The 57,671-nt window shown below is 59.7% G+C and carries 50 protein-coding genes and 1 pseudogene (1 of these 51 running past the window's edge); 32 read left to right on the top strand and 19 right to left on the bottom strand.

The genetic code is table 11. The annotated features are described in order from the left end of the window. A protein-coding gene (locus HW556_RS05140) for a M48 family metallopeptidase (protein ID WP_176898606.1) crosses the window boundary here: on the bottom strand, positions 1 to 542 show its 5' portion. 268 nt of this gene lie to the left of the window's left edge; the window shows 542 of its 810 coding nt (coding positions 1–542); its start codon is at positions 540 to 542; its stop codon lies off the left edge, out of view. 176 nt (positions 543 to 718) lie between these two features. On the opposite strand from HW556_RS05140, the gene HW556_RS05135 reads away from it, so the two are divergent. Beyond that, complete coding sequence (locus tag HW556_RS05135; protein ID WP_176898604.1) at positions 719 to 913, top strand: hypothetical protein; 195 nt, start codon at positions 719 to 721, stop codon at positions 911 to 913. Between the two features lie 95 nt (positions 914 to 1,008). Here HW556_RS05135 and HW556_RS05130 read toward each other — a convergent pair whose 3' ends face one another. Then, positions 1,009 to 1,863: a murein L,D-transpeptidase catalytic domain family protein gene (locus tag HW556_RS05130; protein WP_176898602.1), complete on the bottom strand. Its 855-nt coding sequence runs from the start codon at positions 1,861 to 1,863 to the stop codon at positions 1,009 to 1,011. A 127-nt stretch (positions 1,864 to 1,990) separates the two neighbouring features. Between HW556_RS05130 and HW556_RS05125 the strand changes: the two genes are divergently transcribed. Beyond that, the gene (locus HW556_RS05125; protein WP_176898600.1) at positions 1,991 to 2,392 is read left to right on the top strand and encodes a hypothetical protein; all 402 of its coding nucleotides are present in this window, start codon (positions 1,991 to 1,993) and stop codon (positions 2,390 to 2,392) included. Between the two features lie 218 nt (positions 2,393 to 2,610). Here HW556_RS05125 and HW556_RS05120 read toward each other — a convergent pair whose 3' ends face one another. Together HW556_RS05120 and HW556_RS05115 are read right to left on the bottom strand one after the other, a co-directional pair. Beyond that, entirely contained in the window at positions 2,611 to 3,006 is a 396-nt protein-coding gene (locus HW556_RS05120) for a hypothetical protein (protein ID WP_176898598.1), read from the bottom strand. 335 nt (positions 3,007 to 3,341) lie between these two features. Then, positions 3,342 to 3,815 (bottom strand): DUF4199 domain-containing protein, encoded by a 474-nt coding sequence (locus HW556_RS05115; RefSeq protein WP_176898596.1) that lies wholly within the window; start codon positions 3,813 to 3,815, stop codon positions 3,342 to 3,344. 297 nt (positions 3,816 to 4,112) lie between these two features. Here HW556_RS05115 and HW556_RS05110 point away from each other — a divergent pair, with 297 nt between their 5' ends. Together HW556_RS05110 and HW556_RS05105 are read left to right on the top strand one after the other, a co-directional pair. After that, positions 4,113 to 5,735 carry an ABC-F family ATP-binding cassette domain-containing protein gene (locus tag HW556_RS05110; RefSeq protein WP_176898594.1) on the top strand — a complete coding sequence of 541 codons (1,623 nt, stop codon included), beginning with the start codon at positions 4,113 to 4,115 and terminating at the stop codon, positions 5,733 to 5,735. 125 nt (positions 5,736 to 5,860) lie between these two features. Beyond that, the gene (locus HW556_RS05105) at positions 5,861 to 6,697 is read left to right on the top strand and encodes a hypothetical protein (RefSeq protein WP_176898591.1); all 837 of its coding nucleotides are present in this window, start codon (positions 5,861 to 5,863) and stop codon (positions 6,695 to 6,697) included. Positions 6,698 to 6,811: 114 nt separating this feature from the next. Here the strand turns inward: HW556_RS05105 and HW556_RS05100 are convergent, their stop codons facing one another. Next, on the bottom strand, positions 6,812 to 6,970 hold the full coding sequence (locus HW556_RS05100; RefSeq protein ID WP_019946626.1) for a lmo0937 family membrane protein: 159 nt from the start codon (positions 6,968 to 6,970) through the stop codon (positions 6,812 to 6,814). A gap of 340 nt (positions 6,971 to 7,310) precedes the next feature. Here HW556_RS05100 and HW556_RS05095 point away from each other — a divergent pair, with 340 nt between their 5' ends. Further along, a complete protein-coding gene (locus HW556_RS05095; RefSeq protein ID WP_176898590.1) occupies positions 7,311 to 8,198 on the top strand; it encodes a 3-hydroxyacyl-CoA dehydrogenase family protein in 888 nt (295 codons plus the stop codon). Positions 8,199 to 8,387: 189 nt separating this feature from the next. Continuing rightward, the gene (gene msrA, locus HW556_RS05090) at positions 8,388 to 8,927 is read left to right on the top strand and encodes a peptide-methionine (S)-S-oxide reductase MsrA (RefSeq protein WP_176898588.1); all 540 of its coding nucleotides are present in this window, start codon (positions 8,388 to 8,390) and stop codon (positions 8,925 to 8,927) included. A gap of 79 nt (positions 8,928 to 9,006) precedes the next feature. Here msrA and HW556_RS05085 read toward each other — a convergent pair whose 3' ends face one another. Together HW556_RS05085 and HW556_RS05080 are read right to left on the bottom strand one after the other, a co-directional pair. Continuing rightward, on the bottom strand, positions 9,007 to 9,810 hold the full coding sequence (locus tag HW556_RS05085; protein WP_176898587.1) for a hypothetical protein: 804 nt from the start codon (positions 9,808 to 9,810) through the stop codon (positions 9,007 to 9,009). Positions 9,811 to 10,092: 282 nt separating this feature from the next. Continuing rightward, the gene (locus HW556_RS05080; RefSeq protein WP_176898586.1) at positions 10,093 to 10,917 is read right to left on the bottom strand and encodes a 2,3,4,5-tetrahydropyridine-2,6-dicarboxylate N-succinyltransferase; all 825 of its coding nucleotides are present in this window, start codon (positions 10,915 to 10,917) and stop codon (positions 10,093 to 10,095) included. A 142-nt stretch (positions 10,918 to 11,059) separates the two neighbouring features. On the opposite strand from HW556_RS05080, the gene HW556_RS05075 reads away from it, so the two are divergent. The 4 genes from HW556_RS05075 to mnmE all read left to right on the top strand — a co-directional run bounded on the left by HW556_RS05075 (position 11,060) and on the right by mnmE (position 15,709). Next, positions 11,060 to 12,292, top strand: coding sequence for a glycosyltransferase family protein (locus tag HW556_RS05075; protein WP_176898585.1), 1,233 nt, complete (start codon positions 11,060 to 11,062; stop codon positions 12,290 to 12,292). Between the two features lie 96 nt (positions 12,293 to 12,388). Next, complete coding sequence (locus HW556_RS05070) at positions 12,389 to 13,408, top strand: 3-oxoacyl-ACP synthase III family protein (protein WP_176898584.1); 1,020 nt, start codon at positions 12,389 to 12,391, stop codon at positions 13,406 to 13,408. Positions 13,409 to 13,516: 108 nt separating this feature from the next. Next, positions 13,517 to 14,176, top strand: coding sequence for a metal-dependent transcriptional regulator (locus HW556_RS05065; RefSeq protein WP_176898583.1), 660 nt, complete (start codon positions 13,517 to 13,519; stop codon positions 14,174 to 14,176). A 141-nt stretch (positions 14,177 to 14,317) separates the two neighbouring features. Further along, positions 14,318 to 15,709, top strand: coding sequence for a tRNA uridine-5-carboxymethylaminomethyl(34) synthesis GTPase MnmE (gene mnmE, locus HW556_RS05060; RefSeq protein WP_176898581.1), 1,392 nt, complete (start codon positions 14,318 to 14,320; stop codon positions 15,707 to 15,709). Between the two features lie 13 nt (positions 15,710 to 15,722). Here mnmE and HW556_RS05055 read toward each other — a convergent pair whose 3' ends face one another. Then, positions 15,723 to 16,622, bottom strand: a complete 900-nt coding sequence (locus HW556_RS05055; protein ID WP_176898579.1) for an aldo/keto reductase — start codon at positions 16,620 to 16,622, stop codon at positions 15,723 to 15,725. A 246-nt stretch (positions 16,623 to 16,868) separates the two neighbouring features. On the opposite strand from HW556_RS05055, the gene HW556_RS05050 reads away from it, so the two are divergent. Next, entirely contained in the window at positions 16,869 to 18,164 is a 1,296-nt protein-coding gene (locus tag HW556_RS05050; protein WP_176898577.1) for a citrate synthase, read from the top strand. Between the two features lie 137 nt (positions 18,165 to 18,301). On the opposite strand, the gene HW556_RS05045 is transcribed toward HW556_RS05050, so the two are convergent. The 7 genes from HW556_RS05045 to lepA form a co-directional block, all read right to left on the bottom strand. After that, positions 18,302 to 18,667, bottom strand: coding sequence for a hypothetical protein (locus tag HW556_RS05045; protein WP_176898575.1), 366 nt, complete (start codon positions 18,665 to 18,667; stop codon positions 18,302 to 18,304). Between the two features lie 175 nt (positions 18,668 to 18,842). Then, positions 18,843 to 19,211 (bottom strand): hypothetical protein, encoded by a 369-nt coding sequence (locus tag HW556_RS05040; RefSeq protein ID WP_176898573.1) that lies wholly within the window; start codon positions 19,209 to 19,211, stop codon positions 18,843 to 18,845. A gap of 340 nt (positions 19,212 to 19,551) precedes the next feature. Further along, complete coding sequence (locus HW556_RS05035; RefSeq protein ID WP_218136864.1) at positions 19,552 to 21,501, bottom strand: OmpA family protein; 1,950 nt, start codon at positions 21,499 to 21,501, stop codon at positions 19,552 to 19,554. 26 nt (positions 21,502 to 21,527) lie between these two features. After that, positions 21,528 to 22,109, bottom strand: coding sequence for a 7-carboxy-7-deazaguanine synthase QueE (locus HW556_RS05030; protein WP_246289530.1), 582 nt, complete (start codon positions 22,107 to 22,109; stop codon positions 21,528 to 21,530). A 228-nt stretch (positions 22,110 to 22,337) separates the two neighbouring features. Next, positions 22,338 to 23,246, bottom strand: a complete 909-nt coding sequence (locus tag HW556_RS05025; RefSeq protein ID WP_176898569.1) for a bifunctional 5,10-methylenetetrahydrofolate dehydrogenase/5,10-methenyltetrahydrofolate cyclohydrolase — start codon at positions 23,244 to 23,246, stop codon at positions 22,338 to 22,340. An 18-nt stretch (positions 23,247 to 23,264) separates the two neighbouring features. Next, positions 23,265 to 23,480 carry a hypothetical protein gene (locus HW556_RS05020; RefSeq protein ID WP_176898567.1) on the bottom strand — a complete coding sequence of 72 codons (216 nt, stop codon included), beginning with the start codon at positions 23,478 to 23,480 and terminating at the stop codon, positions 23,265 to 23,267. 100 nt (positions 23,481 to 23,580) lie between these two features. Continuing rightward, positions 23,581 to 25,368, bottom strand: a complete 1,788-nt coding sequence (lepA, locus tag HW556_RS05015) for a translation elongation factor 4 (protein WP_176898565.1) — start codon at positions 25,366 to 25,368, stop codon at positions 23,581 to 23,583. 201 nt (positions 25,369 to 25,569) lie between these two features. Between lepA and HW556_RS18900 the strand changes: the two genes are divergently transcribed. The 6 genes and pseudogenes from HW556_RS18900 to HW556_RS04995 all read left to right on the top strand — a co-directional run bounded on the left by HW556_RS18900 (position 25,570) and on the right by HW556_RS04995 (position 30,505). After that, positions 25,570 to 25,704, top strand: a complete 135-nt coding sequence (locus tag HW556_RS18900; protein WP_317170475.1) for a hypothetical protein — start codon at positions 25,570 to 25,572, stop codon at positions 25,702 to 25,704. 18 nt (positions 25,705 to 25,722) lie between these two features. Beyond that, positions 25,723 to 25,986 (top strand): annotated as a pseudogene (locus tag HW556_RS18895) (trehalase-like domain-containing protein); the annotation flags it as partial. A 150-nt stretch (positions 25,987 to 26,136) separates the two neighbouring features. After that, a complete protein-coding gene (locus HW556_RS05010) occupies positions 26,137 to 27,429 on the top strand; it encodes a glycoside hydrolase family 15 protein (protein ID WP_317170476.1) in 1,293 nt (430 codons plus the stop codon). 162 nt (positions 27,430 to 27,591) lie between these two features. Continuing rightward, positions 27,592 to 27,993 carry a GlcG/HbpS family heme-binding protein gene (locus tag HW556_RS05005; protein ID WP_176898563.1) on the top strand — a complete coding sequence of 134 codons (402 nt, stop codon included), beginning with the start codon at positions 27,592 to 27,594 and terminating at the stop codon, positions 27,991 to 27,993. Positions 27,994 to 28,142: 149 nt separating this feature from the next. Then, on the top strand, positions 28,143 to 29,375 hold the full coding sequence (gene fdhA / locus HW556_RS05000; protein WP_176898561.1) for a formaldehyde dehydrogenase, glutathione-independent: 1,233 nt from the start codon (positions 28,143 to 28,145) through the stop codon (positions 29,373 to 29,375). 263 nt (positions 29,376 to 29,638) lie between these two features. After that, positions 29,639 to 30,505, top strand: a complete 867-nt coding sequence (locus HW556_RS04995; RefSeq protein ID WP_176898559.1) for a carboxypeptidase-like regulatory domain-containing protein — start codon at positions 29,639 to 29,641, stop codon at positions 30,503 to 30,505. 59 nt (positions 30,506 to 30,564) lie between these two features. On the opposite strand, the gene HW556_RS04990 is transcribed toward HW556_RS04995, so the two are convergent. Beyond that, positions 30,565 to 31,230 carry a hypothetical protein gene (locus HW556_RS04990; protein ID WP_176898558.1) on the bottom strand — a complete coding sequence of 222 codons (666 nt, stop codon included), beginning with the start codon at positions 31,228 to 31,230 and terminating at the stop codon, positions 30,565 to 30,567. A 227-nt stretch (positions 31,231 to 31,457) separates the two neighbouring features. Here HW556_RS04990 and HW556_RS04985 point away from each other — a divergent pair, with 227 nt between their 5' ends. From HW556_RS04985 to HW556_RS04965, 5 genes are all read left to right on the top strand, one after another. Next, positions 31,458 to 34,910: a methylmalonyl-CoA mutase family protein gene (locus HW556_RS04985; RefSeq protein ID WP_176898557.1), complete on the top strand. Its 3,453-nt coding sequence runs from the start codon at positions 31,458 to 31,460 to the stop codon at positions 34,908 to 34,910. 259 nt (positions 34,911 to 35,169) lie between these two features. Further along, positions 35,170 to 36,114: a hypothetical protein gene (locus tag HW556_RS04980; protein WP_176898556.1), complete on the top strand. Its 945-nt coding sequence runs from the start codon at positions 35,170 to 35,172 to the stop codon at positions 36,112 to 36,114. A gap of 358 nt (positions 36,115 to 36,472) precedes the next feature. Further along, positions 36,473 to 36,982 (top strand): hypothetical protein, encoded by a 510-nt coding sequence (locus tag HW556_RS04975; protein WP_218136863.1) that lies wholly within the window; start codon positions 36,473 to 36,475, stop codon positions 36,980 to 36,982. Positions 36,983 to 37,127: 145 nt separating this feature from the next. After that, complete coding sequence (locus tag HW556_RS04970) at positions 37,128 to 38,966, top strand: peptidoglycan D,D-transpeptidase FtsI family protein (protein WP_176898555.1); 1,839 nt, start codon at positions 37,128 to 37,130, stop codon at positions 38,964 to 38,966. A 109-nt stretch (positions 38,967 to 39,075) separates the two neighbouring features. Beyond that, positions 39,076 to 39,561 (top strand): OmpA family protein, encoded by a 486-nt coding sequence (locus HW556_RS04965; protein WP_176898554.1) that lies wholly within the window; start codon positions 39,076 to 39,078, stop codon positions 39,559 to 39,561. A 92-nt stretch (positions 39,562 to 39,653) separates the two neighbouring features. On the opposite strand, the gene HW556_RS04960 is transcribed toward HW556_RS04965, so the two are convergent. Next, positions 39,654 to 40,151 carry a hypothetical protein gene (locus HW556_RS04960; protein ID WP_176898552.1) on the bottom strand — a complete coding sequence of 166 codons (498 nt, stop codon included), beginning with the start codon at positions 40,149 to 40,151 and terminating at the stop codon, positions 39,654 to 39,656. A gap of 323 nt (positions 40,152 to 40,474) precedes the next feature. Between HW556_RS04960 and HW556_RS04955 the strand changes: the two genes are divergently transcribed. The 5 genes from HW556_RS04955 to HW556_RS04935 all read left to right on the top strand — a co-directional run bounded on the left by HW556_RS04955 (position 40,475) and on the right by HW556_RS04935 (position 45,891). Further along, complete coding sequence (locus HW556_RS04955; RefSeq protein WP_176898550.1) at positions 40,475 to 40,612, top strand: hypothetical protein; 138 nt, start codon at positions 40,475 to 40,477, stop codon at positions 40,610 to 40,612. 267 nt (positions 40,613 to 40,879) lie between these two features. Then, entirely contained in the window at positions 40,880 to 41,521 is a 642-nt protein-coding gene (locus tag HW556_RS04950) for an FKBP-type peptidyl-prolyl cis-trans isomerase (protein WP_176898548.1), read from the top strand. Positions 41,522 to 41,614: 93 nt separating this feature from the next. Further along, positions 41,615 to 42,328 (top strand): hypothetical protein, encoded by a 714-nt coding sequence (locus HW556_RS04945; RefSeq protein WP_176898546.1) that lies wholly within the window; start codon positions 41,615 to 41,617, stop codon positions 42,326 to 42,328. A gap of 127 nt (positions 42,329 to 42,455) precedes the next feature. Further along, on the top strand, positions 42,456 to 44,390 hold the full coding sequence (locus tag HW556_RS04940; RefSeq protein ID WP_176898544.1) for a KUP/HAK/KT family potassium transporter: 1,935 nt from the start codon (positions 42,456 to 42,458) through the stop codon (positions 44,388 to 44,390). A 217-nt stretch (positions 44,391 to 44,607) separates the two neighbouring features. Beyond that, the gene (locus HW556_RS04935) at positions 44,608 to 45,891 is read left to right on the top strand and encodes a hemolysin family protein (RefSeq protein WP_176898542.1); all 1,284 of its coding nucleotides are present in this window, start codon (positions 44,608 to 44,610) and stop codon (positions 45,889 to 45,891) included. Between the two features lie 44 nt (positions 45,892 to 45,935). Here the strand turns inward: HW556_RS04935 and HW556_RS04930 are convergent, their stop codons facing one another. Beyond that, on the bottom strand, positions 45,936 to 48,026 hold the full coding sequence (locus HW556_RS04930; protein ID WP_176898540.1) for a heavy metal translocating P-type ATPase: 2,091 nt from the start codon (positions 48,024 to 48,026) through the stop codon (positions 45,936 to 45,938). Positions 48,027 to 48,169: 143 nt separating this feature from the next. After that, positions 48,170 to 48,376 (bottom strand): heavy-metal-associated domain-containing protein, encoded by a 207-nt coding sequence (locus HW556_RS04925; protein WP_176898538.1) that lies wholly within the window; start codon positions 48,374 to 48,376, stop codon positions 48,170 to 48,172. 288 nt (positions 48,377 to 48,664) lie between these two features. Here HW556_RS04925 and HW556_RS04920 point away from each other — a divergent pair, with 288 nt between their 5' ends. From HW556_RS04920 to HW556_RS04900, 5 genes are all read left to right on the top strand, one after another. Then, positions 48,665 to 50,992 carry a heavy metal translocating P-type ATPase gene (locus tag HW556_RS04920; RefSeq protein ID WP_218136862.1) on the top strand — a complete coding sequence of 776 codons (2,328 nt, stop codon included), beginning with the start codon at positions 48,665 to 48,667 and terminating at the stop codon, positions 50,990 to 50,992. A gap of 33 nt (positions 50,993 to 51,025) precedes the next feature. After that, positions 51,026 to 51,403 carry a cupredoxin domain-containing protein gene (locus HW556_RS04915; RefSeq protein ID WP_176898536.1) on the top strand — a complete coding sequence of 126 codons (378 nt, stop codon included), beginning with the start codon at positions 51,026 to 51,028 and terminating at the stop codon, positions 51,401 to 51,403. 68 nt (positions 51,404 to 51,471) lie between these two features. Continuing rightward, positions 51,472 to 52,026 carry a TlpA family protein disulfide reductase gene (locus HW556_RS04910; RefSeq protein ID WP_176898534.1) on the top strand — a complete coding sequence of 185 codons (555 nt, stop codon included), beginning with the start codon at positions 51,472 to 51,474 and terminating at the stop codon, positions 52,024 to 52,026. 164 nt (positions 52,027 to 52,190) lie between these two features. After that, a complete protein-coding gene (locus HW556_RS04905) occupies positions 52,191 to 54,257 on the top strand; it encodes a tetratricopeptide repeat-containing sensor histidine kinase (RefSeq protein ID WP_176898532.1) in 2,067 nt (688 codons plus the stop codon). Between the two features lie 218 nt (positions 54,258 to 54,475). Next, positions 54,476 to 57,508: a chemotaxis protein CheB gene (locus tag HW556_RS04900; RefSeq protein WP_176898530.1), complete on the top strand. Its 3,033-nt coding sequence runs from the start codon at positions 54,476 to 54,478 to the stop codon at positions 57,506 to 57,508. Positions 57,509 to 57,671 lie beyond the last annotated feature (163 nt).

Raw genomic sequence — 57,671 nt, 5'->3', positions numbered from 1 at the left:
GCGGCGGCGGCACTGGCGGCCGTACCGGGCCGCTCGGGGTCGTAGAGGCCAATGGCGGCGGCCCCGGTCAGGCCGTTGGTCAGCTTCGACTTGGCCACCTGTTCGGCCGAGTGCCGGGCTACTACGTGCCCGATTTCGTGGGCCAGCACGCCGGCCACCTGGCCTTCAGTGGTCAGGTTTTTCAGCAGGCCGGCCGTGATGAAAATCTGGCCGCCGGGCAGGGCAAATGCATTAATGGTCTTCTCATCGGCCAGCAGATGAAATTTGAACTGGTAAGGCGTCTGGCTGGCTTTGGTGCTTTGCACAATTTTCTGCCCGATACGCTCTACTGCAGCGCGGGCCTCCTGATCGGGGTGCAGACCGCCGTACTGGGCCGCCATTTCGGGGGCGGCCTGCAGGCCGAGGGCAATTTCCTGATCGGCCGACATATTGACGTGCTGCACCTCGCCGGTCACCTCGTTTTTCTGGGTGTTGCAGTAATAGGGAATGAAAGCAAACGCGGCCATCAACAGGGCCAGCAGGTAGCGGATGTTACCACGCATAGCAGGAGAGAAAAAGGATTGGAAGAAAGGGAGGTTGTTGGCGTTTCGTAACGCGGCCACGCGGCTAGGGTTGCGCCCCTGGCCTAAACCTTATACTACCCGGGTCACGTATCAGGCTCCGTACCGACCTCTTTCCCGTTCGGGTTTCCCCTCCTTCACCCTTCTTCTCCCCGATTATGAATCAGAAACGCACTTTTGGCAGCATTCTTACCGTCCTCGGCATTGTTGGCATTATATGGGCGGCACTGGCCTTCCTGCAGATTGGGGGCATGGGCCTGAGCAAAATGAATTCACTGGTACCTTTTGTTGTGGGCCTTATATTCTTCCTTGCCGGCATCAATCTGGTACGCACAACCAGCGACCGGACCTAAGCGCCCGCACGTCGTTCAACACAAAGCCCGCCACCGGTACGTACCGGCGGCGGGCTTTGTGTTGAACGACGTGCGGTCTGATACCTGGGCCAGGGTTAGCCCGGCCGCGAGGTCAAACGCTGCTGCTCACGGGCGAAAGCCACTAATGCGGCATCCAGTTCCAGCAGGTTCGAGCGGTAGCTAACCTGCGCCGGACCGTGAATGTAGAGCACTGTGCCACCCTTTATCGTCCGGATAATGGCGGCCGATTCGGCGGCCGGCAGCGCTGGGCAGCCCTGGCTGCGCCCCAACCGGCCGTGCTGGCTGGCAAAGGCCTTGCTCACATAATCGGCCCCATGCACTACTATTGCTCTGGTGCGGGCATTGGTGTTGTAGCCCGCATCTACGCCCTGCAGCCGCAACGACAGGCCGTGCTTGCCTTGGTAAGTGGGGCCGGTAACGTAGAAGCCCAGGCTGCTTTTCTCGGAACCCTCCACATTGGAGAAATTGCGGGCGAATTCCTCCCCTGTATTCTTGCCGTGCGCCACCAGTGTATGATGCAGCAGCCGGCCTTCGGTCACATCAACCACCCACAGCCGCTCGCGGTTGCTCGACTGGCTGAAATCGGCAATAGTGAGGGTGCGGGTGCCGGCCTGGATCTGGCCTTGCTGCTGCAGGTTGTAGAAGCCCAGCAGCGCCTGCCGATACACGGGCAGCGGCAGCGCGGCCCCCATCAGCCCGGCCCGAAGGTAAGTACGAGCCACATGCTGCTCAAAAGCAGCCAGGTAACTTGTGCGCTCAGCCGGATTCAGTAGCGAGGGCACCAACAGATTGGGGCGAAAACTGGCAGGTACTACAGCCACTGCTTCGGCGGGAGCAGCCCCTGGCGCACTCGAAACTCGCCCGGCAGGGGTGAAACTGCTGAATAAGGTCAGGATAAATCCGGCGGTCAGCGTCGGCAACTTCGTCATGGGCCTGCAGTGAGCGTTACGGGAAGCAGAGAATTTGGCGGTACCTTGCAATGTCCCACAATCGGGGTCAGTTCAAAATTAGCATCTTTTCTGCAAAACTGCCCCCGGCTTCCTGGTTTTCCTGCTCATGAAAATCCCTGCATTGTGCTTATCCTGGCTGCTACTCCCAGCGGCGTTGTTTGCTCTTTCTGGCTGTGGCCACGCGCTGCCAAGCCTGCCCGGTTTCGATGCCGCTGTTTGGCGCGCCGACCCCTACGGCTGCCGTGGGCAGCGCGCTACGCTTTTACCAATCCTCGAAAAGCACCGTTCAGATCTGTTTGAGGCGCGCATTAATGATATAACAGAACTGCTGGGGCATCCGGATGAGGAGGAGTTGGGCGAGCAGAGTGACAAAATATACATCTACTATGTAGCCCCGGGCGCGCAATGCGCCCCCAGTCATCCACGGGCCGCTACCAACCGCGTGATGTTGCGTAGCGGCGCTACTGGCACCGTTACAGAGGTTATTCTGCCCGTGCAAACCCAATAATTAAACGGGACGAATCTTCTATATATCTTAATAGACGGCCTTCCCGATACCATGTCGGATCTGAAGCGTTTCTCTTCCGCGCACGAGTAACCTCCCGAAACCGGTGCGCAATCAGCCTTTTCGTCGTGGTACAACAAAATTCCGGCCGCTCCCGAGTTAAAATCGGAAGCGGCCGGAATTGGATTGGCTGCTAGAGCTGGCTTCTGCAGATACCTTATTTATCCTAGCCCGCCATCGGTGTCTGGTTGCGGGGCTGGAGCAGGCTGCGGCCCACGCATGAGGCTGAGCTGCGTAGGGGTCAGAATGCGGCTGCACTCGGCATCGTAATGCGACTGCAGCTCTGAGAGTGCCTGTTGCATCTGCACCGGGTTCTGATGGTGCAGCCACTGAATTTCATCAGCTTGGGCTACTTTAATGGTGTTGACCTTGTAAAGGCGGGCAATCTGCCCTTCGTTCAGGTGTAGTTGCGCCGTCATCTGCCGAGTTAGCGCCTCAGCCTGCACAACTGTCTGGTCGATACCATCAGGTCGTTCGGCATGGTGCTCTTGCTTTTGGGCCTGCGCTACCGAGCCCAGGCTAGCAATGAAGAGGAGAGTAAAGAAAAGCGCTTTCATAATAAGTGTGCTTGCTGTAGGGCGGGGAGGCTAATGAACCCAGCTGGTAGCAGAACCAATTGGTTCTACAGAAAATTCCATCAGCCCCATATCCATCATACAATAATATAAAAAAAAAGCCACATTAATGCCCCCTTGTATCATTTTAAACAAACTATATATTAGAATAATGTATTTATTATATCTTCCTGTAATAACCCACTTTACTGATTCTACCAGTTGACGAAATGCATCAAACAGCTTACAAAATACTGAATGTCAATTCATTAAAATAAAAAAAGGTAATACAAGCCATTGCGCATAGCTTGCATTACCCGCTTTGGCTGAACACCGGCCTACTCCAGGCCTGTCATGGGCTGGTGTTCGGGGCTCTTGAAGTATTGCATGGCAATGAGCGAAATTATCATGCCCGACATAGCTCCCTGCAGAATGATGGCAAGGAAGGCAATGGTTACCGACAGATCGTAGCCGAACAGATCCTGGGCCTGCAGGCCATCCATGATACCGGGGTTGATGACGCCAGCGTAAAGAATAAAGAATAAACCAAAGGCGATGGAGGCAATAAGCGCCGTAATAATACCAGTACCAAAACCCGCTAAATAAGCCATTCGGCCGTCGCGGCTGCGCTTGAAGCGCACAATGGCAAAGCACACCCCTACGGCCAGTATCAAGCCGTTCAGGAAGCTAAATTCGATGCGTTCGGTCAGGTTGATAAACGAAGCAGCAACGAAGTACACCATCATGCCTACTGATGTATAGAGACCGTAGCGGACGCCGTTGGTTTCGGGAGTAATTGTGGAATCAGCCATAAAACGAGCATCAAAGGGTAAGGTGTAAAAACAGGAATGGTGGGCTTTGGCGGATCAGCGCAGGAACCAGTCGAGCCAAGTAGCATGTTGGCTTTAGACGGCCCGGAAAAGCTCTGTCTCACTTTATACAAGCTTGATGGGTGGCTGGTTGTCATTTATTGCTATTTTTTGCCCTTCTGCCGTAGCGTACGTCCCGATAATGCAACGGCGAGGGCAATTTCCGTACTTTTGCGGCCGGCTACGCAGTACCCAGTGCTGCCAGCCGTCTGTTGCTTTCTTTTTTGCCTACTTCTCTCTATGATAAGCACCTCCAACGTAAGCCTGCGCTACGGCAAGCGCGTTTTGTTTGAAGACGTTACCATCAAATTCATGCCGGGCAACGTGTACGGTCTCATCGGGGCCAACGGCGCCGGCAAGTCTACGTTCCTGAAAATCCTGTCGGGCGAAATCGAAGCCAACACCGGCTCGGTGGATATGCCCAAGGGCTCGCGCCTGTCGGTGCTCAAGCAGGACCAGTTTGCGGCCGACGCCTTTCCGGTGCTCCAGACCGTGATTATGGGTCATACCCGCCTCTGGAAGGTGATGGAAGAGAAGGACACCCTGTATGCCAAGGCCGACTTCTCGGACGCCGACGGTGAGCGGGCCGCCGAGCTGGAAGGCGAGTTTGCCGACCTCGAAGGCTGGAACGCCGAGTATGAGGCGGCCGAACTGCTCTCAGGCCTGGGCATTGGCGAAAACAAGCACCAGACCCTGATGGGCGACCTGGGCACCTCCGATAAAGTGCGGGTGCTGCTGGCCCAGGCCCTGTTCGGCAACCCCGATGTGCTGCTACTCGACGAACCCACCAACGGCCTTGATGCCGAAACGGTCCTCTGGCTCGAAAACTTTCTTGACTCGTTCCAGAATACGGTAATTGTGGTTAGCCACGACCGCCACTTCCTCGACGCGGTGTGTAACTACATGGCCGACGTTGACTTCTCGAAGATTACGATGTACCCCGGCAACTACTCGTTCTGGTACGAGAGCAGCCAGCTGGTGCTGCGCCAGCGCCAGGATGTGAACAAGAAAACCGAGGACAAGCGCAAGGAGCTGGAAGAGTTTGTGCGCCGCTTCTCGGCCAACGCCTCGAAGAGCAAGCAGGCCACCTCGCGCCAGAAACTGCTCCAGAAGCTCACGCTGGAAGAAATTAAGCCCAGCTCGCGCAAGTACCCCTACATTGCGTTCAAGCCCGAGCGCGAGGCCGGTAACCAGCTGCTGACGGTGGAAAACCTGAGCGCCAAGGTGGACGGCCAGACCATCTTCCGCAACGTGTCGTTTATGCTCGACAAGGGCGACAAAGTGGCCCTGGTGAGCCGCGACGACCGGGCGGCTTCCCTCCTCTTCGATATTCTGTTCGAGCAGGTGAAGCCGGCCACCGGCAGCTTCGCGTGGGGCACCACCATTACTCCCAGCTACTTCCCTAAGGAGAACACCGAGTTTTTTGATACCGACCTGAACCTGGTGGACTGGCTGCGCCAGTACAGCACCGAGAAGGACGAGTCGTTTATTCGCGGTTTTCTGGGCCGGATGCTTTTCTCGGGCGAGGAGTCGCTCAAGAAAAGCAACGTGCTGAGCGGCGGCGAGAAGGTGCGCTGCATGTTGAGCAAGATGATGATGGAAGGCGGCAACGTGCTCACGCTCGACGACCCGACCAACCACCTCGACCTGGAAAGCATTACGGCCCTCAACAACTCGCTGCAGGAATTCAACGGCACGCTGCTGTTTGCCTCGCACGATTTGAAGGTGATTGAGACCGTGGCCAACCGCATCATCGAGCTGACGCCCGGCGGCGTTATCGACCGGCGCATGACGTACGAGGAGTATCTGAACGACGAGAACATCCGCGAGCAGCGCCGCCGCATGTACCAACTGGTTTCGTAGCGCTAGCAACAGCCCTCAGGTTACATACGGGGAAGAGAAAATGGTGCGTTATTGAACAGCAGTGGCGCACCATTTCACGTTTTTACCCGTTGCCGGTTACCTACTCTCCTATCTACTCCATATACATGAAACGACTTCTGTTTTCGCTGCTGCTGGGCGGAACCGGCCTTGTGCTGGTTCCTACCGCTGCCCGCGCCCAGACGACAACGCCGACCGATACAGTTCGTACCGTGAAGCCGCAGCTGAATACGACCCCGCCCGGCTCGGCACCCGCCCGGCGTCGGCGGGAGCCCGCCACGGCCCCCAACGAGCCGCTGCCAGTGCCCACCGCGCCGCCCGTATACCAACCCGACCCCAACGTACCGGCCTCACGCGCGCCCTACGACCCCAACCGGCCCTCGGGCATGGATTTGCCCCAGCGGGCAGGTGTGGCACCGCCCCCACCACCGCTGCGCAAGTACTTTCTGTACACCAACTTCGGATTGGGCTACAGCAGCTACGCCGGCGACGGGCAGTTTAATGCAAGTATTGCCCCGGCCATTGGCTACCGGGTAACGGAGAAGTTTGCCATCGGACCGGGCATCAGCTACTCCTACATCAACGTGAGCTATTCGCCCTTCAACCAGCAGTTCGGCTACCCCGAAAAAATCCGGTACAACAACCTTGGGCTGAAGGCCTTCGCGCAGTACATGGTGTACAAGCAGTTTTTTGTGCACGCCGAATACGAGGTAACCCGCCTGCGGGGTGAGGCTACGTTTGCGCAGGGTAGTATGATAACCAGCAATACCACAGCCACCACGCCGCTGGGCGGTGCCGGTTATCGCAGCCAGTTTGGCGAGCGGTTTGCCGCCGACATCGTGGTGCTTTATAATTTCAACGACGGCATCGACAACCAGGGCAACCGGAAGTCGCCCTACGGGCAGCCTGAAATTCGCTTCAACTTCCTTTTCGATTTGAAATAAGTTCTGAATTTGCCCATATGGCACGCACAAAGAAGCCCCGCTCAATTGCTTGAGCGGGGCTTCTTTGTTTTTTGGAAAGCCTATGTTTCCAGTTAGCTGAATGCCGTGCGGTACTTATACCGCGCTACCGCCTCGAATGACGCGCAGCAGGATTACGATAATGGCAATTACGAGCAGAACGTGAATGATGCTGCCAGTGAAGAAGCCGCCAAAGAAGCTGATAGCCCAGATGATGACCAGAATGACGGCGATGATGTACAACAGATTACCCATGGTTGAAAAGGAAGAGAGTGGGAAAAAAGGGGAGAGAGAAAACAGCGTTTCCGGTTCGCAGTGAAAGATTAGCGGGCCGGAAGACATTCTGCGGGTTTGTACGCGCACCTTCGCCCAAAAGGTTTTATTAGGCTTCATCTATTTTTCATCTTCCGAGACAAAAACCGCCTTCTGAACCTCCAGTGGCATATTTAGACTATACAAAAAAAGTGCATTACCCAGCTTGTATTCGTTTGCCAGATTGGGCGGGGCCGGGTTTCGGTGTAGCTTTGCCAAGGCACGCCCCCACCCCTTATTCGGCGCGCTTTCGTTTCTTCCCACCCTGTTTTCACTCACTTCTATGAACGTTGCCGTTATTGGCTCGGGCACGATGGGCAATGGCATTGCTCACGTTTTTGCCCAGCACGGATTTGCAGTTGCCCTCATCGATATCAACCAGCCGGCCCTTGATAAAGGCATGGCGACCATCGGAAAAAACCTCGACCGGCAGGTAAGCAAAGGCAGCCTGGCCGAGACCGATAAAACAGCCACCCTGGGCCGCATCACCACCTACACCAGCCTTTCGGAGGGAGTTCTGCAGGCCGATCTGGTTGTAGAAGCGGCCACCGAAAACGTGGAGCTCAAGCTCAACATCTTCCGCGAAATAGACCAGTATGCGCCCGAGCAGGCAATTCTGGCCACCAACACCTCCTCCATTTCCATTACCCGCATTGCGGCCGTTACCAAGCGCCCCACCCAGGTTATTGGCATGCACTTCATGAATCCGGTGCCGGTGATGAAGCTCGTGGAGGTGATTCGCGGCTACGCCACCTCCGACGAGGTGACGGCTAAAGTGATGGAGATGTCGCGGCAGTTGGGCAAAACGCCCACCGAAGTCAACGACTACCCCGGCTTTGTAGCCAACCGCATTCTGATGCCCATGATCAATGAGGCCATCATCTCGCTGCACGAGGGCGTAGCCGGCGTTGAGGAGATTGACACAGTGATGAAGCTGGGCATGGCCCACCCCATGGGCCCGCTGCAGCTGGCCGATTTTATCGGGCTGGATGTGTGCCTGGCCATTATGCGGGTGCTGCACGACGGCCTGGGCAACCCCAAGTACGCTCCCTGCCCGCTGCTGGTGAACATGGTAATGGCCGGCCGCCTGGGCGTAAAGTCGGGCGAAGGTTTCTACTCCTGGACCCACGGCACCAAGGATCTGGTGCTGGCCGAGCGGTTCCGCAAGTAAAGCACCCAGCTGCTGAATCACGGCGCATGCGTTGCAGATGAAAGGGATGAATCAGACTGGTTCTGGGTGGATAATTCCTCCTGCTGGTTTTCTATCGGGGTTTATGAACAGCCACCGGGCATAAGGCGTTATAGGGATAACGCAGAACGAATCTGCGTTATCCCTTTCATCTGCAACATCTGTAATTTTATGGAACAAGCTACATTTGGCGGCGGCTGCTTCTGGTGCACCGAAGCCGTATTTCAGAACCTGAAGGGCGTAGAGAAAGTCGTGTCGGGCTACACCGGCGGGCGCATTGCCAACCCTACTTACAAGGAAGTGTGCAGTGGCCTGACGGGCCACAACGAGGTAATTCAGGTAAGCTACGACCCCACCATTATCAGCTTCGAAGACCTGCTGGAGGTATTTTGGAAGACTCACGACCCTACCACCCTCAACCGCCAGGGCAACGACGCGGGCACCCAGTACCGCTCGGGCATCTACACCCACTCGGATGAGCAGCAACGCCTGGCCGAAGCGTACAAGCAGAAGCTTGCTGACGCCAACGCCTTCGATGGCCCCATCACCACCGAAATCCTACCCCTGCCGACATTCTACCCCGCCGAGGCCTACCACCAGAACTACTACAACTTGAACCGCAGCCAGCCCTACTGCCAGTTTGTGGTCAAGAGCAAGGTGGATAAAGTGAAATCGGTGTTCGGTGACAAGCTGAAAAGCGAAGTAGCATAGTTTAAAACCGAACAGCCATAAAAAAGCGGTCATCCTGAATTCAGGATGACCGCTTTTTTATGGCTGTTCGGTTTTGTGCTTATCCCTGTTGCTGGGCCATTTCTATCTGAAACGGGCCCTGGTCGCGGCCAAGGGCGTAGAAGGTAGCCACCTGGTTCATCAGGGTGCGGGTATAGAGGTCGAGGTCGCGGGTTTCGATAATCTGGTCGTTGCGCACAATGATGAAGCTGACCAGCTCGCCGGGGTAGGCACCGTCTTCGCCTACTTCGGGCAGGGCCTCGAAGGGTGAGTGCGAACGTACCGGAATGAATTCCTGCTTGGGCAGTGTCATCAGGGTTTTATCACCGAAAGGCACGAAGCCTTTAACGGCCGAGTAGTGGTAGTGCGGGTTCCAGACCCAGCTACCGTTGAAGATGTAGTACTCGTCGGTGCCCAGGCGCAGAAACTCGCGCAACGATACGTTAACCGCTACGCGCCAGTTGCTGCGCTCCTGCAGGCTCTGTTTAATAACGGCCAGCCGCGTAGGGTCGGGCACGTCGGTGAGCGTCTGCGTGAGGCGGGCGTGCACGACCAGCTCGCAGCCAGCATACAGATTGAGCAGTTGTTGGCGCCAGGCATTTTGAGCTCCCAGCTGATACGCTTCGGCACGGGTAAACTCGAAAAAGTTGTGGGTATAAGGTCCGGCCAGCGCTACGCCGTCGCGGCCATTGGGCTCGGCCCATTCTACCAAGAAGCAGGGCCGGGTACGGCCGTCTACCCAAGGCAGTTCACGGTTGAAAACAACGCGGGTCTGGATGGTTTCCGGGTCGAGGCTCAGCTCCTGGGCCACGTAGTCGCGCACTTCCTCACGGGCCTGCGCGGCCGATACGACATTCTTAATCACAGATGTTGCAGATGTTGCCGATAGCGCAGATTCGTGCTGGCTTCGGATGAAAAAATGATTGGATGACGCAGACTCGTGTCGTGCCGAGCGGATGACACGTCGTTCTGTTGGCGCTAACGGACGTCGAAAGCTAGTTATCAAAACTTCTCAAAGATAGGTGGCCAACCACTAAGCCGGTTATCTGCTCATCGGCTGGCCACGGCTCTAAGCAAATCTAGGCTATCCAATCATTTTTTCATCCGAAGCCAGCACGAATGTGCGCTATTGGCAATATCTGTGACCTTAGATGGCCACGTTGTGCTCGCGCAGGGCGTCGTTGAGGCTGGTTTTGAGGTCGGTGCTGGGTTTGCGCTGGCCGATGATAAGCGCGCAGGGTACCTGGTACTCGCCGGCCGCGAACTGCTTGGCCACCATGCCCGGAATAACTACCGAGCGGGCCGGCACGTGCCCCCTGTACTCCTTGGGCTCGGTGCCCGTCACATCGATAATGCGGGTGCTGCCCGTGATGGTAACGCCGGCCCCGATAACGGCCTCCCGGCCTACAAAGCACCCTTCTACCAGAATGCTGCGCGAGCCCACGAAAGCACCGTCTTCGATAATAACCGGAGCCGCCTGCACGGGCTCCAGCACGCCGCCAATGCCTACGCCCCCACTCAGGTGTACGCCGGCCCCTATCTGGGCGCAGGAGCCCACGGTGGCCCAGGTGTCCACCATGGTGCCCTCGCCCACCCAGGCGCCGATGTTCACGTAGCTGGGCATCAGGATAACACCCGAGGCCAGGTAGGCCCCGTAGCGGGCTACGGCGGGCGGTACCACGCGCACGCCCTGGCCCTGGTAGTCGGTTTTGAGGCGCATTTTGTCGCGAAACTCGAAGGGGCCGACTTCGATGGTTTCCATCTGGCGGATTGGGAAGTAGAGAATCACGGCTTTTTTCACCCAGTCGTTCACCAGCCAGCCACCTTCGGTGCCGGCATCGGGCTGGGCCACGCGCAGGCGCCCTTTGTCGAGCTCTTCAATAACGTGCTCAATGGCTTGCAGTGTGGTGGGCTGCTGCAGTAGGCTCCGGTCGTTCCAGGCAGCTTCAATCAGTGTTTGCAGGTCGGTCATTGGGGTGTTGGTTGCTGGAGTTGATTTACGGCTTAAAGGTAATGGATACGAGCTGAGAGCATGATTATAGCGCCTACGATAAACCCTGCGAAAGCCGAAAGCCACCTTTGAGGAGCCAAAAAACCCCATCTTCGCCCCTGCTATGCCGCCCGCCCTCACCATTCTACTGGCCTCCGTACTAAAGCCCCTCGACGATACGCGGATGCTGGGCAAGTTCGGACGCACCCTGGCCCAACGGCCCAGAACTCAGGTGCACGTAGCGGGCCGCGCCGCGCCCCGGCCGCCCGGTTTGCCGCCCAACCTGCACGTGCACGAGCTGCTGCGTGGCACCCGCCTGAGCCTGGCGCGGCTACGGGCGCAGTGGCACTACTGGCAATTGCTGCAACAGCTGCAACCTACGTTGGTATTTGTGCACGCCCCCGAACTGCTGCCGGCCACCGTGCTCTGGCAGTGGCTGGGCCGGGGCCGGCGCTTTATATATGATGTGCGCGAAAACTACGCCCTCAACATCCGGACGCAGGCCGTGTACCCGCCCTGGGCCCGCCACCTGCTGGCCGGGCTGGTGCGTCGCCTCGAAACGCTGGCTGCCGCCCGCGCCGCCGCCATTCTGCTGGCCGAACGAAGCTACGCCGCCGAGCTGCCCTTTGCGGCCGGGGCCTTAGCCGCGCTAACGGAAGCCGTGAGTACTTCTGGGGATTCTACCCTTTCGGATGGCAAAAGGCAGACAACAACAGGCCCTCTTCCAGCACTCATCATTGAAAATAAGTATCAGCCTTATGATGCAATACCAGCTGCCTGGCCGCGGCGGCTGCCTGAGGTTTCGGAGCCGTTGCGGCTGGTGTATTCGGGCACCATTTCGGAGCTGAACGGGGTATGGGAAGCATTGCGGTTTGCGGCCCACCTGCGCACGGTGTGGCCGCTGGCCCACCTAACCATTATTGGGTCCTGCCAGCAGCCGGCGCTGCTGGCACGGCTGCAAGCGGCCGTGGCGGCGACCAATGGGGCCGTTACGCTGGTGGGCGGGGCGGCGCTGGTGCCCCACGAGGACGTGGTAGCCGAGCTGCGCCGCAGTCACCTGGGGCTGCTGCCCTACCGGCCCCACCCCAGCACGGCCCGCTGCGTACCTACCAAGCTGTTCGAGTATCTGGGCCTGGCACTGCCGCTGGTGCTGCCCCCCAACCCGCTCTGGCAGCCGCTGGTCGAAGCCGCCGGGGCCGGCTTGGGCTTCGATTTTCAGCAGCCCACCTACCCGGCGGCTGCCAAGCTGGCAGCTGCGCTACGGGCAGGCACGTATTACCCGCAGGGGCCACCGCCGCTGGCCTTCTGGGAGCCGGAAGCCAAAAAAATATTAGCGCTGCTGGATTCTATTGGGTAACTACCGACCTTAGCAGCCCGTTTACGGAACCGGAACCGTTTTTCTTTACCTTCGGCGCCTGCTTTCTTCTGTACTGCTCCGCAAATCCCTCCCCCGATGAACAACTCTCTCCGCAACTCTGAAATTGCCGGCGTCGGTCACTATGTGCCCGAGCGCGTGGTTACCAATGCCGACCTCATCACCCTGATGGACACCACCGACGAGTGGATTCAGGAACGCACCGGTATTAAGGAGCGGCGCTGGTTTACCGAGGGCGTTGATACCACTGCCAACATGGCCGCCAAGGCCTCCCGCCGCGCCCTCGAAATGGCCGGCCTCGAGCCCGACGACGTGCAAATGATTGTGTTTGCCACGCTCTCGCCCGATTATTTCTTCCCCGGCTCGGGCGTGCTGCTGCAGCGCGAACTAGGCATTAAGGCTCCCGTACCGGCCTTCGATGTGCGCAACCAGTGCTCGGGTTTCGTGTACGCGCTAAGCATGGCCGACCAGTTCATCAAAACCGGCATGTACGACAACGTGCTGGTGGTAGGCTCCGAAATCCATTCTTCGGGCCTCGATATCAGCACCCGTGGCCGGGCGGTGTCGGTTATTTTTGGCGATGGCGCCGGAGCCGTAGTAATGCGTCCCTGCACCCGCGAGGGTCACGGCGTACTAAGTACGCATCTGCACTCGCAGGGCGAGCACGCCGAGGAGCTGATTGTAAAGGAGCCCAGCTCGAATCGTCAGGACCGGACGGCGTTTATCCAGAATCTGGAGAACGAGGTTGAGCTCTATCCCGTCATGAACGGCCAGAACGTGTTCAAGCACGCCGTGGTGCGCTTCCCGCAGGTGATCAAGGAGGCTCTCGATGCCAACGGCTACCAGCCCCAAGACCTCGATATGCTTATTCCGCACCAGGCCAACCTGCGCATCACGCAGTATGTGCAACAGAAAATGGGCCTCCCCGACAACAAGATATTCAGCAACATTCAGCGCTACGGCAACACCACCGCCGCCTCGGTGCCCATTGCCCTGAGCGAAGCCATGCAGGAAGGCCGCATCAAGCGTGGCGACTTGGTGTGCCTGGCCGCTTTCGGCTCGGGCTTTACCTGGGCTTCGGCGCTCATTAAGTGGTAGGCTTTTCAATTAAAAGTTACGAGTTAAAAATGGGCCGTTCACCTCATCATGCCAGCCAGTCAACGGCCAATTTTTAACTTTTAATTCTTAATTTTTAATTCAACACGCATGCCCAGCTTCACTGAGGAAAACTACCTGAAAGCCGTTTATAAACTCTCGGAGTTTCAGCCAGGCACCGAGGTAAGTACCAACAGCGTCGCCGAGGAGTTGCAGACCCGGCCCGCTTCGGTGACTGATATGCTGCGGCGCCTCGGCGAGAAGGGCCTCGTCAACTACACCCGCTACCGGGGCGTTACGCTCACCGAGGCCGGGCAGCGCGTGGCGCTGGCCACCATCCGTAAGCACCGGCTCTGGGAGGTGTTTCTGGTTCAGCACTTCGGGTTTCACTGGGATGAGGTGCATGATGTGGCCGAGCAGATGGAGCATGTCGACTCCGAGTTGCTGGTGCGCCGCCTCGACGAGTTCCTGGGCTTTCCGCAGCTCGACCCCCACGGCGACCCGATTCCGACGGCCGAGGGTGTACTGCACCGCCCCGAACACCGCCTGCTGGCCGATCTGCGCCCCGGCGAGCAGGGCCGCGTGGTATCCGTCCGGAACACCTCCGCCCCCTTTCTGCAGTACCTCGACAAGGTGGGCGTAGGTCTCGGCACCCACATTGAAGTCATGGATAAGATTCTGTTTGATAATTCGCTTGAAATCAGAATCAACCAGGAAGGCAAGCAGCTCATTTCAGCCGAGGTAAGCCGTAACCTGATGCTGACGGATTAACGCTGAAAGTCAAAGAGAGCAAGTAAAAAGTAAAAGCCGTAGAACGTCAGCATCATGCTCGTTCTACGGCTTTTACTTTTTACTTGCTCTCTTTAGATTTCAACCCGCCGTACCTTTGCGGCCCCATCACACCCAACCGCCGTGGCCGCCGACCTGCCCCTCTCCCTTTCCGATACCATCGTCGCCCTCTCCACGCCGCCCGGCGCCGGCGCAATTGCCTTGGTGCGCCTCTCGGGCCCGCAGGCTATTACCATTACCGACGAGGTATTTGCCGGCAAGCGCCTGGCCGAGCAGCCCGGCCACACACTCCACTACGGCACCCTACGCGACGGCGCGCAGATTCTGGATGAGGTTGTCGTGTCGCTCTACCGCGGCCCGAACTCCTACACCCGCGAAGACGTGGTGGAAATCAGCACCCACGGCTCCGACTACATTGTGCGGCAGGTGCTGGCGCTGCTGCTGCGCCACGGCGCCCGCCTGGCCGAAGCCGGCGAGTTCACCAAGCGCGCCTTCCTGCACGGCGCCCTCGACTTAGCCCAGGCCGAAGCTGTAGCCGACCTGATTGCCGCCGACTCGGCCTTAAGCCACCAGGTAGCGTTGCGCCAGATGCGGGGCGGCTTTTCGCGCGAGCTGCGGGAGCTACGCAGCCAGCTGGTGCACTTCGCAGCGTTGCTGGAGTTGGAGCTCGACTTTGGAGAAGAAGACGTGGAGTTTGCCGACCGCACCGGGCTGGTAGTGCTGCTGCAGGAAGTGCAGGCGCTGGTACGCCGGTTGCTGCGCTCCTTCGAGCTAGGCAACGTCATCAAAAACGGAGTGACCACCGTTATTGCCGGCCGGCCCAACGCCGGTAAAAGCACCCTGCTCAACGCCCTGCTCAACGAAGACCGCGCCATAGTGTCGGAGGTGGCCGGCACTACCCGTGACCTGATTGAGGATGAGGTGAGCATCGAGGGCATCCGATTCCGGTTCGTAGATACGGCCGGCCTGCGCGACACCACCGACGTGGTGGAAGCCCTGGGTGTGGAGCGCACCCGTCAGCGAGTGCAGCAGGCGGCGCTGGTCGTGTATCTGTTTGACCTTTCGACAACTTCTCCGGCTGAGCTTCACGCGGAAATTGAAGCGCTAAACCTGCCCGCCGGCGTGGGCGTACTGGCCGTGGGTAACAAGCTAGACCTGGCTTCTGAAGCCCAGGCTGCCCCCTTCCATTCCCGGCCCGACACGCTGCTGTTGGCTGCCGGCCAGGGCATCGGTATTGAGGAATTGCGCGCCGCCCTGCTGGCCCGGGTGCGCCTCAACGGCCTCGACCAGACTGGGGCCAGCACCATCGTTACCAACCTGCGCCACGCCCGCAGCCTCGAGCAAGCCGACCGCCACCTCGACGCCGTGCTGGTGGGCCTGAGCACCGGCGGCGGCACCGAGCTGCTGGCTGCCGACCTGCGCCACGCCTTGGGCGCCCTGGGCCAGATAACCGGCGAAATCAGCTCCGACGACCTACTTACCAGCATCTTCACTCAGTTCTGTATCGGCAAGTAAGATATGCCGGACCCTAGCGGTGCTCCTGGTAGGTGTTGGCCGGTGCGGCCTGCAACAGTTCGTGGCGGACATCGGGCGGCAGCGGCGCGCTCCGGGCCAGTTGCAAGGCTTCGGCCAGCTGCGCGGCGGTCCGGATGCCGAGTACGGTGGCCGTTACGCCCGGCGTATCGAGCACGAAGCGGCCAGCCACCTCGGCGGGCGGGCGTTGCAGGCGCTTGGCCACAGCGGCCACGGCAGCTGCTGCTGCCTGTACGGCCCCAACCGGTTGGTTTAGATACTCGCGGGCGGGCTTGCCGACCAGCAGGCCCTGGGCCAGCGCCCCGCGGGCCAGCACGCCTACTCCGTGGGCAGCCAGGTGGGGCAGCACGGCTTCCAATGGGCGCTGGTCGAGCAGGCTGAGCTGCAGCATGACGCTGCTGAGGCCGGTGCCGGGCACGTAGCGCCGGATGACGTTGGGCCGGATGGAGGAAATACCGTAGTGCCGGATTTTGCCCTGCTCCCGCAACCGCTCGAAGGCTTCAACTACCTCATCAAGCGGGTCATCAAGGGTGCCGCCGTGTAATTGATACAGGTCGAGATAGTCGGTTTGGAGGCGGCGCAGGCTGGCTTCGGCGGCCTGCCGGATGTAGGCGCCCGAGGGGTTCCAGTCCCACCCCTGGCCATCGGGCCGCCGCTGGTTGCCCACTTTGGTGGCCAGCACCACCTGGGCGCGGCAGTGGCGGAAGGCAGTACCGAACAGCTCCTCATTGCGGCCGTGCTCGTACAGGTCGGCCGTGTCGAAAAGGGTGATGCCACCGGCCCGCGCTTCATCGAGCAGGCGGCGGTCGGCGGCCATATCATCCCCCAACGACATGCCGCCGAAGCCCAAGCGGCTTACTTGCAAATCAGTGGTACCCAGGGTAGCGTAGTGCATAGCGTGCGGAAATAGAATGGTGACGCGGTTTGGGCACCATAATGCAAAAAAAGGCCGGACAAGTCGTAAAAAAACGGGCTTAATGCCGTATTTATCGGCCCTGCGCCGTTTCTTTGCGTCAGGTGAAATGGCGAACAACCATCCTGTTCGGGTTGTACTATAGCCAGTAACCGCCGGCCGGGTTGCCCGCTTGCCGGTTATTATCTTTAAATTCGCCCTGTACCCCCACTTTTCAACCTACGCTTTATGGCAGAATCTGCTGAACTGACGCTCAACGGGCAGTCGTACACACTCCCCGTAATTGAAGGCACTGAGCACGAAAAGGCCTTCGACATCAGCAAGCTCCGCGACCAGACGGGCTACGTAACCATCGACCCCGGCTACAAGAACACAGGAGCCTGCAAAAGCGCCATCACCTTCCTCGACGGCGAAGAAGGCATCCTGCGCTACCGCGGCTATCCAATTGAGCAGCTGGCCGAAAACTCCACTTTTATTGAAGTTGCTTACCTGCTGATTTACGGCAAACTGCCTACTCAGACTGAGCTCGACGCATTCAGCGAGAAAATCACGCAGCACACGCTGGTGCACGAAGACGTGCGCAAGATTTTCGACGGCTTTCCGTCGGCGGCCCACCCAATGGCCATTCTAAGCTCCCTTATCTGCTCGCTCACCGCCTTCTACCCCGAAAGCGTTTCGCCCGACCTGAGCAAGGAGGAAATCGACCTGAATGTAATCCGGTTGATGGCCAAGATTTCGACCATCGCGGCCTGGACCTACAAGAACAACATGGGTCACCCGCTCAACTACCCGCGCAACGACCTCGATTACTGCTCCAACTTCCTCTACATGATGTTCAGCTTCCCTACGGAGAAGTATGCCATCAACCCCGTAGTGGTGAAGGCGCTCAACAAGCTGCTCATTCTGCACGCCGACCACGAGCAGAACTGCTCCACCTCAACGGTGCGCCTCGTGGGTTCGGCCAACGCCTCGCTCTACGGCTCGGTTTCGGCCGGTATCAACGCCCTGTGGGGCCCGCTGCACGGCGGCGCCAACCAGGAAGTAGTGGAGATGCTCGAAAGCATTGAGCGCGACGGTGGCGACACCCAGAAATGGATTGACAAGGCCAAGGACAAGGACGACTCGTTCCGCCTGATGGGCTTCGGCCACCGGGTATACAAGAACTTCGACCCCCGCGCCACCATCATCAAAAAGGCCGCCGACGACGTGCTCAAGGCCCTGGGCCTCGAAGCCAGCCCTCTGCTCAAGATTGCCAAGGAGCTGGAGCAGGCCGCCCTCACCGACGATTATTTCGTTCAGCGCAAGCTCTACCCGAACGTAGACTTCTATTCGGGCATCATCTACAAGGCCATCGGCATCCCGACCGAAATGTTCACGGTAATGTTCGCCCTGGGCCGCCTGCCCGGCTGGATTGCCCAGTGGAAGGAAATGCGTGAGAACAAGGAGCCTATCGGCCGTCCGCGCCAGATTTACGTGGGTGAAACCGAGCGCGACTACGTGGCCATCGACCAGCGTAATGCCTAAACTACGGCACTGTGGGCCGGCTCAGCCGGTTCGCAGTCCATGTAGTCCTGCATAAAAAAAGCCCGCTTATGCGGGCTTTTTTTATTGTCAAATTATTCGAGCGTTACCTGAAGTAATACCCGGTAAAGAACTGTCAATCAGCGGATATTGACAGCCGTAAATTCAGATTTGATACCATCGTAGACGGCGAGCTGCTTGGGTTGCAGCAGGGCTGCTACATCCCACTCGTAGCGCTGCAGCAGATCGGATAGGGCCTGGTCGAGGTTTGCAGGCTCGGCTTTGAGCTGGTTGCGCAGCGTTGCCATTTCGGAGAGCAGCCCAACGTTGAGGCGGCGCAACTTGACGTATTGGCCTTCGCTGAGCTGAGTGCGCTCGGCAATACGCCAGGTCATGGCCGTAGCCCGCTCGCCCATTGTTGTGCCCCCGCCATCGGCCTGGGCCACAGTAGGAGTTCCGGAGGACATCAGCAGTGCGAGGCCCAGTAGAGTAAGCACGTTTTTCATAGTTGTAGAAGGTTTGGTGGAAAAATCAGCACCCGTCCAACTTCACTGTCCAAAATTGTCTTATCAAGATACTAAACAAATATGACATAAGCAATATTTGTTTTACTTCGGATGCTGTTGTCAGCTTAGCTCACGGCCCAACTCCAGGGAGTCGAGCCGTGGCAGCTCAAGCTTACTATTTCGACAGCGTACCCATGGCCGTCATGCTGGCGCGGTGCTGGTCGAACAAAGACCGTTGGGCGGGCCGCAACATATCAAGCAGGGCCATTTCGTAGTAGAGCTGGGCATCGGCCAGGCGCTGGTCGAGCATTGGCTGCTCAGCGGCGAAGCGGGACTTCAACTCCTCCTGCTCGCTAAGCATACGGATATTGAGTTGCTTGAGCCGCAGGTACTGGCCTTCATCGAGCCGGATACGGTCGGAAATGGCGCGGGTGAGGGCCGTAGCGCGGGCCGTAATGCTGGTAGGGTTGTCGGCGCGCGAAGCTGCCAGGATAACACCCGGAGCGGCAATAAGCAGGCAGACGAAAAGTGCAACTTTCTTCATGGCAAAAGAGGGAGAAAGGGTTGGAAGATGAATGTTTAGGGCTGTTGGTAGCGGAATGCCTCCTATTAAAGGAGTGTTACCACTACTCCCACAAGCGCCGTCTGCTTTGTGGGAATAATCAAATGTACACCAAATTATTAAACTATAAAATGTTTTTTTATCACTATTCTAATCAATAACTTTTATACATATTGATTAAACATCTCATTATCAGATTGATGATAGTGCTATAAAAAAGAAAAACTCCAATCAAAAAAAGTGCAATTACTCGCGTAATTATCCTTTTTTCGATTGGAGTTGGAGGCAAAACCAGCTGGCGGCGGCCAGTTGCGCGAGCCTGCTACAGAATCCGCAGTTCGATACGGCGGTTCTGCTGGCGGTTTTCTTCGGAGTCGTTGGGAGCCAGCGGGCGGGCCTCGCCATAGCCCTTGTAGCGCAGGCGAGCGGCCTCTACACCCTGGCTTAGCATATAGCGGTACACCGATTTGGCCCGGTTCTGCGACAGCACCAGGTTGTCATCGTCGGAGCCCACATCATCGGTGTGGCCCGATACTTCCACCTGAATGGTGGGGTATTGCTTCATGAAGCTCACCAGCCGCTTGAGTTCGGTGCGCGACTTGGGCTTGAGCTCGTACTGGCTCACATCAAAGAACAGATTGTTGAGCACTACGCTACGGCCCGCACCCACCGGATCGAGGTAGAGGTCGAGAGTGAGGGGGTCGAAGCTGCGGCGGCTGCTGTAATCAAAGCTCAGACTACGGAGAAGGTATTTGTCGGCGGCGGCGTACATGGCGTACTGGCGACCCTCGTTGAGCACCACGGTATACTCCCCGGTTTCAGCGTCGGAGTTCACGTACTGCACCAGCTCGTTGGTGTTGAGGTCGTAGAGCTGCACGTCGGCGGCAATGGGCTTTTTGGTCACGGCATCGAACACCCGGCCCTGGGCGTACGTGCTGGTTTCGCGGGCACGGATGCTGGCAGGCGTCTCAAACGAGTACAGCTCTACCGGCTGGTCGCGCTGGCGCTTTACGCCCGGCTCGGCCGTACGCCAGCGCGAGCAGAAGCCCCGGCGGTTGTCGGAACTGATAAACAGCGACGCTTCATTTTCGAACGTATTGAGCGGGTAGCCCAGGTTGCGGGGCGCATCCCACTTGCCATCAGACACCAGTTCGCAGCGGTAAATATCAAGCCCGCCCATGCCTACCAGTCCGTCGGTTACATAGTATAGCGTAGTGCCGCTGGCATGAATAAACGGGGCCATGTCTTTGCCGGGCGTGTTCACGGGTGTGCCCAAGTTACGGGCAGGCGTCCATTTACCTTGCTCGTCGAGCGTTGTTATGTACACATCCTCCTGGCCCTGTCCACCGCGCCGGGTGCTGGTGAAATACAGTGTGCGGCCATCGGCCGAAAGCGTGGGCTGCGAGTCCCACTCGGGCGAGTTTACGTTGCGGCCCAGGTTTTCGGGCTTGCTCCAGGCATTACCGGTGCGCCGCGAGATATACAGGTCGCAGTTGCCCACCGAGTTGGCCCGGTCGCAGGAAGCAAACACCAGCGTTTTACCGTCGCCGGAAATAGCACCCGCCCCCTCGTTGAACGAGGTGTTGATGGCCGGTGAGATGGAAGCCGGCTCGCCCATGGTGCCGTCGGGGTTTTGGCGGCTCACAAACAGATTTTCGTCGCTGGCAGCCGTGGGTCGGCCAGTGAAAAGCAGAAAGCGGCTGTCGGCCGTGAGCACCGGGAAGTACTGAAACCGGTAAGTATTAAGCGGCTCGGGCAGCCGGGTGGGCTCGGGGCCGGTGGGCGCGGCTATGGCCTGGGCCGCAAACGCGCAGTTGAGCAGCTGGCGCTTGGCCTGCGGGATGTTGCGCTGGCCTTTGGGAGCCGTTTTGATGAACTTCGGGTACGCATCGGCCGCCGTGGTATAGTCGCCAAAGCTCATGGCCAGCTCACCCAGCAGAAAGTAGTCGTTGCTCCGGGCCGCATCGACGGGCAGCTTGGGCAGGCCTGTCCGGTAGGCATCAAAAGCCGCTTGGTTTTCGCCCATGGCCTTCAGCAAAGAGCCCCGCAGCAGGTACGGCTGCCCCAACGACGGGAATTTCTGGGTGAGCTGATCGAGCGTTTCGAGGGCCTTGGTGAAGTCGCGGCCCTTGGCCTGCGCCTGTGCTTTATCCCACAGACTACGGGCCTTGGTATTGGAAGAGCTAAGCTGCGCCTGAGCAGCTGCCGGCCGCGGCGAAAGGCTACCAGCGGTTAGTAGCAGCACCAACGGCACGAAAAGCGAACGACGCATACAGAACGGGCTAAAAGGTGAGGGCGCTAGGGAATATCGAGGTACTTATGGGTCTGCAAGGATACCTGCCAATGCGGGTTAGCCTTCACGTACTCCACAATAAGCGGGGTCATGCTGGCAGCCTTGCTCCACTCGGGCTGCAGGTAGAGGCGACAATCGGGCCCAACTTGCTCGGCATGCTCTTCTGCCCAGGCAAAGTCGCTTTTATTGAACACCACAATCTTCAGCTCGTGGGCTGCTACCAGCACTGAGGGCAGCGGGGCCTTGAACTTCTTGGGCGATACACAAATCCAGTTCCAGTTTCCGCTGAGCGGGTAAGCGCCGCTGGTTTCAATCCAAGTTTGGCAACCCGCCTGCTGCAACGCAGCCGTGAGCGGCCCCAGCTCATGCATGAGTGGCTCGCCCCCGGTTACTACCACATTGCGACCCGGGTGCGCCGTTACGGCCGTTACCAGGTCGGTAAGAGCGTGGCGCGGATGGGCATCCAGCGGCCACGACTCCTTCACGTCGCACCATACGCAACCCACGTCGCAGCCGCCGAGGCGGATGAAATAGGCAGCGCGGCCGGTGTTGTAGCCTTCGCCCTGAATGGTATAAAACTGCTCCATCACGGGCAGCGAAGTGGCGGCCGGCGTAACTGAAGTAACTGGAAGTTGGTGTAGCAAAACGGGTAACCTTCTGAAAAAAAACAAGTCGGGCCGCTGGGAAATCCAACTACCGCAGTAACTGGTGCTTTTCCCGGCAGACCGACTTTAAAAGTACTACAACGCGCCTGATTCTGAAAGCCCGGGCAAGACTAATTGGATTTTAGTCACTTAGCTTCTGCCTGGCATCAGCTAACCGTACACCTCTGCCTTGGCAGCCCGCAACGTGTTGAGCAGTAGCATGGCAATGGTCATGGGGCCAACGCCGCCGGGTACAGGCGTGATATAGGAGGCCAACGGGGCGACCTGCTCGAAGTTCACGTCGCCTTTCAGCGCCCAACCCGCCTTCTTACTGGCATCCTCTACCCGAGTTGTACCCACGTCAATCACCACCGCGCCGGGCTTTACCATGTCGGCCGTTACGAAGCCGGGGCGGCCCAGGGCCGCTACCAGAATATCAGCCGTGCGGGTTATCTCGGGCAGATTCTGAGTGCGCGAGTGGCATAAAGTAACGGTACAGTTGCCGGGCTCCAGGTTCTTGGCCAGCAAGATGCTAACCGGCGTGCCCACGATGTTCGACCGGCCAATAACCACGCAGTGCTTGCCATCGGTATCGAGGTTGTAGCGGCGCAGCAGCTCCACAATGCCCGAGGGCGTAGCCGGCAGTAGTGCCGGCAACCCAGCCACCATCCGCCCGATATTCATCGGGTGGAAACCGTCCACGTCCTTCTCAGGGCGCACGGCTTCAATCACCTTGTTGGTGTCGATGTGGGAAGGTAGCGGCAGCTGCACAATGAAACCGTCAATTTGCGGGTCCTCGTTCAGCTCGGCCACCTTGGCCAGCAGCTCGGCCTCCGTAATGCTGTCTTCGTAGCGGAGCAGCGTGCTTTCGAAGCCGACCCGCTCGCAGGCCAGCACTTTGTTGCGCACGTAGGTTTCCGAGCCGCCGTCGTGGCCCACCAGAATGGCGGCCAAGTGGGGCGTTTTATGGCCGGCCGCCTTACGAGCGGCTACTTCGGCCGCAATTTCAACTTTGATGTCCTCGGCGGTTTGCTTGCCGTCGATGAGGCGGTAGGTTGTGGCGTCGGGGGCGGTCGTCATGCAGCAGACAGGGGTTGGTTAGGCAGAAGGCTTATCAACGGTAGTAGCAGCCGGCGACGATTCGGCGGCAACCGATGCTTCGTAGGCCGTAATGGCTTCGGCACCGGCGGCGAGCAGGGCTTTTTCCATCACAGGCCAGTCGTCGCGCCAGCGGAATTTACGCTCCTGGCCCCGGCGGATTTTCTCCAGCTGGTCGTAACTGCGACAATTCTTTACGAGGTGATGATCAGACATGGTATGAGGGAAAGCAACACACGCCCGGTTAAGAAGTGCATCAGGTGAAAATGATTGTGTACGTATAAAAAACGCGCCTGTGGCAGGCGCGTTTCAGTTATCAGTCAAGCTTCAGAACGGCCAGGAAGGCCTCTTGTGGTATCTCCACGGAGCCAACCTGACGCATGCGCTTCTTGCCTTCCTTCTGCTTTTCGAGCAGCTTGCGCTTGCGGCTGATGTCGCCGCCGTAGCACTTGGCAATTACGTTTTTGCGCAGGGCTTTCACCGTTTCGCGGGATATGATCTTCTGGCCAATGCTGGCCTGGATGGCAATTTCGAACTGCTGGCGAGGCAGTAGCTCGCGCAGCTTTTCGCACAGCCGGCGGCCCCACTCGTAGCTCTTGCTCCGGTGCACGATGGCCGACAACGCATCGACCTTCTCACCGTTGAGCATGATGTCGAGCTTGACCATATCCGACTCGCGGAAGCCGATCAGCTCGTAGTCGAGCGAGGCGTAGCCGCGACTGATGGTTTTCAGCTTGTCGAAGAAGTCGAATACGATTTCCGACAGCGGCAGCTCGAAGGTCATCTCCACCCGCTCGGAAGTCAGGTAGCTTTGGCCTTTGATAACGCCGCGCTTGTCCATGCAGAGCGTAATGATGGGACCCACGTAATCGGCAGCCGTGATGATCTGGGCCTTGATGAAGGGCTCCTCGATGTACTTGATCATGTTCGGCTCGGGCATTTCGCTCGGCGCGTTGATGGTCAGCAGCTGGTCTTTGGTGCCGGTGGCGTGGAACTGCACACTGGGCACAGTGGTAATCACCGTCATATTGAACTCGCGCTCCAGGCGCTCCTGCACGATTTCCATGTGCAGCATGCCCAAAAAGCCGCAGCGGAAGCCGAAGCCCAGCGCCACCGACGTTTCGGGCTCCCAGACCAGGGAGGCGTCGTTGAGCTGGAGCTTTTCCATGCACGAGCGCAGCTCCTCGTACTCGGTGGTATCGACGGGATAGATACCGGCGAAAACCATCGGTTTTACATCGGCAAAACCCTTGATGGCATCCTTGGTGGGGTTGGCGACGTGGGTAATCGTGTCGCCCACTTTCACTTCGCGGGCTTCCTTGATGCCCGAAATGAGGTAACCCACGTTGCCGGCGCCCATTTCCTGGCGCGGCTCCTGGTTGAGGCCCAGAATGCCTATTTCGTCAGCGCCGTATTCCTTGCCGGTGGCCATAAAGCGGAGCTTGTCGCCCTTGCACATGGTGCCGTTCTTGATACGGAACAGTACTTCGATGCCGCGGTAGGAGTTGAAAACGGAGTCGAAAATCAGGGCTTGCAACGGCGCTTCAGGGTCGCCCTTGGGGGCCGGTACCCGCTCAATGATGGCGTTGAGGATGCCTTCGATGCCGAGACCGGTTTTGCCGGAGGCGTGCAGAATATCCTCGTACTCGCAGCCGATGAGGTCCACGATTTCGTCGCTCACCTCCTCGGGCATTGCGTGGGGCAGGTCGATTTTGTTGAGTACCGGAATGATTTCCAGGTCGGCCCCGATGGCGAGGTAGAGGTTGGAAATCGTCTGGGCCTCAATGCCCTGCGAGGCGTCGACGATGAGCAGCGCGCCTTCACAGGCAGCAATACTGCGGCTTACTTCGTAGCTGAAATCGACGTGGCCAGGAGTGTCAATCAGGTTGAGCGTGTAGATTTCCCCTTTGTAGGGATACTGCATCTGAATGGCGTGGCTCTTGATAGTGATGCCTCGCTCCCGCTCCAGGTCCATGTTGTCGAGCAGCTGAGCCTGCATGTCGCGCTTGGCCACAGTGCTCGTGAATTCGAGCAGGCGGTCGGCGAGCGTGCTTTTGCCGTGGTCGATGTGGGCAATGATGCAGAAATTGCGGATGTTCTTCACAGAGGGCAGTTTTTTCTAGCTTCAAAGGTACGCAACGCCGCCGGGATATGCTACGGCGAGGCAGTAGCTCGGCAGTAGAGAACGGCGGAATTCAACCAAAAGGCTCGCCGGACCTAGCTCAATTTGCGTTGTTAGGGCGGTATGCGTCTAGCAAAGCACCGAGCTAGCCAACCAACTTCACCGCCCCTCCTTCTGCTCCATATGTCCCAAACCACTCCGCTCGAAGATTACGGCCTGATTGGCAACCTGCACACCGTGGCCTTGGTATCGAAGGCCGGCTCGCTCGATTATCTGCCCTTTACCCGTTTCGATTCGCCCACCATTTTTGCGGCCTAACTCGATGCGGAAAAAGGTGGTTCCTGGTCGATTCAGCCGGCCGGGGCCGAAGGTGAGGTGCGCACCAAGCAACTGTACCTGCCCAACACGGGCGTGCTGCTGACGCGGTTTCTGCTGGAGGGCGGCATTGCCGAACTCACCGATTTCATGCCCGTGAAGCGCCACGAGCAGAACTGTGCCGTGGTGCGCAGCCTGCGCGTAATTAAGGGCAGCCTCACATTCCAGCTGAATTGCGCCCCGCGCTTCGACTATGCCCGCGCCCCCCACCGCGTGGAAACCCAGGACGACGGCAGCCTGCTGTTCCGGGGCCTCGAAACGGCGGATGCCCACTTGCAGTTCCGGCTCCTGAGCAGCCATCCGCTGGAAGCAACCCCCGACGGCGACGCGGTGGGCAGCTGGACCCTGCACGCGGGCGAAACGGCCAGCTTCGTGATGGAGGCCACGCCCGTCGACGCCCCCGATTTCATTGCCCGCGACCTTGCCCACTACACCGAAGGAGCCTTTGCCGATACGCTCAGCTTCTGGCGTGAGTGGGTGGAAAGCAGCACCTACACCGGCCGCTGGCGCGAAATAGTGATGCGCTCGGCCATCACGCTCAAGCTGCTCACCTCTCTCGAGCACGGCTCGACGGTAGCCGCCGCCACTTTCGGGCTGCCCGAGGCCGTGGGCGGCTCCCGCAACTGGGACTACCGCTTTACCTGGGTACGCGACGCGGCCTTTACTATGTACGCCTTCCTGCGTCTGGGCTTTACGGGCGAGTCGAAGGCGTTTCTGCACTGGATCATGGCCCGGTGCGAGCAGTTGGCCGATGCCGCCGACCTCCAGCTCATGTACCGCGTAGATGGGTCGCCCGATTTGCCCGAGCAGGAATTGGAGCACCTGAGCGGCTACCGCGACTCGCGGCCCGTACGCATCGGCAACGGGGCGGCTCAGCAGTTCCAGCTTGATATTTATGGGGAGTTGCTCGACACGATTTACCTCTATAATAAGTACGGCGGGGCCATCACCTACGCCTTCTGGCAGCAGATCTGTCGGCTCGTGGATTTCGTGGCCGAGAACTGGCAGCGGCCCGACCACGGTATCTGGGAGGTGCGCGACCAGGAACAGCACTTTCTGTCGGCCAAGATGATGTGCTGGGTGGCCCTGGACCGCGCCATCAGCATTGCCCAGGACCGCTCGTTTCCCGCCCCGCTGGCCGACTGGCACCGGGTGCGCAACGAGATTTACGAGGAGGTGTACCACAACTTCTGGAACGAGGAAAAGCAGGCCTTCGTGCAGTATAAAGGCGGTGAAGTGCTCGATTCTATTGCCCTGCCCCTGATCCGCATGTTCAGCCCGGCCGAACCGCGCTGGCAGGCCACGATGCGGGCCATAGAGCAGGAACTGGTCGTCGACTCGCTGGTGTTCCGCTACCACCTCGACGGTGGGGCTACCGACGGGCTTACCGGCCAGGAAGGCACCTTTACCATGTGCTCGTTCTGGTACATTGAGAACCTGTCGCGGGCCGGCGACCTGGATAACGCCCGGCTGCTATTCGAGAAGGTATTGGGTTTTGCCAGTCCGCTGGGGTTGTACTCGGAGCAGATCGGCCCCCAGGGCGCGCAGATCGGCAACTACCCGCAGGCCTTCACCCACCTGGCCCTCATCAGCGCCGCCTTCCAGCTCAACCGCGACCTCGACGCCCGCCACCACCGCGGCAACAACCGGGGGCACGATTTTGTGTAGCTGCCGCAACGGCTCCGCAGACCTGACCGGCCCCGCCGCTTACCCGCAGCTAGCCGGTCTGCCGCGGCAGGCCCTTTGGCTCGCGTCAAACAACTCGTATTTAACCTATTTCCGTCTTTCGACTTATACCTGCGTACAACCTCACTCACCAAACCCGTTCTCATGAGCTCTATCAACCTCCAACAAGCCCAGCAGATTATTGAAGCCGCCCGCCAGAAGTCGCAGGAAATGGGTGTAAAAATGAACATTGCCGTGGTGGATGCCGGAGCCAACCTCGTGGCATTTGCCCGTATGGACGGCGCTTGGCTCGGTTCGCTCGATATCTCCATCAAGAAGGCCAAAACGGCCCGCTTCTTCGATATGCCCACCGGCAATATCGGCGGCCTCTCGCAGCCCGGCGGCTCGCTCTTCGGCATCGAGCACTCCAACGGTGGCCTCATCACCTTCCCCGGTGGCATTCCGCTCAAGCAGGGCGATGAAATTGTGGGCGCTATCGGTGTGTCGGGCGACTCGGTGGAGAACGACCACACGGTGGCCGAAGCCGGCATGAAGGCGCTGCAGTAGCCGGTTGCGGCCGGCCCGCCCAGATGCCGCCGCAAACCTTATGGCGCCAACCTACCTTTTATTAGAACAACAAACGGCGGTCTTCCTCTATTGCGAAGGCTGCCGTTTGGCGTCTTACACCTTATCTACCACTCCCAAAACCCACTAGTATGGCTAACAACAGAGGCGTAGTTTACCTGGAACCCGGCAAAGTAGCCGTTCAGGATATCGACTTTCCGGAGCTAAAAAACCCGAAAGGCAAGAAAATCACCCACGGCGTAGTACTGAAAGTTATATCGACTAACATCTGCGGCTCCGACCAGCATATGGTACGCGGCCGCACCACCGCGCCGGCCGGCCTGATTCTGGGCCACGAAATAACCGGCGAGGTGATTGAGATAGGAACCGACGTCGAGTTCCTTAAAAAAGGTGACCTGGTTTCGGTGCCCTTTAACGTGGCGTGTGGTCGGTGCCGCACTTGTAAAGAGATGAAAACCGGCATTTGCCTAAGCGTAAACGAAGGCCGCGCCGGGGGTGCCTATGGTTACGTAGACATGGGCGGCTGGATTGGCGGCCAGGCCGAGTACGTGATGGTGCCCTACGCTGATTTCAACCTGCTCCGGTTCCCCAACAAGGACCAGGCAATGGAGAAAATCCGCGACCTGACCATGCTGAGCGATATTTTCCCGACCGGTTTCCACGGGGCCGTAAAGGCCGGCGTGGGGCCGGGTACCACCGTGTACGTTGCCGGCGCCGGGCCGGTAGGATTGGCCGCCGCCGCGTCGGCCCAGCTGCTGGGCGCGGCCGTGGTAATTGTGGGCGACATGAATAAAGCCCGCCTCGCGCACGCCCGCTCGTTCGGCTGCGAAACCGTGGACCTGAGCCTCGACGCGACCCTGACCGAGCAAATCACCCAGATTCTGGGCGTGCCGGAAATCGACTGCGCCGTTGACTGCGTAGGTTTCGAGGCCAGCGGGCACGGCACCGACTCGAAGAAGGAAGTGCCGGCGGCCGTGCTCAACTCGCTCATGGAAATAACCCGCGCCGGGGGCTCGATCGGCATTCCCGGCCTTTACGTAACCGAAGACCCGGGTGCCGAGGACAAGGCCGCTCAGAAAGGCAGCCTCTCCATCCGGTTCGGGCTGGGCTGGGCCAAAAGCCACTCGTTCCATACCGGCCAGACGCCCGTGATGAGCTACAACCGCCAGCTCATGCAGGCCATTCTGTACGACAAAGTACAGATTGCTAAGGCCGTGAACGTGGAGGTTATCAGCCTCGACGACGCGCCCCGCGGTTACGAGGAATTCGACAGCGGCGTGGCCAAAAAGTTTGTCATCAACCCCCACAACCTGATTCCGGAGGTGAAGCCCAAGGCCAAAAAGAAGGAAAAGGAAACGGCGTAAGCTCAGTTCGATTTATAGTGGAAATGCCCTGGCGGATTCGTCGGGGCATTTTTTGTAGCTTGTTATTTCACTATCCCATACCTGACAAGCGAAACTGGGGACCGTACGGTGATTTAAAATGGAGTAGCTGGGAGAGAAATTTCTGGCAGGATTTGCGCGGAATTCACGAAAGCTTCGGCAAGCATGCTTGGCTTACCGCGTCCCCCTTGCAACGTTTAATAGCCCTGCTGCCCTCTTCCGGCCGTACCGTCCCCACTTCCGGAATGCGCCTCCTGCTATTGCAGCTGCTTTGCGGCTCTCCTCTGCTCCTGTCTGCCCAAACCCTCAGCGGCCGTGTGCTGCGTGCCGATTCCACTGCTGCGCCGGTTCCCTTCGCTTCCATTGGCGTGAAGGGCAAGGCCGCCGGTACCGTAGCCGATGTGCAGGGCCGCTTCCGCTTTCCTGATTCGCCTGAGTTAGCGGCCACCGACTCAGTCATCGTGACGGGTGTAGGCTACCGACCGGCCCGGCTGCTGCTCGGACAGCTGCGGGAGGCAGATTTGACCATAAAACTGAAAACGCAGCCCCAAGTGCTGCGCGAGGTAACGGTACGCCACCGGCAATTACGGCCACAAGTACTGGGCCGAACAAGCACTAGTGGCGTTGCCCATTGGGGCGCGAACAGCATTGTGAAGGACAGTGTCCGTCGCCGCGAAAAGCTCGGCTCGGAGTTCGGCACCTTCCTCACTTCGCCCCGCAACTGCTACGTGGATGATTTCAACGTGTATGTACAGTACAACCCGTTTCGGCAGGTACGCTTACGACTGCTGTTTTACGCCGTGCGCGGCGGCCGGCCCGCGGAACTGCTATTGTCCCAAGACATCCAACTGGTACTAACCGACCGGCAGCGGGGCTGGATTAAGGTCGATTTGCGGCCGCATAATCTGCAATTCAGTAAAGGGCAGAAGGTGGTGGTGGCGCTGCAGTGGCTCGACGCGGTGGGAGTAACGCCCAATTACCAATCATTCGATGTTCCGGCGCTACTTCCCTCTCCCCTACACCGCATATATACCCGTGATAAAAGCCAGGCCAATTGGAAATTCTACCCCGCCCGGCCCAGCATTTATTTGAACGTGCAGAGTTGGCGGTGAGAGGCTGGTTTTAATAGCATTTCATTCGTATCGCACCTTGTGCCTGTGCCTTCCACCTGTTACCGTTCGTTGATTGCCCGCATATATACTGCCCGCAGCATAAGCAGCAGGTAGAAGAACAGCAGCGCAGCGGGAATCGTCAGGTGGTCGCCGTCGATGATAGTTGCAACGGTGTAGAGTCCAGTAAACATTAGTGGCAGGAATACTAGTGCATCGACCAGCACGGCTGGCCATGAGTTGTATTTGGGCTTCTCAAACAGTAGCGCGGGCAGGCGCGCCGGCCTCAAAGCGAGCAGAAATAGTGCATTGCTGACGAGCCAACCTCCAAACAAGGCTATTAGCCCATACATCAGTGGAATGGCAATGGTATCGGCCATGGGCCGGAAGTCGCCGCGCAGGCCCCGGTAATGGTAGTACCAAAAAAGGGCGGCAAACAATACGGCCCAGCCAGCGTTCAGCCAGATAACAAACCCACTTTTACCAACGGTTTTCAGCCGCCGGAAACGTGCCCAGGTTTGTACCCGGTTGGCGCGTAGAAACAACAGAATCGTGAGGCTGCTGATAGCTACGCCAGAGCCGAAATCGAGCCAGGAGTTGCGGCTGGTGCGCCAGGCTTCTTCGGTTGCGTAGTAGGCTTTCCGGGCTTCTGCTGCATTACCTGAACTGTACTCCGGCTGCAGGGCGTACAAGTCATTGGCACTCTTGCCGGGTATGAAGGCCGGCATAAAAAACCCCATCAGCCAGGCAAGTAATCCGAGCAGTAGTAAGCTTGCGCATATCGTCTGCAAATTCCGGGGCGTTCGTTTCGGCATGGCGTAAAACTACCGCGCTACTGTGAATGCCGGCCGGCTACATTTGCGTATTGCCCCAGATTTCGGGCGCTTGCAACGCGCCCCCGCTGCCTGTTTCGTACCTTAGCCCTACCAAAACCCACCCAACTGCCCCCCTTGATATGCAAGCTCCCGTAGCGCCTTATAAACCTAAAAACCACGTTCGCATTGTAACGGCCGCCGCGCTGTTCGACGGGCACGATGCCGCCATCAACATCATGCGCCGCATCATTCAGAGCAGCGGTGCCGAGGTGATCCACCTGGGCCACAACCGCTCGGTGCAGGAAATCGTGGATTGCGCCATTCAGGAGGATGCCCAGGCCATTGCCATTACCTCCTACCAGGGCGGCCACAACGAGTACTTCAAGTACATGCACGACCTGCTGAAGGAGCGTGGCGCGGGCCACATCAAGCTCTTCGGCGGCGGCGGCGGCGTGATTCTGCCCTCCGAAATCGAGGACCTGATGGCCCACGGCGTCACCCGCATCTACTCGCCCGACGACGGCCGCGCCATGGGCCTGCAGGGCATGATCAACGACCTGCTCGAACAGGCCGACTTCCCGACCGGCCAGAACCTCAACGGCGAGGCCGACCACCTCAAAGACAAGAATGCCCGCGACATCGGCCGCCTGATTTCGGCCGCCGAAAACTTCCCCGAGGAGTTCTTAGCGGTCAGCAAAAAGCTGAACGCTGATACTGCATCTGCTACCGATACGGACGGCAAGCTGGCAACGCCCATTCTCGGTATCACCGGCACGGGTGGCGCGGGCAAGTCGTCGTTAGTAGATGAGTTGGTGCGGCGGTTTCTGATGGACTTCCCCGAGAAGACCATTGCCATTATTTCCGTCGACCCCAGCAAGCGCAAGACGGGCGGGGCGCTGCTCGGCGACCGTATCCGGATGAATGCCATCAACTCGCCGCGGGTGTACATGCGCAGTTTGGCCACGCGCCAGAGCAACCTCGCCCTGAGCAAGTACGTGCAGGATGCCGTGGACGTGGTACGGGCCGCCGACTTCGACCTGATTATCCTGGAGACCTCCGGCATCGGGCAGAGTGACACCGAAATCATCGAGCACTCCGACGCCAGCCTCTACGTGATGACGCCCGAGTACGGCGCGGCCACCCAGCTGGAGAAAATCGACATGCTCGATTTTGCCGACGTTATTGCCCTCAACAAGTTCGACAAGCGGGGCGCTTTGGACGCATTGCGCGACGTGCGCAAGCAGTACCAGCGCAACCACGGCCTCTGGGACAAGCAGACCGATACCATGCCCGTGTTCGGTACCATTGCCTCGCAGTTCAACGACCCGGGCATGAACCGGCTGTACCGCGCCGTGCTGGCTACTATGGAGGAGCGTACCGGCCACGCCTTTGCCTCGAAGCTCGAAACCTCGGTGGAAGACTCCGAGAAGATTTACATCATTCCGCCGCACCGCACGCGGTACCTTTCAGAAATAGCCGAAACCAACCGCCAGTATGACCAGTGGGTTCAAAAACAGTCTGCCACAGCGCAGCAGCTCTATGGAATCCGACAAGCCGTCGGAGCCGTTGAAAGCCTCGCCGGAAACAGTGCCGGAGGAATTGGTAGCGGCGGCGGCGCAAGCCCTGCCGGAGTCGAGCCCGGAACACTCGTGGCCGGCCTGGAGAGCACCTTCGAGGAGGTCAAGCTCCGCCTGGACGGTCAGAACTGGAAGCTCCTGGAGAACTGGTCGCAAACGGTAGCCGCCTATAAAGCGCCCGAGTTCGTGTTCAAGGTGCGCGACAAGGAGCTCCGCCTCCAGACGCACACCCAGAGCCTGTCGGGCACCCAGATTCCGAAGGTGAGCCTGCCGCGCTACACGGCCTGGGGCGATTTGCTGCGCTGGCAGCTGCAGGAGAACGTGCCCGGCGAGTTCCCGTACACGGCCGGCGTGTTCCCGTTTAAGCGCGAGGGCGAAGACCCCACCCGCATGTTTGCCGGCGAAGGTGGCCCCGAGCGCACCAACCGCCGTTTCCATTACGTGAGCATGGGCCTGCCCGCCAAGCGCCTCAGCACGGCCTTCGACTCGGTAACGCTCTACGGCGAAGACCCCGACCACCGGCCCGACATCTACGGTAAAATCGGCAATGCCGGCGTGAGCATCGCCTGCCTCGACGATGCCAAGAAGCTCTACTCGGGCTTCAACCTGGCCAACCCGAGCACGTCGGTTTCCATGACTATCAATGGGCCGGCCGCTACCATTGCCGCCTTCTTTATGAATGCTGCTATCGACCAGCAGTGCGAGCTCTATATTAAGGAACACGGCCTGGAAGATGAGGTGAGCCAGAAAATCGACGAAATCTACCAAGGCTACAGCCAGCCCCGCCCCCACTACCAGGGCCCGCTGCCCGAGGGCAACGACGGCCTGGGCCTCATGCTGCTCGGCGTAACCGGCGACCAGGTGCTGCCCGCCGACGTGTACGCCGGCATCAAAACCCGTACCCTCACGCAAGTACGCGGCACGGTGCAGGCCGACATTCTCAAGGAAGACCAGGCCCAGAACACCTGCATTTTCTCCACCGAATTTGCCTTGCGCCTTATGGGCGACGTGCAGCAGTACTTCATCGACGAGAAGGTCCGCAACTTCTACTCGGTGTCGATTTCGGGCTACCACATTGCCGAGGCTGGCGCCAACCCCATCACCCAACTGGCCCTCACGCTGAGCAACGGCTTCACGTTTGTGGAGTACTACGTGAGCCGGGGCATGGACGTGAACGACTTCGCGCCCAACCTCTCGTTCTTCTTCTCCAACGGCATCGACCCCGAGTACGCCGTAATTGGCCGGGTGGCCCGCCGCATCTGGGCCAAGGCCATGAAGCTGAAGTACGGCGCCAACGCCCGCTCGCAGATGTTGAAGTACCACATCCAGACCAGCGGCCGGAGCCTGCACGCCCAGGAAATCGACTTCAACGACATCCGCACCACCCTGCAGGCCCTGTACGCCATCTACGACAACTGCAACAGCCTGCACACCAACGCCTACGATGAGGCCATTACCACGCCCACCGAAGAATCGGTGCGCCGGGCCATGGCCATCCAGCTCATCATCAACCGCGAGCTGGGCCTGGCCAAGAACGAAAACCCGCTCCAGGGCTCGTTCATCATCGAGGAGCTGACCGACCTGGTGGAAGAAGCCGTGCTCACCGAGTTCGACCGCATCACGGAGCGCGGAGGCGTGCTCGGGGCCATGGAAACCATGTACCAGCGCGGCAAGATTCAGGAGGAGAGCATGCACTACGAGATGCTCAAGCACACGGGCGAGTACCCCATTATCGGCGTCAACACCTTCCTCTCGTCCAAGGGCTCGCCCACGGTGATACCCGCCGAGGTAATCCGGGCTACCGAGGAGGAGAAGCAGTACCAGATTACGATGCTGGAGGCCCTGCAGGCCCGCAACGCCGCCGAGGCTCCCGCGCGCCTCAAGCACCTGCAGCAAGTGGCCGTGGCCAACGACAACCTCTTCGAGGAGCTAATGGACACCGTCAAGTTCTGCTCGCTCGGCCAGATTACGAATGCCCTGTTCGAGGTCGGCGGGCAGTATCGGCGGAATATGTAAGCCGGTTCTTTAATCAAAGTAACATCTAAAAATTTAAGCCCCAACACTTCATTTGCGTTGGGGCTTTATTTTAAGCAAATAAATGGCGACTAAAGGGAATAGAAATCAGGGCCTATTCAATCTTTTTTCAAAGCATCTGCTATTCTTAAAAGACAATGGATACTTAAAGGGTATTAAATTAAAATATCCTAATACATTTATATGTCCAATATGTTTGCGACAGTTTTCGGAAAACGACCTTGACCCCAATTCGTCCAATATGCTTACAATTGAGCACGCCCCCCCAGAGAGCTTAGGTGGTAGTGGCGGAACACTTACTTGTAAAGAATGTAATAGTACAGCTGGGACAGAAATAGATGCATATTTAGTAGGTAGGTTACGTGAAATTGAAAGTCGTGCATTTATGCCTGAAACAGAAACTAGAGTTAAGGTAACTAATGGAGGAGTTACCGTCCAAGGTAAAATAGCAGTTGATAAGCATGGAACGATGACCATGACCCATGATATCAAACTTAATCATCCTGGTAAATTAGCTGACTTTATAGAAAGAGTCAATCCCGACACTAATCCTTTAATTAACATTCAATTTAATAATAGAAATAACAAAACGGATTTTGCAAGATGGCAAGTAGGTTTACTCAAATCGGCGTATTTACTAATATTCAAAAGATATGGATACTCATTTATTTTAGATTCGGTTTATGATATAGTTAGAAAGCAAATACGAAATCCAAAATTCAAAATATATCCCGGCAAATTTTGGATCGAAGATGGAATTTTAAGAGAAGAATACAATGGAATAAATTTAAGCAATACACCAATGCTTGAGAGCATATATTGTGTATTTTCACTTCAAACTTCAGTTAGCAAATATTTATATGGAATTCATCTTCCCATACCAATGTTACCTGCAGAAGTTTTATTAGAAAATCTTCACAGGATATTAGCAAATGGGAAAATGGAGTTCAGCTTTGAGAAAGAGGAAAGCGATAAGGACTTTTTATTTAATATTGAAAATATAGATTCAATGCAAAATTGGTTCTACAGAATTAGGAATGTGAAGATAGGGCTGTACGATAAATTGAACATACCGACAGCTATCAATTACCTTAAAAAACCAGTAACTAAGTGGGAATACAACTACTATTTTTTTCCTCCTAAACCCACAGATGTCTGGCCTCCTAGATTGGTTAGAAGTAATTAAATTTAATATTGTAGTCGTCTACAAAACATCAAGTTACGCTGATAAAAGCACGGATTGTACCACCCCAACCATTCCGGGCGGCGCACCTGTCTCCGCCGCTCCCTCCCCGGCCCGCTGCTGCCGTTACGGGCCGCTTCGGGTGGGGGTAGGTGACGCACGGCGGGGCTTCGCGCAATTGATTACAGGAACGTTACAGTTGGTAGACCAATAACAAATTTGTCTACTTACTTTGAAATACAAAGTTCTTTTACATCCTTTGCAACGAAGCCGATTGTCTGGCTTGCGGAAACCTCAACCGTCTACTGTCATGCCACTTACCCAACGTCTTGTTCGCCCGGCCCTGATTACCGGGGGCCTTTTGCTGATACCTTTCGTGGCCATGCGCTTCACCCAGGAAGTGCAGTGGGATTTGTTTGACTTTGCTTTTGCCGGCTTCCTGCTGTTCGGCACCGGGCTGGCCTTTGAACTGGTAGCTGGCCGGGGTGGCACCACCGCGTACCGGCTGGGCGTGGGCATGGGCCTAGCGGCCGCGCTGCTGCTGGTGTGGGTGAACGGGGCGGTGGGCATTATCGGCAGCGAAGACAACCCGGCCAACCTGCTCTATGGAGGGGTGCTGCTGGTGGCGGTGGTGGGGGCCGCAGTAGCCCGCTTGCGGGCGCGCGGCCTGGCCCGCACGATGCTCGCCGCAGCCCTGGCCCAGTTTCTGGTGCCGCTGCTGGCCCTAATCATTTGGCGGCCCGAGCTGGATTGGGGAACGGTGGGCGTGCTGGGGTTCAACACGATATTTGTGGGGATATGGCTGGGGGCGGCCCTCTCTTTCCGCCGTGCCAGTGCCACCGGCCCCGCGCCGGCACACCGGCTGGCCTAATCCGCCAGCGTGTCGGCGCGGGGCCGTGCAGCATTCTGCCGGTGGCCATGTCGCAACGCTAGACCTTGTGGCGGCTGGCCCGGCAAATAAACCGGTTCATCGAAAGGGCAAAGCGGCGCATCTGGCAATTAGCTAGCTTTGGCACATGCGCATGGTTTTCTATAAGTCGAAGATGGGGTTGCTACTCCTGCTGCTGCTGATTGGGCAGTCAGCCTGCTCCTCCCCTTCGACCGAAGTGGCGGCGCAGGAGGTCCAGGAACCCACCGAAACCTTTACCCAACGCCGCGTGGTAGTGGGCGCCGACTCGCTCGTTCGCGGCCGGTTGCTCGACCGCAACGATTCGGTACTGGTAGCTACCGGCACGTTGCACCTGCTGAAGCTGCCGCGCAAGGCCCCGCTTGATACCAGCGCGCTGGGCCAGCTGCTGGGCTGGGGTCCCGCTACCGTTAGGCAGCGCATCGCCAACGCCCTCCCCTACGATAACGCCCCCGCCGGCTACCCCGTGAACCTGCGGCTGACGGCGGCCGAAGCCGCACGGGTACGCAAGGCCCGCAAGCAGTGGCCCACGCTGGTGCTCAGTACCCAGGTCGGCCGCCGCTACACCGCCAACGCCGGCGCGGCCGTGCTGGGCTACCCGGCCGCCGAGGCCCAGGCGTTTTTCAGGCAAGCCCAACGCACCAAGCGCGGCCGCTTTTATAAACTGCGCAACGGCGGCGTCGAAGGCTACTACAACGGTCTGCTGATGGGGCGCGTCGGCTACCTGCACCCGCTCATCGACTCGGTGGGCAACAACCGCGGCAGCTGGGCCACCGATACCACCTTCCGCCAGGGCCAGGACCTACACCTGACTATCGACACCAAGCTGCAGGCCTACGCCGAGCAGCTCATGGGCAACCGCAAGGGCTACCTGGTGGCCCTCGACCCCAAAACCGGCGAAATCCTGGCCTACGTGTCGGGCCCGGTGTACGACCCGGCCACCCTCACGGCCCCCGACCAGGCCAAGGTGCGCTCGGAGATGCTCTATGATGAGAACAAGCCGTTGCTTAACCGCCCGGCCATGCTGGCCAACCCGCCCGGCTCGGTGTTCAAGCTGGTGAATGCGGCCGTGGCGTTGCAGCTCGGGGCCATTGAGCCCAGCACCGGCTTCAAGTGCGACCAGACGCTTATTAAGTGCGTGCATCACCACCCGGTGCCCAGCAGCCTCACGGTGGGCCTCAAGTACAGCTGCAACCCCTACTTCTACCAGACCATGCGCAACCTCATCCAGCGCGTGCCCGATAGTCTGGTGGCCGATACCGTGGCCGCCCGCCACGCCAACCTGGCCGAGTGGCGGCGCTACGTGCGCTCGTTCGGCCTCGATTCGGTGCTGGGCGTGGATATCCCCCGCGAGGCCCCCGGCTTCCTGCCCACACCCGCGTACTACGACAAGGCCCGCAAAACCCGCAACTGGACCTACCGCTCCATCTACTCGCTGAGCGTGGGCCAGGGCGAAATCAATATGACCGGCCTGCAGATGGCCAACGTAACGGCCATTATTGCCAACCGCGGCTGGTACTACCCGCCTCATCTCGTGCGCGGCATCGGCGACAATGGGCCACTGCCCCGCTTCACCCAAAAGCGCTACACCCTCATCGACAGCGCCAATTTCGCGGCCCTGCTACCTGGCATGCTTGGCGTGATGCAGCGCGGCGGCACGGCCGAAACCTCCAGCCTCGCCGACGTGGGCATTACAGTGGCCGGCAAAACCGGCACCGTGGAAAACGGTGGCGACGATGACGACGACCACGCCGCCTTCGTCGGCTTCGCCCCCGCCGACAACCCGAAGATTGTAGTAGCTGTGTACCTCGAAAACGCCGGTTTCGGGGCCACTGCCGCCGCGCCCTGCGCCGTTATGGTGATGGAAAAGCATTTGCGCGGCTCCATTGCGCCCAAGCGCAAGCGTTGGGAAGCCCGCGTGAAGCACCGCGCCCGCAACGGGTATTAATCGTCCAACACAGCGCTGCTGTTCAGCCTAAAAACCCGACGAGGATATAGTTGGAGCAGCGTATTGGTACTTTGGCAGCATATTCCTGGCTGGTGGTTTTAATTGAACGATGAATTACACGCTGCTACTGCTATCCGTCCTGCTGCTGCCAGTTAACCGTCCGGTACTGTTTCCACCCGCACGGCTGGCCCCATTACCCTTCCGGAAGGTGGCCTTTGCTCCGCTGCCCGACTCGCTACGGTGGCCCTACCGTCCCCTAAGGCTAAATGAAATCCTGGTACTCGAGTCCGTGCTGTTTCAGTTACGTACCGCCGAGTTAATTCCCGAATCAACCCCGACGCTAAAGCTGCTGGTGGCGGAACTGCTAAGCCGCCCCACTCTCCGTATTCAACTCGCCGGCCACACCGACCGCATTGGCCGCTCCAAAGACAATATGAAGCTCTCGGAGCAGCGGGCCGAGGCAATAAGGGCCTACTTGATTCGAGGCGGCGTGGCAGCTGCACGCCTCATCACGGTGGGCTACGGCGACGCCCGCCCGCTCTACCCTACCCCCGACGAACGCAACCGACGCGTAGAAGTGCGGGTGGTAGAATGAGCGCCCACAATTATTGAAAACCTGGTCCCTAAACGCCAAGAGCCCGCTTCTGACTGGCAGAAGCGGGCTCTTGGCGTTCATATAAGTAGTTCCTACTTACGGGTTCTGGGTTTGGTTTTAGCCGGGGCGGGTGCGGGAGGAGTCCGACGGGCCTCTTCACGCTGGTAGAAAGCTACCTCATGCTGATAGGCCGAATAGTCCCAGGAGGGCCGGGCCGCGGCGGCCTGCCGGGCGGCCGAGCGAATGGCATCCAGTTGCGCGGCGGGCAGAAACGACTGCGCCGAGTCGGCCAGCAGGGCTTGGTGGGTCTGCTCCAGTACCGTTTCGAGGGCCACAATTTCGGCAGAACCCTTGCCGGAAAGAGTGCCCGGTTCGGTACGCTGGCGCGCGACTTGCTGGCCCTGATAGGTAAAGGCGCTGTTGGATTTTGGAGTCGGGATAACGACCGGAGTAGTCGGCGAGGCCTCTTCTGCACCGGTGGTTTTGTGCTTGGTCTTGGCTTTGGCCTTGCTGTTGCGGGCGGCCATAGTGCCTAGTTGGGTGGCGGCCCGCACACCGCCGAGCAGCAGGCTGGTTTGAGCTTGTGCCAAGTGTACACTGGCAAGGAAGAGAAAGGTAAACAGGTATTTCATCCGTAAAATCTTATACTGAAAAGATGGCGTGAAAGTAGACAACCAGAATGAAAATCCAGCTATACAGGGTGCTAAATGATTTTATGGGCAGCTTGCTGCTCCCACGCCAAGCTATTCAATATAGATATAGTGCAGCATTGCCTACCCACTGATTACCTGAGGGAGCTCACGCCTGCGGCCAAAGCGTCATCAATTTATTATGCTTGCATAACAATTTAGTAATTCAGGTGTAGTATCTTTGTGGTCAATAAGCTGATTGACACTTATCTAACCCTAGTACCATGAAAAAGAGCACCGCCACATTTTCGTCGCTGCTGCTGCTGGGCAGCTTCGGCTCCTACCGTTTCCTGGCTGCGCAATTGCGCGACCTGAGCCTTCATTTCGACCTGCGCGACGAAGAAGAGCTGCACTTCTGCTAAGCTTCTTCCGTCTATTCTGTTACCGCAAGCCTCGCCCTTCCGGCGGGGCTTGCGTGTTTTCGGGCCTCAGAAACCGGGCTTCATAGTCAGCACCTTAGCGGCGTACCCGGAAAAAACAACATCCATTCGCGGCGGTTTTCGGTACTTCACGGTAGCGCCGGCCCGTGCGGGGCCGCGCACTTCGTTTCTCACCAGCTGATTTCACCCCTGACTGCCGGCCTAAAAAGGCAGCGGCAGCAGTTCGAAATTAGCGTAAACCAGTGCTTTATGGAATTGAATGGCTTGAAAGAGCAAATCAGCTACATCATCGGCCGCGACATGGCCAACAACTTCGCCCAGCAGGGTCTCGACCTCGACGTTGATATTTTTGCCCAGTCGATGAAGGAGGCCCTTACCAACGAGCCCAGCCGCCTCACGCCCGAGCAGATGCAGAGCGCTATGCAGCAGCTGCAGGAGCAGCTCGGCGGCGGCATGGAAGAAGACAACGACGACGACAACCAAAACTCCAACGATATGGGTAACAGCAAAGCCGAAGGCGAAGCCTTCCTGCAGGAAAACGCCAACAAAGCCGGGGTAACCACCCTGCCCAGCGGCCTGCAGTACGAAGTAATTACGGAAGGCAGCGGCCCCAAGCCCGGTCCCGGCTCGTCGGTTACCACGCACTACCACGGCACGCTGCTCAACGGCACCGTGTTCGACAGCTCGTACCAGCGCGGCCAGCCCGCCACGTTTGGCGTAAACCAGGTAATTGCCGGCTGGACAGAAGCCCTGCAACTGATGCCCGAAGGCTCGAAGTGGCGCCTCTACATCCCCTCCGACCTTGCCTATGGCAAGCGCGGTGCCGGCCGCGACATTGGCCCCGATACCACCCTCATCTTCGATGTGGAGCTGGTAAAGGTGAACAAGTAGCGTGGAACCGAAGCGAAAGATGAGCCGGTAAGCGGAATGTCATCACCTTTGCCGCCTCATCTGGTTGCTTCTTTACCTACGCCTACCCAAACCATGCAAGCCCCGCTGCCTCCCCTGCGCCACGTTCCGCCCTACTGGGTACGAACCAGCACGGGTGGCAGCGGGGCTTTTGCCGGTGGTACCCATCGGCCGGAGCCGGCCGCTACGCCGCTGCCTACTCCGCCCCCGGCAGAGCCAGTGGCAGAATCCCTACCAGAGCCCTCGCCAGAGCAGCCCACCGAAGCATTCGAGCCGCTGCCGCCCCCGCCACCAACACCCGAGCAATTTGCCACGCTACAAAGCGAAGATGGCCGGTTGGTGCTGACCAATGACGGGCTGGAGTTGAATAACGAGCAGTTTAGCTGGCGCGAACTGGAGGGCGTGGACGTGCAGCCGGTACGCTGGCTGCTGGGCGTGTTACTGGGGGCTTTTACCTTCTTAGGCTTCCTGTCGGCCTACCTGCAGTTTTGGCTGAAAACGGTACCAGCAGCGCTGGGTATCGGGCTGGGGCTGGCGCTGCTGGCCTGGGGCCTGCGCGGCACCAACCGCTGGCGGGTGCACCGGCCGGGCCGGCAAACCCGCTATTTTTCGCTCAGTGGCCCGGCCAACGGCTGGCAGGCGCTGGCCCGCGAGGCCAACCGCCGCATTGGGCAGCGCCACCACGAAACGGCCACTGCTGCCGGGTACTGGCTGCAGCAAACTGCCTTTATTGCCCCCGCTGCCGCCTCCACCGAAGGGGCCGGGCCCGACACGCACGCCCCGGTCTGAGCCGCCGCCCACCGCACTCATCGGCACGGTTTGCTTTACGCACTGCAGTCAGTGCGCCACCGATTACGGGCCGCCTGTTACCTTCGGCCCCGCTTAGCGCATTTCGCCCTTTTCTACCAGTTTCCTTATGGATGCTAAACACCAGCACTCCGCCATTTCGACGGCCGGTTTGCTCATTGCCCTGGGTATTATCTACGGCGACATCGGCACTTCGCCACTCTATGTGATGAAAGCCATCGTATCGGGCCAGATTGACCCGCTGCTCGTGTACGGCGGCATCTCCTGCGTCATCTGGACGCTCACGCTCCAGACCACCGTCAAGTACGTGCTGCTCACCCTCAATGCCGATAACAACGGCGAGGGCGGCATTTTCTCGCTTTATGCCCTGGTGCGGCGGCGCGGAGCCTGGCTTTCGGCCGTAGCCATCATCGGCGGTGCGGCCCTGCTGGCCGACGGCGTAATTACGCCGCCTATTTCGGTTTCATCAGCCATTGAAGGGCTGGAGGCTGTGTATCCGGGCATCCCAACGGTGCCCATCGTCATTGGCATCATTGCGGCGCTGTTTCTGCTCCAGAGCTTCGGCACCCAGATTGTAGGCAAGGCATTCGGGCCGATTATGTTCGTGTGGTTTGCCATGCTGGGCATTCTGGGCGTGAGCGGGATACTACACCACCCCGAAATTCTGAAGGCCTTCAACCCCTACTATGCCTACAACCTGCTGGTAAACTACCCCGGTGGCTTCTGGCTGCTGGGTGCCGTGTTTCTGTGCACAACCGGGGCCGAGGCGCTGTACTCCGACCTGGGCCACTGCGGCAAGGGCAACATTCGCATCAGCTGGATCTTCGTAAAATCGTGTCTGGTGCTCAACTACCTGGGGCAGGGCGGCTGGCTGATGTCGCAGCAGGGCCAGCAGCTTAACGGCCGCAACCCGTTCTATGAGCTGATGCCCGAGTGGTTTCTGCTCATCGGCATCGGTATTGCCACGCTGGCGGCCGTTATTGCCTCGCAGGCCCTCATTACGGGTTCGTTTACGCTCGTAGCCGAAGCCATTCGCCTCAACATGTGGCCCAAGGTGAAGCTCAACTACCCCACCGACGTAAAGGGCCAGCTGTTTGTACCCAGCATGAACCGGCTGCTATTGCTGGGCTGCATCGGGGTGGTGCTGTACTTCCGCCGCTCCGAGCACATGGAGGCCGCCTACGGGCTGGCCATCACGCTCACCATGCTCATGACCACAGTTTTGCTGAGCGTGTGGCTGCGCTCGAAGAAGGTGCCGCTGGCCGTGATTGGGCTGTTTGTGGTGGTGTATGGCACCATTGAGGGCTCTTTTCTGGTGGCCAACCTCATCAAGTTTCCGCACGGCGGCTGGGTGTCGCTGCTAATTGGCGGGCTACTGGTGGCCGTGATGTACGTGTGGCTGCGGGCCTACTACATCAAGCGCCGCCTCACCGAGTTCGTGAAGATTGACCCCTACATTGAGGCACTCAAGGAGTTGAGCGCCGACGAGTCCGTGTCGAAGTACGCCACCCACCTCGTGTTCCTGACTTCTGCTGAGCAGGCGTCAGAAATTGAGGCCAAAATCATCTACTCCATCTTCCAGAAGCGCCCCAAACGGGCCGATATCTACTGGTTCGTACACGTCGATACCACCGACCAGCCCTACACCATGGAGTACAAGGTAACTGAGCTGGCCCCCGACGATGCCTTCCGAATTACGTTCCGGTTGGGTTTCCGCGTCGAGCAGAAAATCAACCTTTATTTCCGCAAGGTGATTGAGGAGCTGGTACGCAACAAAGAGGTAGATATCACCTCGCGCTACGAGTCGCTGAGCAAGCAGCACGTAACCGGCGACTTCCGCTTCGTGGTGATGGAAAAGTACCTGTCAGTCGAAAACGACTTCCCGACTATGGAGAAGCTCGTAATGCAGTCTTATTTCTACATCAAGCAGTTTATCGCCTCCGAAGCAAAGTACTTCGGCCTCGATACCAGCTCAGTGAAAGTGGAAAAGGTGCCGCTGGTGATTACGCCTGTGCGCGAGATGTCGCTGCAACGGATTTTCTAAATCCGGATTTACGCAAAGAGACTGTAGCGCGAAGCTTCCTCCCTGCTGGTTCGCAGAATGACAGGTAATCAATCCTGAGTACAACCAACCCGATTCCATCAATGCGGCAGGTCATACCTTCTGCCAGCAGTATGTTGTCACTTTCCGACTAGCACCGAATGTGGTGGTCGGAAAGTAACAACATACTGCTGGCAGGCTGATTGCCTACCTTTAGTTTATGGAATTACTTGTTATTCTGCTATTGATCTTGCTCAACGGCGTATTTTCCATGTCGGAAATTGCGCTGATTTCTTCGCGGAAGGCCAAGCTGGAAGCCCAGGCCAATCAGGGCAGCCGCCCGGCCCAGGCTGCCCTGGCACTGGCCCAGCAGCCTACCCGGTTTCTCTCCACCGTCCAGATCGGCATCACGCTTATCAGCATCCTCACGGGCGTGTTCAGCGGAGCGAGGCTTACCACCCAGCTTGAAGGCGTAATTGCCCAGGTACCCGTGCTGGCCCCTTTTGCCCACAATATTGCCGTGGTCCTGATGGTTATCTTCATCACCTACCTATCGGTGGTGATCGGGGAGCTACTGCCCAAGCGCATCGGCCTGACCAACCCCGAGAGCATCATCAAGTTTATGGCCGCGCCCATGGCGCTGCTTTCCCGGCTTACCTCGCCCTTTATCTGGCTGCTGACCGTTTCCAGCGACTTTCTCATCCGGGTTCTGGGCATTAACACCCAGGAAAGCCCGGTAACGGAGGAGGAAATCAAGGCCATGATCCGGGAAGGAGCCACGGGGGGCACAATTCAGGAGATTGAGCATGACATTGTCAAGAACGTCTTCAGCCTGGGCGACCGGCGCTTGGGTTCGCTCATGACCAGCCGCCAAGACATAGAGTGGCTGGACCTGGAAGCCGACCTGGACACGACCCGTCAGACGGTGCTGGCCCGCAAGCGCTCGGCCTACCCGCTTTGCCAGGGCAGCCTAGAGGAGGTGCGGGGCATGGTGTACCTGAAAGACCTGGTAAACGAAATACCGCTGGATACGCAGCTGGGCCGCCTGAGCGAGCTGCAGCGCGAGCCGCTGTTTATGCCCGCTTCAAGCAAGGCCTACCATGCCCTGGAAATGTTCCGGCTGCGGCGCGTGCACCAGGCCATTGTGGTGGACGAGTTTGGTGGGGTGGTCGGGATGGTGACGATTGACGATATTCTCGACGCATTAGTAGGCGACATTTCGCCTGATTCGGAAGGCAACCCGGCCATTGTGGAGCGCACCGATGGCTCGTTTCTTATCGATGCCCAGCTGCCTTTCGCCGAGTTTGCCGAGCGTTTCCACATTCCATTGGCGGCGCGGCGCGGCCTGACAGGCTTTCATAGCGTGGGCGGTTTTGCGCTGCACATTCTAAACTCATTACCACGTGCCGGCGAGCATTTCAACTGGGAGGGTCATTACTTCGAAATAGTGGACGTGGACCGCAGCCACATCGACAAAATCCTGTTCAAGCCCAAAATCGATTAACCGCCGGGCCGGTATGCACTACCAGCCCGGCAGCCCGCGCCGCCTCAGAACTTCATGCGCTGAATCCGCACCGCGTTCAGGATGGCCAGTAGGGCCACGCCCACGTCGGCAAACACCGCTTCCCACATGGTAGCCAGGCCGCCCGCGCCCAGCGCCAGTACCACGCCCTTCACGAGGAAAGCCAGCCAGATATTCTGCCAGACGACCGTGTGGGTGGCGCGGGCAATGCGGCGGGCGGTGGCAATTTTGCTCGGGTGGTCGGTCTGGATAACCACGTCGGCCGTTTCGATGGTGGCATCCGAGCCCAGGCCGCCCATGGCAATGCCCACGTCGGCCAGCGCCACTACGGGGGCGTCGTTTACGCCGTCGCCCACGAAGGCCAGCTTGCGGCCAGCATCTAGGTATTGCTGCACGTAGCGGGCTTTGTCTTCGGGCAACAGGCCACCATGGGCCTCGGTAATGCCCAGCTCAGCGGCTACGCGCTGCACGATGCTGTCTTTGTCGCCTGAGAGCATGACGAGCTTGGTGATGCCGTCGGCGCGCAACTCCTGCACGGCTCGGGCGGCATCGACTTTAGGGGCGTCGGCCACGGTGAGGTAGCCGACATACTGCCCGTCGAGGGCCAGCACCACGATGCTATCCACCACGGCATCCACTTCGGCCGGGTACGTCACGCCGAATTTGCGGAGCAGTTTGGTGTTGCCGGCCAGCATGGTGCGGCCGGCAACCTGGCCCCGCAGGCCGTGGCCGGCAATTTCCTCCACGCTTTCCACGGCGGCAATAGCGGCGGCGGTGGGCTGGGCGTGCTGCACCACAGCCTTGGCAATGGGGTGGGTTGATTTGGTTTCGAGCGCGCCGGCCAGCCGTAGCAGTTCGGCCGCCTCGGTGCCGGGGGCCGCCACCACCTCGCGCACGGCAAATACGCCTTCGGTGAGCGTGCCGGTTTTGTCCATCACCACGGTATCAATCTCCCGCATTACGTCCAGAAAATTGGAGCCCTTGAACAGGATACCGTTTTTGGAGGCTGCCCCGATGCCACCGAAATAGCCCAGCGGAATGCTGATTACCAGCGCGCAAGGGCAGGAAATCACCAGAAACACCAGCGCCCGATACAGCCAGTCGCGGAAAACGTAGTCATCGACCACCACAATTGGCACCAGCACCAGCAGCACGGCCAGCAGCACCACAATGGGCGTGTAGATTTTGGCGAAGCGGGTGATAAACTGCTGGGTTTTGGCCTTGCGCCCCACCGCGTCCTGCACCATGGCTAGAATGCGGCTGAGCTTGGTATCGGCGAAAGCGGCCGTAACGCGCACGCGGGCCAGCGTGTCGAGGTTGATCATGCCGGCCAGCACCATATCGCCCGGCTGTTTGGTTTGGGGGGCCGATTCGCCGGTGAGAGCGGCGGTGTTGAAGCTGACCGAAGCGCCTTCCAGCAGGCCGTCGAGAGCGACTTTCTCACCGGGGCGCACTTCCATCAGGTCTTCCAACTGCACCTGCTTGGGGTCGACGACCAGGCTTTGCCCATTACGCAGCACGGTTACTTCGGTGGCCTGGATTTCGAGCAGCGCCCGGATACTGCGCTTGGCCCGGTTCACGGCGGCGTCCTGAAAAAGCTCACCCACGGTGTAAAACAGCATCACGGCCACGCCCTCGGGGTATTCGCCAATGGCGAAAGCGCCGAGCGTGGCCAGGCTCATCAGCAGAAACTCATTGAACACGTTGCCCGTGGGCAAACTCACGGCGGCCGCTCGCAGCACCTTCCAGCCTACCAGCAAAAACGCCACCCCATACCACAGCGGCCGCACCAGGCCCACGAAAAACGGCACATCGAAGTAGTCGAGCGCTAGGCCGCCCAGCAGCAACACCAAGCTGACGGCCGGCCACAGGTAAGGCCACTCGCCAGCGGGGCCGTGGTCGTGCCCGTCGAGGCCGTCATGCGAGTGGCCGGCGTGCACGTCGGCCGATTCGTTGTGGTGGTCGACCGTATCGGTGGGCGGATGGTCCTGGCCGCGGGGGGCGGTGGCGGCTTCGGGCGTGAGCTGCTCGCGGTTGAGGGCCCCGACGTTGGCCAGGTCTACCTGCTTGGCGGTATTAAGCTCTTCGTCGGTGTTATCGGAGTACGGGTCGGGCATCAGGAACGGGGCTGGGGCGGACCCGGCAAACCACCGGGCAGCAGGTATCAAAACGGACTGGTGCCCCTGGGGTTACCCTGACCTGGCAGGGCAACCCCAGGGGCACCGATGTCTGTAGCCTAGCCGGGTTGGGCTTCGCAGCCCTACGCAGGGCGGGCCTCAAAGCCGGCCTCCTGAATCAGGGCCACTACCTGCTCGGCAGACAAGTCGCCGCTGACGGTGAGGATCTTATTGGGGTTTTCGGTATCTACCTGCCAGCTGCTGATGGCCTTTTCGCCGTTGAGCGTAGGCGTGATGGCACGCACGCAGTTGGCGCAGTTGATCGTGGTATTGAAACGGAGCGTGTTCATGGTTGGAGCAGTTGGAAGTAAAGTTGGCCGAACAAACCGGCCGGCGGTATCTACCACAAGGATACGGCCTTAAACGGCAGGCGGTGGTACAGGATTCCCAAAAAAATCAGCAAAACCCGGGGCCGGATAGGGCTGGATAACGACGGGCACCCGCAGCCCGGTTGCGCCGCCCGCCAAATGTTGTAGACCCGGAAAGGGAATCGTGTACATCTTTCGGGCCGGTTTTGGGGTTTAACAGGTACGTAAGCTCCCGGCTTCCCTCCTTTCTTCTGCCTCAGCCCAGCTGCCTTGAATAATACCCCCGCCACTTCCGCTGCCCCGCCCAGTGCCCCAACCGGGGCGGCCCCGCGCACCGAAACCCTCCACATTGAGGGCATGACCTGCGCCTCCTGCTCCAGCTTCGTGGAGAAGGCCCTGAGCCGCACGCCCGGCGTGCTGCGGGCCACCGTGAACCTCGCGGCCGAGAAGGCCACCGTTGAGTACGCCCCCAACCAGATAGACCACGCCGGGCTAAAGGCAGCCGTTGAGCAGGCCGGCTACCAGGTGTTCGAGCCCGATGCCCCGGCCGCCTCCAACGTACTGGCCGCCGATGAGGAACTAGCTGATCGAAAAGCCCGCACCTACCTCGACCTCAAGCGCCGCTTTCAAGTGGCGGTAGTGCTGGCCGTTATCATTATGCCGCTGAGTATGCTCATGCTCTGGCCCGCACTAATGGCCCGGGTTTCGATGCCGGTGCTCAATTACGGGCTGCTGCTGCTCACGCTGCCGGTGCTGCTGTATAGCGGCCGCGAGTTCTACGTGTCGGCCTGGAACGGCCTGCGCCACCGGACGGCCAGCATGGATACGCTGATTGCCGTGGGCACCGGCGCGGCCTTTCTGTACAGCCTGGCTGCTACCGTAGCGCCCGATTTTTTCCAGCGCCAGGGCCTTGTGCCCGACGTCTACTACGACACCACGGCCACCATCATTGCCCTCATTCTGCTGGGCAAGGTGCTCGAAAGCCGCGCCAAGGCCAAAACCTCGGCCGCCATCAAAGCCCTCATTGGCCTGCAGGCCAAAACGGCCCGCGTGCTGCGCGGCGGGCAGGAAGTAGACGTGCCGCTGGAGCAGGTGCGCCCCGGCGATGAGGTGCTGGTGCGCCCCGGCGAGAAAGTGGCCACCGACGGCATCATATTGGAAGGCCGCTCGGCCCTCGATGAGTCTATGCTGACCGGTGAGAGCCTGCCGGTGGATAAATCGGTGGGCGATGCGGTGTTCGGAGCAACGATCAACAAAACCGGCTCCTTCCGCTTCCGCGTGAGCCAGGTAGGCACCAACACCGTGCTGGCCCAGATTGTGAAGTTGGTAGAGGACGCCCAGGGCAGCCGCGCGCCCATTCAGCGGCTGGCCGACAAAATCAGCGCCGTGTTTGTGCCGATAGTGATTATGCTGGCTATTGCCACGTTTGTGGTGTGGTTTGCGCTGGCCCCGACCGGGCAGCGGCTGCCGCTGGCCTTGGTCAACTTTGTGGCCGTACTTATCATTGCCTGCCCCTGCGCGCTGGGGCTGGCCACGCCTACAGCCATTATGGTGGGCACCGGCCTGGGCGCCAGCCACGGGGTACTCATCCGCAATGCCGAGGCCCTCGAAAAAGCCTATCAGGTGGATACCGTGCTGCTCGACAAAACCGGCACCATTACCAAAGGCGAGCCGGCCGTTACCGAGTTCATCACCGCCACGGGCACCGAACCGGCCGCCCTGCTGCCGCTGCTGGCGGCGGTGGAGCGCCGCAGCGAGCACCCACTGGCTGCCGCCGTGGTACGCTACGCCGAGGAGCAGCAGCAGTCGGCACCGGGCGAAACTGCCGAGGCCACTGATTTTGTGGCCCACGAGGGCCGGGGGGCCGGCGCCACGGTGGCCGGCCAAGCTGTACTCATCGGCAACCGTCGCCTACTCGAAGAAAACAACATCATCCTTAGCCCCAAGCTGGAGCAGTCCGCCGCCGGGCTGCTGGCCCAGGCCCGCACCGTGCTTTACGCCGCCGTGGCCGGCCGGGCCGTGGCCCTGGCAGGCGTGGCCGATACCGTGCGCGACACTTCGGTAGCCGCCATTCGCCAGCTCCAGAGTCAGGGCCTTACCGTAGTGATGATGACCGGCGACAACCACCAAACGGCCGAAAAAGTAGCCCGGCAGGTCGGTATCACCCGCTTCTACGCCGAAGTGCTGCCTGCCGACAAGGCTGGCAAAGTACAGGAGCTGCAGGCCGAGGGCCGCGTGGTAGCCATGGTGGGCGACGGCATCAACGATGCGCCCGCCCTGGCCCGCGCCGACCTAGGCCTGGCCATGGGCGGTGGCACCGACGTGGCCATGGAAGCGGCCGGCATCACGCTCATGCGCTCCGATTTGCAGGGCGTGGTCACGGCCATGGCCCTTTCGCGCCAAACGGTGCGCACCATCTGCCAGAACCTGTTTTTCGCTTTCGTGTACAACACGCTGGGCATCCCCATTGCGGCGGGTCTGCTCTACCCTTTCACCGGTTGGCTGCTCTCGCCCATGCTGGCCGCCGCCATGGCTTTGAGCTCGGTGTCGGTGCTCACCAACTCGTTGCGCCTGCGCGGTTTCAAGGTAAAAGGCTGAACCCGCCTTCCCTCCAACTTTTGACCTTGCCCTATGGATACTTCTCAAATTATCGTTACGCTACTCGGTACCGGCCTGATTGGCTTTGTGGGCTGGTTTTTCTTTGCGGCCCCGCACCGGGTGGCTACGGCAGTGGCCGGCAATGGCGGGCTGCAGCAGGTGACGATTCAGGTGAAGGGCGGCTACTCGCCTGATGTGGTGGAGGTAGCCCTGGGCCAGCCGGTGCAGCTCCACTTCTACCGCGACGAAGCGGCCGGCTGCTCGGAGGAGCTGCTACTGCCCGACTTCGGTATCCGCCGTGAGTTGCCGGCGTTCCAGACCACCACCGTGGAGCTACGGCCCGACAAAGCCGGCACCTATCCCTTCACCTGCGGCATGGGAATGCTGCGCGGCAGCCTGATAGTGCGGTAGCGCGCCGGCCCGCCAACGGGCATTTGCCGCTTACCAGGCTACCGCTTTACACTGTATCCAGCCCTCTTGTGACCTGTAAAACTTTGCTTTACCAGGTGCCGCTACTGGCACTTAGCCTGCTTTCTTTTGCCAGCCCGCCGCCCGTAGCGGTAGGTGCCGCCCAGCGCGGCTCACTGCCAGCCATCCTGGGCCGCACCGATGTGGCACCAACGGCGGGCATTCTGCAACTGGTAACGGCCGAGGGGCGGCCGGTTGATTTAAACCAGTTCCGGGGCAAGGCCGTGTTCGTGGGCATGTGGGCCACCTGGTGCGCGCCCTGCCGGGTTGAGATGTCAGGCATTGAGGCGCTGGCCGCGCGCATGGACACCAGCAAAGTAGCTTTCGTGCTGATTTCGCTGGATAAAAACCCGGAAAAAGCCCTCAAATTCATGCAGCGCCAGGGCTTCCGGTTACCAGTGTACTTCCCGGCCGCTCCTTTGCCCCCGCCCTTCAACTCGCAGACGATTCCTAATACCGTTATCCTGAGTCCCGACGGACACGTGGCGGCCCGTTACGAAGGCTCGGTCGATTACGATACGCCCGAGTTCAGGCAGGCCCTGGAGAAGCTGGCGGCGCGGCCGTAAGTCCCGGCAAAGAAGCTTACGGCCACTTATTGGGCTTCGTCTGACTGAAAGACAGCCTGTCTCATCCGGTTGTTAGTGAAGCGTTTAGTATTATTCCTTTTTTGGATTTATCGGCGGGTCGGCTTATAATTAGGATAATACTTACAGGAAACTTACCTTTCCTCATGCTCCGTTTCCTGCTGTGGACTTTTCTGCTAATAAGTCTGCTGGTGCTGCGGCCGGTAGCCGGACAGGCCCAGAGCCCGCAGACGCGGCCGTTGCACCAGGCCCTGGCCCGCGCCACCACCGATACGGCTCGGGTGCTGCTGCTGGCCGATCTGGCCGCTACGTACCGCTATTCACGCTTCGACTCGGTGAGCTTTTATGCCCACCAGGGGTTGCGGCTAGCTCGCCGGCTCGGCTATGTCAAGGGCGAGGGCCGCTGCCTGTCGCGGCTGGCCATCCTGCCCGGCGAGCGGGGCAACCTGCCCCAGGCGCTACGCCTGAACCTGGCCGCCCTGCGCCTCAATGAGGAAAGCCACGACTTGGAAGGCACTGCCCGCACGCTTAACCAGACCGGGCTGCTCTATTTCGCCCTCGACGACTACCGGCCGTCGTTGCGGTACTCGCTGCGGGCGCTGGACAGCTACCGGCAGGCCGGCACCACCGATACGTCGCAGCTCATTAGTGTAATTGCCAACCTAGGGGCCAGCTACGAGGGGCTGCGCCGCTACGATTCGGCCGCCTTCTACCTCAACAAGGCCTGGCAGCTGACGGCCCGCCACCGCCCCCAGGCCTGGAGCTGCTGGGGCAACCCCGCCCCCTACGTACTGCGCGAGCTGGGCCTGCTGCAACTGGCCCTGGGCCACCCGCAGGCCGCGCTGGCGTACTACCAACGCAGTGCCCAGGCGGCCGCGCCCGAAAACGACCTGCGCAGCGTCAGCCGGGCTTTTCAGTACCTGGCCGAGCTCCACAAACAACAGGGCCGCCCCGATTCCAGTATCTGGTACGCCCGGCGGGCCCTGGCGCTGGCCGCCAACCTGCCCTACGTGGTAGGCGTTGTGCGCAACAGCGCCCTGCTGATGGAAGCCTACGAAGCCCGCCAGCAACCCGACAGCGCCCTGTACTACACGCACGTACTCCTCGCCGCCCAGGATAGCCTCTTCAACCCGCGGCGCATCAAGCAGCTCGATGCCATTGCTTTTGATGAGCACACCCGGCTGCTGGAGCTGGAGGCCGAACGCGGCAAGCTGCTGGCTCGCATCCGCACAGGCGCGCTGCTGGCCGGGGCCGGGCTGTTGCTGTTGGCGCTGTTGCTGCTCTGGCACCGCCACCGCCGGCAGCAGGATGCCACCCGCCGCCTCGAAGTGCTGCACCGGCAGCTTGGCCAGCAGGCCCGCGAGCTGACCACCCAGCGCGACGATTTGGTGAGGACGCTGAAAGAGCTTAAAGTAACCCAGGGCCAGCTGGTGCTACGCGAGAAAATGGCCTCACTGGGCGAGCTGATGGCCGGCATTGCCCACGAAATCCAGCGCCCCGTCAGCCTGCTCCGCCGCTACGCGGCTGCCAGCACGGAGCTCTGCGACGAGCTGCGCCAGTACCTCACCCAGCTGTGGCTGCCACCCAGCCAGCAGGCACTGGCCGATAAGCTACTCGACGCGCTGCACCAGAACCAGACCCACATTGTGCAGTATGGGCAGCGGGCCGAGTCGGTGGTGCGCGGTATGCTGGAGTATTCGCAGGGCGGCGGTGGGGCCCGCCAGCTTACCGACCTCAACGCCCTGGCCGAAGAGTATCTGCGGCTGGTGTACCATGATATGCGGGCCAAGAACCGCCACTTCAGCGCCGCCCTGCTGCTCCACCCCGACCCCACGCTGGAGCGCCTAATGGTGGTGCGCCAGGACCTGGGCCGGGCGCTGGTGGGCGTGTACAGCGCCGCCCTGCAGGCCGTGGCCCAGCGCCAGCGCCAACCCGACGAAGAGTACGTGCCTCAGATAGAGCTGACCACCCGCCGCACGGCGGCCAGCGTGGAGATACGGGTGCGCGACAACGGCGAAGGGCTGCCCCCCGAAACGCTGGTTACGTTGTTCCAGCGCTTTCCGGCCGGGGCCGAAACCGGCCTGAGCCTGGCCCTGAGCCACGACCTGATTACCCGCGGCCACGGCGGCACGCTCAGCGTTAGTAGCCAGCCCGGCCGCGGTACCGAGTACTGCATTATTCTGCCGCTGCCTCAAAACACCCAAAACGGATAGGGTACGGGGCTTAATGGCCTGCCCGTCGTTGGACGATTCAAACTGCGTCGTTCAACGGCGGGCGGGGACAAGCCCCGCACCCTACCCGTTCTGGGGGAACCCGGTTGCGCTTACCCGACTGCTGCGGCCTACCCAATTCTACACGCCGAATCCCCGGCCCCCTGCTTAGCTTTGGGCACGGCCGGCTCTGCCATTCCTTTCTGGTCCGTGCCCTTCCCATGCCCGATTCCGCCGCCCCCTCCTACGCCGAAGACCTCGAAAACCAGGAACCCGCCGCCCCGATTGGCGTAGATGCCCCGCCCGTTGAAAGCCAGGTGAGCCCCCGCCAGCTGCGCCTGGCCCAGAGCCAGGAAAACACCACCGACAAGTTCCCGATTGTGGGGCTGGGCGGCTCGGCGGGCTCCTTGCAGGCCTTCGAAGCCATTTTCCGGGCCCTACCGCCCAAACCGGGCATGGCCTTCGTGGTGGTGATGCACCTGGCCCCCGACCAGCCCAGCGAGCTGCCGGCCGTGCTGCAGCGCTTCACGCCCATGCCCGTGCACGAAGCCGCCGACGGCCTGAAAGTGCGGCCCAACCACGTGTACGTGATTCCGCCCGACCGCGACATGAGCATGTTGCACGGCACGCTGCTGCTGTTTCAGCCCACCCAGGCCCGGGGCCGCCGCCTGCCCATCGACTTCTTTTACCAGAGCCTGGCCAAGGATGCGCGCGAGCGGGCCATCTGCATCATCTGCTCGGGCATGGGTTCCGACGGCACCGTGGGCCTGAAAATGGTGATGGAGAACTTCGGCATGGTGATGGTGCAGAGCCCCGAAACGGCCGAATACGACTCGATGCCCCGCTCGGCCATTGCCACCGAGTTCGTCGATTACGTACTGCCCGCCGGGCAGCTACCGGCCAAGCTGCTCGAATACATGCACAAGCCCCTGTTCGCGCGCCCCCGCCGCGAGCAGGCCGAATCGGACTCGCAGCCGGCCCACGCGCTGCAGAAAATCTTTATCCTGATCCGGGCCCAGACCGGCCACGATTTCAGCTTTTACAAGCGCAACACGGTATTTCGGCGAATCGAGCGGCGCATGAACGCCCACCAGATTCACGAGTTTCCGCAGTACGTGCGCTACCTGCAGGAGAATCCGGCCGAGGTGGAAGCCCTGTTCCGGGAGCTGCTGATTGGCGTCACGAAGTTTTTCCGCGACCCCGAGGCCTACCAGGCCCTGCAGCGGCACCTGCCCCCACTGCTGCGCGGCAAGCCCACCGACAGCACCGTGCGGGTGTGGGCGCCCGGCTGCTCGACCGGCGAGGAAGCCTACTCGCTGGCCATGCTGCTGCTCGAATCGCTCGACGCCATCGACCCGGCCCGCTACCTCAAAATCCAGATTTTCGCCACCGACATCAACCCGGCGGCCATCGATTTTTCGCGCGCCGGCCTCTATCCGGCCAATATTACGGCCGATGTGAGCCCGGAGCGGCTGCAACGCTTTTTTGTGCGCCAGGCCGATGGCAGCTACCAGATAACCAAGGAAGTGCGCGACGTGGTGATTTTTGCGGTGCATAACCTCACCAAAGACGCGCCCTTCACCAAGCTCGATTTGCTGTGCTGCCGCAACCTACTGATTTACCTGTCGGCCGAGCTGCAGAAAAACCTGCTGCCCGTTTTCCATTACGCCCTCAACTCCAGCTCGCTGCTGTTTCTGGGGCCCAGCGAAAACCTGACCGGCTACCAGGAGCTGTTTATTCCGCTTGATATGAAGTGGAAAATCTCGCGGCGCAACGATACTTCGCCTTCTATTACCCGTCTTGTCAACTTCCCGTTCGCCCTCTCCCAGCACTCGGCCACGGCGGCGGGCAATGCCACTGCTATGAGTACTTCTTCGCCCCGCAAAAGCGGGCCCTTCGCGGCGCTGGTTCAGAAAACGCTGCTGCAGAGTTACGCGCCCCCGGCCGTGGTCATCAATGCCAAAGGCGAAATCCTGTATGTGAACGGCCGCACCGGCCGCTACCTCGAGCCGGCCCCCGGCCTGGGCGGGCTCAACCTGTTTGAGATGGCCCGCGAGGAGCTCAACTACGAGCTGAGCGCCGCCGTACACAAGGCCAGCACCACCCGCCAGACGGTGGTAGCCGAGCGGGTGCAGGTGAAAACCGATTCCGGCTTCCAGCTGCTGCGCCTCACGGTGCACTTCCTCGAGCAGCCCGAGCAGCTGGCCGGGCTGCTGCTGGTGGCTTTCGAAGATCAGCCCACGCCCCGCAGGGTGCGCACGGCCAAGCTCAGCGCCGCCAACGAAAGCCGCGACGCCGTGGTGGCCACCCTCGAAAAGGAGCTGCAGTACACCAAGCACCGCCTCCAGACCACCATTGAGGAGATGGAAAGCAGCCTCGAAGAGCTAAAAAGCACGAACGAGGAGCTACAGAGCGCCAACGAGGAGCTGCAGAGCACTAACGAGGAGGCCATGACCAACAAGGAGGAGATGCAGAGCCTGAATGAGGAGCTGATGACGCTGAACATGCAGTACCTGAGCAAAACCGAGGAGCTGAGCCAGGCCGCCAACGACATGAAGAACCTGCTCGATGCCACGGAAATTGCCACCATCTTCCTCGACAACGACATGACCATCAAGCGGTTTACGCCTTCCATGAGCCGCATCATGCACCTGCAGCCGGCCGATGTGGGCCGGCCCATTACGCACTTTGCCAGCAACCTGCGCTACGCCACCCTGGAGCAGGATGTGCGCCAGGTCATCAACCGGCTCACGACGGTGGAAGCTACCATCGAAACCATGGGCAACGAGTGGTTTTCGATGCGCATTTTGCCCTACCGCACCCTCGATAATTACATCAGCGGCGCCGTGCTCACCTTTACCGAGGTATCGGGCCTGAAGCACCTGGAGGCCCGGCTGCGCGAAAGCACCCGCCTGGCCGAAAGCATCATCGAAACCATGCACGAGCCCCTGCTCGTGCTCGACTCCGCGCTCAACATCCGGACCGTGAGCCAGACGCTGGCCCAGCAGTTCCAACTCGATGCGGCCCGGCTGCGCGGCCAGCCCCTCGCTGCCCTCGGCCCCGTCGGCTGGAACCTGAGCGCCCTGCACGAGCAGCTACGCGCCCTGTTCGATGGCTCGGGCCAGGCCTTCGACAACCTGCGCCTGCCCGGCCCGAAAGGCGGCCGGCCGGTACGCGCCTTCGCCCGCCTGCTGCTCAGCGCCGGCCAGCCCACGGGGCACGTATTGCTGGGGCTGGAGGTGATTGCCGGATAGCAAGGCAGGTTGAGCAGTAGCGTGTCTCGCTACTCGGCAACTGCTTTGTATAGGTATGTGAGCGAGTTGATGATGGTGGTATCTTTATCTTGAAGCTGTTTAACCCAAGTTGGGTAGTATGCTGTAGGGGCGGGGCTTAGCTTCGCTGTCCTGCGGTTGTCCC

The organism is Hymenobacter terrestris (assembly GCF_013377905.1).
GTDB classification, from domain to species: Bacteria; Bacteroidota; Bacteroidia; order Cytophagales; family Hymenobacteraceae; genus Hymenobacter; species Hymenobacter terrestris.
The sequence above is the reverse complement of the archived record's forward strand: the minus strand, read 5'-3'. Positions and strand labels throughout refer to the sequence as shown.

Coding starts and splice junctions, on each gene's coding strand:
- HW556_RS04985 (WP_176898557.1), top strand. CDS start 31,458: ATGCAAGCTCCCGTAGCGCCTTATAAACCTAAAAACCACGTTCGCATT.
- HW556_RS05080 (WP_176898586.1), bottom strand. CDS start 10,917: ATGACCGACCTGCAAACACTGATTGAAGCTGCCTGGAACGACCGGAGC.
- HW556_RS04930 (WP_176898540.1), bottom strand. CDS start 48,026: ATGCCCGACCCGTACTCCGATAACACCGACGAAGAGCTTAATACCGCC.
- HW556_RS05110 (WP_176898594.1), top strand. CDS start 4,113: ATGATAAGCACCTCCAACGTAAGCCTGCGCTACGGCAAGCGCGTTTTG.
- HW556_RS05095 (WP_176898590.1), top strand. CDS start 7,311: ATGAACGTTGCCGTTATTGGCTCGGGCACGATGGGCAATGGCATTGCT.
- HW556_RS05035 (WP_218136864.1), bottom strand. CDS start 21,501: ATGCGTCGTTCGCTTTTCGTGCCGTTGGTGCTGCTACTAACCGCTGGT.
- fdhA (WP_176898561.1), top strand. CDS start 28,143: ATGGCTAACAACAGAGGCGTAGTTTACCTGGAACCCGGCAAAGTAGCC.
- HW556_RS05010 (WP_317170476.1), top strand. CDS start 26,137: ATGGAGGCCACGCCCGTCGACGCCCCCGATTTCATTGCCCGCGACCTT.
- HW556_RS04940 (WP_176898544.1), top strand. CDS start 42,456: ATGGATGCTAAACACCAGCACTCCGCCATTTCGACGGCCGGTTTGCTC.
- HW556_RS05005 (WP_176898563.1), top strand. CDS start 27,592: ATGAGCTCTATCAACCTCCAACAAGCCCAGCAGATTATTGAAGCCGCC.
- HW556_RS05030 (WP_246289530.1), bottom strand. CDS start 22,109: ATGGAGCAGTTTTATACCATTCAGGGCGAAGGCTACAACACCGGCCGC.
- HW556_RS04935 (WP_176898542.1), top strand. CDS start 44,608: ATGGAATTACTTGTTATTCTGCTATTGATCTTGCTCAACGGCGTATTT.
- HW556_RS04900 (WP_176898530.1), top strand. CDS start 54,476: ATGCCCGATTCCGCCGCCCCCTCCTACGCCGAAGACCTCGAAAACCAG.
- HW556_RS05135 (WP_176898604.1), top strand. CDS start 719: ATGAATCAGAAACGCACTTTTGGCAGCATTCTTACCGTCCTCGGCATT.
- HW556_RS05050 (WP_176898577.1), top strand. CDS start 16,869: ATGGCAGAATCTGCTGAACTGACGCTCAACGGGCAGTCGTACACACTC.
- HW556_RS05120 (WP_176898598.1), bottom strand. CDS start 3,006: ATGAAAGCGCTTTTCTTTACTCTCCTCTTCATTGCTAGCCTGGGCTCG.
- HW556_RS04970 (WP_176898555.1), top strand. CDS start 37,128: ATGCGCATGGTTTTCTATAAGTCGAAGATGGGGTTGCTACTCCTGCTG.
- HW556_RS05130 (WP_176898602.1), bottom strand. CDS start 1,863: ATGACGAAGTTGCCGACGCTGACCGCCGGATTTATCCTGACCTTATTC.
- HW556_RS04915 (WP_176898536.1), top strand. CDS start 51,026: ATGGATACTTCTCAAATTATCGTTACGCTACTCGGTACCGGCCTGATT.
- HW556_RS18900 (WP_317170475.1), top strand. CDS start 25,570: ATGTCCCAAACCACTCCGCTCGAAGATTACGGCCTGATTGGCAACCTG.
- HW556_RS04990 (WP_176898558.1), bottom strand. CDS start 31,230: ATGCCGGCCTTCATACCCGGCAAGAGTGCCAATGACTTGTACGCCCTG.
- HW556_RS04945 (WP_176898546.1), top strand. CDS start 41,615: ATGCAAGCCCCGCTGCCTCCCCTGCGCCACGTTCCGCCCTACTGGGTA.
- HW556_RS04995 (WP_176898559.1), top strand. CDS start 29,639: ATGCGCCTCCTGCTATTGCAGCTGCTTTGCGGCTCTCCTCTGCTCCTG.
- HW556_RS04965 (WP_176898554.1), top strand. CDS start 39,076: ATGAATTACACGCTGCTACTGCTATCCGTCCTGCTGCTGCCAGTTAAC.
- HW556_RS05065 (WP_176898583.1), top strand. CDS start 13,517: ATGCCCAGCTTCACTGAGGAAAACTACCTGAAAGCCGTTTATAAACTC.
- HW556_RS05020 (WP_176898567.1), bottom strand. CDS start 23,480: ATGTCTGATCATCACCTCGTAAAGAATTGTCGCAGTTACGACCAGCTG.
- HW556_RS04955 (WP_176898550.1), top strand. CDS start 40,475: ATGAAAAAGAGCACCGCCACATTTTCGTCGCTGCTGCTGCTGGGCAGC.
- HW556_RS05100 (WP_019946626.1), bottom strand. CDS start 6,970: ATGGGTAATCTGTTGTACATCATCGCCGTCATTCTGGTCATCATCTGG.
- HW556_RS05025 (WP_176898569.1), bottom strand. CDS start 23,246: ATGACGACCGCCCCCGACGCCACAACCTACCGCCTCATCGACGGCAAG.
- HW556_RS05115 (WP_176898596.1), bottom strand. CDS start 3,815: ATGGCTGATTCCACAATTACTCCCGAAACCAACGGCGTCCGCTACGGT.
- HW556_RS04980 (WP_176898556.1), top strand. CDS start 35,170: ATGCTTACAATTGAGCACGCCCCCCCAGAGAGCTTAGGTGGTAGTGGC.
- HW556_RS05125 (WP_176898600.1), top strand. CDS start 1,991: ATGAAAATCCCTGCATTGTGCTTATCCTGGCTGCTACTCCCAGCGGCG.
- msrA (WP_176898588.1), top strand. CDS start 8,388: ATGGAACAAGCTACATTTGGCGGCGGCTGCTTCTGGTGCACCGAAGCC.
- HW556_RS05075 (WP_176898585.1), top strand. CDS start 11,060: ATGCCGCCCGCCCTCACCATTCTACTGGCCTCCGTACTAAAGCCCCTC.
- HW556_RS05105 (WP_176898591.1), top strand. CDS start 5,861: ATGAAACGACTTCTGTTTTCGCTGCTGCTGGGCGGAACCGGCCTTGTG.
- HW556_RS05055 (WP_176898579.1), bottom strand. CDS start 16,622: ATGCACTACGCTACCCTGGGTACCACTGATTTGCAAGTAAGCCGCTTG.
- HW556_RS04925 (WP_176898538.1), bottom strand. CDS start 48,376: ATGAACACGCTCCGTTTCAATACCACGATCAACTGCGCCAACTGCGTG.
- HW556_RS05070 (WP_176898584.1), top strand. CDS start 12,389: ATGAACAACTCTCTCCGCAACTCTGAAATTGCCGGCGTCGGTCACTAT.
- HW556_RS04950 (WP_176898548.1), top strand. CDS start 40,880: ATGGAATTGAATGGCTTGAAAGAGCAAATCAGCTACATCATCGGCCGC.
- HW556_RS05040 (WP_176898573.1), bottom strand. CDS start 19,211: ATGAAGAAAGTTGCACTTTTCGTCTGCCTGCTTATTGCCGCTCCGGGT.
- HW556_RS04905 (WP_176898532.1), top strand. CDS start 52,191: ATGCTCCGTTTCCTGCTGTGGACTTTTCTGCTAATAAGTCTGCTGGTG.
- HW556_RS05045 (WP_176898575.1), bottom strand. CDS start 18,667: ATGAAAAACGTGCTTACTCTACTGGGCCTCGCACTGCTGATGTCCTCC.